The organism is Azospirillum griseum (assembly GCF_003966125.1).
GTDB lineage: Bacteria > Pseudomonadota > Alphaproteobacteria > Azospirillales > Azospirillaceae > Azospirillum > Azospirillum griseum.
The window spans coordinates 110,581-167,934 of sequence record NZ_RXMA01000006.1 but is presented as its reverse complement, the minus strand read 5'-3'; the positions used below and the strand labels follow the sequence as shown (position 1 = coordinate 167,934).

The following is a 57,354-nucleotide window of genomic DNA, read 5'->3' as shown; positions in this document are numbered from 1 at the left end:
ATCCGCCGCCCACTCGTCTCCACCGGCTGGGTGCGTGAGCGCCTGAACACCCCCCATCTGGTCCTGCTGGATCTGCGCACCCCGCCCAACGGCGGTTTCATTCCGGGATCGGTTCATTCCGATTACGCAACAGCTGGCTGGCGCACGACGGTTGGCGCAGCCCCCGGCCTGCTGCCGGAACCGGCGGCGCTGGAGCGCTTGATCGGCGGCCTGGGCATCGGCAACGCCGACCATGTCGTGCTGATCGCCGCCGGGGCCACCGCCGCCGACATGGGCAACGCGACGCGCGCCTATTGGACCTTCAAGATGATGGGGCACGACGCCGTGTCGGTGATCGATGGCGGTTTCGCCGCGTGGGTCGCCGATGGCCACCCGGTCGATGCGACCGCCGCCACCCGTCCGGCCGTTCCCTTCGCCGCCACCCCGCGCAGCGATCTGCGCGCCACCCTGCCGGAGGTCGAAACCGCCATCGCCGCCGGAACCACCCCGCTGCACGACGCCCGGTCGGCCGAGCAATTCGCCGGACGCGGCAAAAGCCCGCAAGCCCGCGCCGCCGGTACTCTGCCCGGTGCGCGTCACATCGACCAAGGGGCGTTCTACTCCGCCAGCGAACGCCGCTTCGTCAACGCCGACACGGTGGCCACGCTGGCCGCGCAAGCCGGGTTGCCGCTCAATCCCGCCCCGATCACCTTCTGCAACACCGGCCACCTCGCCAGCGTCTCTTGGTTCGCGTTGAGCGAAATCGCGGGCATCGCGGGCGTGCGGCTCTATGACGGGTCGATGTCCGAATGGACCGCCGACCCGGCCCGCCCGCTGATGAACGCGGGCTGATCGGCCCGCGTCCTACGAGCGGCGGCGGCGCAGGCGGGACAGGTCGGATCGCCGCACCAGCCCCAGCGCCACCGCCGCCAGCCCATAGGCCAGCGCACCGGCCAGACAGAGCAGGAGCAGCCCCGCCAAACGCTCGATCAGGCCAACGGCGGTCAGCCACGGCGACAGCCGGTCCTGCACCAGCCACAGCACCGCCCCCATCGCCCCGGCGGCGATGGCCACGCGCGGCAGGTTGCGGCGCAGCCGGTCGTCGGCGCGGAACAACCCGCGCCGGGTCAGCAGCCACGCCAGCAGCCCGGCGTTGACCCAGGCCGACACGGAGGTCGCCACCGCCAAGCCGACCTGCGCCAGCGGCCCCATGAGGGCGAGTTTCAGCAGCACATTCACCGCCACCGCCACCAGCGCCACGCGCACCGGCGTGCGGGTGTCCTGGCGGGCGTAGAAGCCGTTGACCAGACTGCGGATGACGACGAAGGCGGGCAACCCCACGGCATAGGCCTGCAAGGTCGCCGCCGACGCCGCCGCGTCGCTGACGCCAAAGGCCCCGCGCTGGAACAGCACGGCGACGATGGGCAGACCGGCGACCAGGAAGGCCACAGCGGCGGGCAGCGTCAGCAGCAGGGAAAACTCGATGGCGCGGTTTTGGCTGTCCACCGCCCCAACTTCATCCCCCGCCTTGATGCGCTTGGACATTTCCGGCAGCAGAACGGTGCCGACGGCGATGCCGATCACGCCCAGCGGCAGTTGATTGAGCCGGTCGGCGTAATAGAGATAGGACACCGCCCCGGTGGGCAGGGCCGAGGCGATCAGCGTGTCGGCGAACAGGCTGATTTGCGTCAGCCCGGCCCCCAGCGCCGCCGGTCCCAGCACGGTGAGGAAGCGTTTCACGTCGGCGCTCAAACGCGGGCGGACCAGACGCAGCGCCATGCCGACCCGGTTCGCGTCCCAGGCCAGATAGACAAACTGCGCGATCCCCGCCGCCAACACGCCCCAGGACAGCGCGTGTCCGGCCGACGGCATCAGCGGTGTCGCCAGAACCAGCGCAACGATCAGGCACAGATTCAGCAGGATCGGGGCCGCCGCCGCCGCGCCGAAACGGCTCAGGCTGTTCAGCACACCGCCATAGAGCGACACCAGGGCGATGAAGAGCAGATAGGGAAAGGTGATGCTGGTGAACAGCACGGCCAGCCGGAACTTCTCCGGCTCGTCGGAAAAGCCGGGGGCGAAGACGGTCATGAATTGCGGCATGATCGCCATGATGCCCAGCACGAACACCAGTTGCACCGCCAGCAGCAGGGCCATCACCTCTTCGGCGAAGCGCTTGGCGGCGTCGCGCCCCTCCTGCACCAGCTTGCCGGAAAACAGCGGCACGAAGGCGGAGTTGAAGGCTCCCTCGGCGAACAGCGCGCGGAAATGGTTGGGCAGGCGGAAGGCGACGAAAAAGGCGTCGGCAACCGGCCCCGCCCCCAGCAGCGCGGCGGTCAGCACGTCGCGGGCGAAGCCCAGAACCCGGCTGGCCAGCGTCAGACCACCGACCGAAAGAATGTGACGAAACACGATGCGGCCCTGCCCCCTGCGAATTCCAGCCCTGCCCGCCGCCCCTTGGTCTGGCGAGCCGCGCGCAATCGTCATAGGATCGCCGCCCTGTCCCGTCCAGCGTCACGGATGAATGCGATGCCGAATCCCCTGCCCTTGACCTATCTGGAAGCCGGTGAAGCCAACGGCGGCACCCCGCTTCTGGTGCTGCACGGCCTGTTCGGCTCGGCCCGCAACTGGCAGACCCTGGCCCGGCGCTTCGCCGAAACCCGCCGGGTCTACGCGCTCGATCTGCGCAACCATGGCGGTTCGCCCTGGGCCGACCGCATGAGCTACCCGGACATGGCCGACGACGTGCTGCGCTTCCTCGACGACCGTGGCTTTGCGCGGGCCAACGTGGTCGGCCATTCGATGGGCGGCAAAACGGCGATGACGCTGGCCCTGCGCCACCCCGACCGCGTCGCCCGTCTGGCGGTGGTGGACATCGCGCCGGTGCCCTACCGCCACACCCACGCCCCCTACGTCGCCGCCATGAAGGCCGCCAAGCTGACCGGCTGCACCCGACGGCAGGAGGTGGAGGCCCAGCTGGTGGACGCCGTGCCGGAAGCCCCGCTGCGCTCCTTCCTGATGCAGAATCTGGCGCTGGAAAACGGCGTGTTCTCCTGGCGGGTCAATCTGGAGGCCATCGGCGCGTCGATGGCCGACCTGATTGGCTATCCCGATCTGGGCGAGGCGCGTTACGACGGCCCGTCCCTGTTCATCGGCGGGACCGCGTCGGACTACATCCGGCCGGAGCATCACGCGGCGATCCGCCAGCGTTTCCCCACCGCCACCATCGCGATGATGGAGGGGGCCGGCCATTGGCTGCACGCCGAACGGCCCGACGCCTTCGCCACCCTGATCGAAGACTTCGTCTGACGCGGACGGTTGAGGCGGGATGGACCACCCGCGCCACACCATGGCGCATAGGGTGCAACTGTCTCCCAAACGTCACCGAACCAGACCTTGCATCGTCGCCGCACCGGGGCTATCAAGCCCCCGCGCCCCAAAAAACGCGGCCAGCGGGACCCCCGTGTGGCCGCCTTCTGGAAGGATCGATCGACCATGAGCGTCATCACCGAGATTCACGCCCGCGAGATTCTGGACAGCCGTGGCAACCCGACCGTCGAAGTCGACGTGTCCCTGGAAAGCGGCGCGTTTGGCCGCGCGGCGGTTCCCTCGGGTGCCTCCACCGGCGCGCATGAGGCGGTTGAGCTGCGCGACGGCGACAAGGGCCGTTACGGCGGCAAGGGCGTGCAGAAGGCCGTGGAGGCCGTGAACGGCGAGCTGTACGACGCGCTCGCCGGTCTGGACGCCGCCGACCAGCGCGCCATCGACCTCGCCATGATCGAGGTGGACGGGACCGCCAACAAGAGCCGCCTGGGTGCCAACGCCATCCTGGGCGTGTCGCTGGCCGTGGCCAAGGCGGCGGCGGAAGACGCCGGTCTGCCGCTGTACCGCTATGTCGGCGGGGCGTTCTCCACCCTGCTGCCGGTGCCGATGATGAACATCATCAACGGCGGCGCGCACGCCGACAACCCCATCGACATCCAGGAATTCATGATCATGCCGGTGGGCGCGGAAAGCTGCGCCGACGCCATCCGCATGGGCGCTGAAATCTTCCATTCGCTGAAGAAGAAGCTGAAGGACGCCGGTCATAACACCAACGTCGGCGACGAGGGCGGCTTCGCCCCCAACCTCGGCTCGACCGACGAGGCGCTGGGCTTCGTCATGAAGGCCATCGAGGCCGCCGGTTACAAGCCGGGCGACGACGTCATGCTGGCGCTCGACGCCGCCTCGACCGAGTTCTTCAAGAACGGCAAGTATGAGCTGGCCGGTGAAGGCAAGTCGCTGTCGCCCGATCAGATGGTGTCCTACTGGACCGATCTGGTCGGCCGCTACCCGATCATCTCGATCGAAGACGGCATGTCCGAAGACGATTGGGAGGGCTGGAAGGCCCTGACCGAGTCCATCGGCAAGAAGGTGCAGTTGGTCGGCGACGATCTGTTCGTCACCAACCCGGCCCGTCTGGCCCAGGGCATCAAGCAGGGCACGGCGAACTCGATCCTGGTCAAGGTCAACCAGATCGGCACCCTGTCGGAAACGCTGGAAGCCGTCGATATGGCGCACAAGGCCGGTTACACCGCCGTCCTGTCGCACCGTTCGGGCGAAACCGAAGACAGCACCATCGCCGATCTGGCGGTCGCCACCAACTGCGGCCAGATCAAGACCGGCTCGCTCAGCCGTTCGGATCGTCTGGCCAAGTACAACCAGCTCATCCGCATCGAAGAGCAGCTGGGCGTCGCCGCCCGCTTCGCCGGTCGCGGCATCCTGAAGGCGTGATCCACGCCCCAGCGCTGATGTGACAAAGCCCCGCTCCGGTTTGTCGGAGCGGGGCTTTTCTTTGATGGATGGCTTTGGGGGGGGGCCGCCTGCGGCTGGACAAGCCCAGCGGCAGGACAGGACGCGCGTCCGATCAGGCCGAGCGAATTCCCTGGAAGAACGACACGACCTCGTGACGCAGGCGTTCGGCGTGGTGGGACAATTCCCCGGCCGCGCCAAGAACCTGGGTTGCCGCCGCGCCGGTCTGCCCTGCGGCCTCGCTGACGCCGCCCACCGTCTGGCTGACGTCGCCCATGCCCACGGCCGCCGCCTGCACGTTGCGCGAGATTTCGGTCGTCGCCGCCATTTGCTGATTGACCGAGTCGGTCATGTCCTGGGCGATGCCGTGCAGTTCGCCGATGATGCCGGTGATCTCCTGGATCGCCCGCACCGCGTTTCCCGTCACCTTCTGCATCTCGCCGATCTGGGTCGAAATGTCATCGGTCGCACGGGCCGTCTGGGTGGCCAACCCCTTGACCTCGCTGGCGACCACGGCAAAACCCTTGCCAGCTTCGCCCGCACGGGCCGCCTCGATGGTGGCGTTGAGCGCCAGCAGATTGGTTTGGCTGGCGATCTCGCCAATCAACTGGACCACCTCGCCGATGCGGGTTGCGGCCTCCGACAGGCTGCGCACGGTTTCGTTGGTTCGACCGGCCTCGGCCACGGCGCGATCGGCGATGGCGCTGGACTGGACCGCCCGCCGCCCGATCTCCTGAATCGACGAAGACAGCTCTTCGGTCGCCGCCGCCACCGCCTGGACGTTGTTGGTGGCACCGGAAACAATGCCGGTGGCGTTGGCCGCCCGCCCCGATGTGCTTTCGGCGGTGGTCGTCATGTCGCGCGCCGTGGCGTCAAGCTCCGACGCCGCCGAGGCGACGGTGTGCAGCGTTTCGGTGGCGCTGCGGTCGAAACGGGAGATCAACTCCTCGATCCGTGCCGCCCGTTGAATCTGTTGCTGCTGCTCGGCGTCACGGCTGGCCTGCAAGCGCTGACGCTCCAACCCGTTGTCGCGGAACACCTGGAGCGCACGGGCCATCCCGCTGATCTCGTCGCTGCGGTCGGCGTAGGGAATGTCGGTGTGGAGATGGCCCTGCGCCAAATCCCCCATCACCGCCGTCATCCGGGTGATTGGCCGCGCGACGCCAAAGACCAGGCTGCGCGTGACCGCCCCCAGCACCAACAAGCCGATGATGATGGCCGCCAGTGACGCTTGGCTGATCAATTCGCCAAGCGCCAAATCCTCCGACACGCGCACGTTCACGCGCTGATCCAGCTGCTTGGACACCTCCAGCACCGCTTTTCGCAACGGCGGGGAGAGGTCCAACCACACATCGTAATGGCCGCCCAGCGGAGTGGACGCCTTCAAAGCCTGGGTGATCTTGCTGGTGAAGGCCGGAAACGCGTCCATGGCCTGCGCGGCCGCCTTGGTGGCAGTTCCACGCTCGGACTCGGGGATCAAAGCCAGCAAGTCAGTCCAGTTGCGTTGCACCCCATCCAGCGCCTGAGCAACGCGGTCCGCCGATCCGGGGGAGGAGTAGATGGAGGCCATCACCCCCAGAACACGCGAATTGACCGTGTCCATGTCATTGTACAGCGCGGTCATCGACGCGCGCACCCGCAGATCGCGGCCGCTCAGGTCGTTGAGAAACCCAACGCTGCGCTGATTCCAAAAGACAGACAGAACCGTGACGCCAAGGAAGAGAAGAGCGACCACCGCCATCAAGGCCGGGATCCGGAATCCAATGCGGACAACCTTGTCCCGCAGCCTTTTCGTCACCATCGCCATGTCACTCCTCTCTTCCACTCCGGCGTCAAAACGTGCAGGTCACTGTTCGGTCGGCAGGCCCGCCTTGCTCCACTCGCTCCAACCGCCACGCAGCCATTTCACGTTCTTGTAACCGGCTTCAGCGGCGGTCTTGGCAGCGTCCACCGCCGACCAACCGTCGGTCCCGTGGCCATAGATGATGATGACCGCGTCCTTGTTCGGCCCAAACGCCGTGGGGTCCACGGTTTTGGCCTGTTCGTTGAAGGCCGAACGGATGGATTTCGCACCCGGCACATGGCCCTCGACGTAAGCCGCCTTCTTGCGGACGTCCAACGCCACCCCGCCCTTGTCGATCAATTGTTTGGCGTCCGCCGCCGTCACCGTGGCCACCCCCGGCAAGGTCGGAGGCGTTTCTCCGGTTTGCGCGAACGCACTCGGAGCCACAAAGAGAAACGCAGAAAAGACAATGGAAATCAGCGATTTCATGAGCGCACCATTTTATTGAGAAACGATCGTTGGTTTACTGTTTCAGGAATATAATGCGCGTTTCAATCCATTTCAATAAATGAAAATTCCATGTTATCCGTGAAATTTTATAATCCAACTTGAGACGCAAAGATATTCATGTTCTTGCTGACAGCGAACCAAGGGCGTAACATGAGGTTTATGTAATGCATGGCCTTCGGAAATTTTGATGTTCGGTTTCAATGCCTTATTTTATATAAGGTCATGCAAACCAAAATGCGCTGACGCACGCATCGACGCACACGAACCGCGCTCTTTCTTCATTCGAACAAAGAACACGGTCCGTGATCCTTGGCGCCATCAGTTGCCGGTGATCGCCGCAACCATCTTCCGCACCGCCTGCATCTGGAAGCCGCTTTTGCGGGCGAAGTCGTAGCCGGTGTAGGCAAACCAATCCCAGCAGGCCTTGGGGTTGGCGGTCGGCTTGGCCTTTGCGTCGATCTGGGGGTAAAGCACGACGATGTTGTTCACGTCGGCCCAGCGGTTGTACCCGGCGTGAACGGCGTAATGATCGCCAATCAGGTTGGACGCCATGCGGCAACCGTGAAAGGCGATGTGCAGGCGGCAGGTCTGCCCGCCCCCCGCACAGGATTCGGGGATGTAGATGTAGCCGCTGGTCGCCATGCCGCTGCGGCTGGTGTCGCCGACAAAGGGGATTTGATCGAACAGAACCGGCTTGCGCGACGCCTCCGGGGCGTTGGGTTTGCGGGCGTCGGGATAAAGGTGGGACAGGATGTCGCCCGACTGGTCATATTGGCAGTTGTTGATGAACTCCGCCGGTTGCCCTTCCTTGGGGATGTGATCGCAGGCGGCACCATACCCGTCGGTGATGTGGGCGTGCGCCGCCTTGGGCAGCGTCACATATTTGAGATTGGCGGCGGGGACGCCTAAGGTCGCGTAAAACTGCGCGGCGGCGTCGGCGACCGGGCGTTTCACCGTCACGTCGTTGTCGCCGTTGAACAGGTAAATCCGGCTGCTGGCCAGATTGGCCAGCGGGTCGATGTCCTTGGCCTTTTCCCGCGCGCGGGCGTTGGCGACCAGCGCGCCGACGTCGGGCGGCCCGATCGACACATCCATGCAGCGCTTCAGCGCCACCATGGCCGCCGCCTGCCCGCTTGTCGCGTCGGTGCAGCCATAGGGACCACCGGCGACCAGACCCGCGCCCTTGACCATGTTGGAAAAGGCCATCTGGAACTGCCCGGCCATGTAGGCCCCGGAGGAAATGCCCGACACCGTGGTGTGCGCCGGATCGATGGTCAGGCCCAGCTTGGTCAGCGACAGTTCCGCCGCTTGCGCCGTCCCCGCCATCAACACGGCCCCGACCATTCCGGCTGCCACTCCGGCGGCCATCCCGGCAGCCACCGCGCGAACACGGGATGCTTTCACTTGGTTGCCCATCACGGCTTGCCCCTCTGTTGCGTCGCACCCTTGCTTGTCTAACGCGACCGCCATCGGCAACCAAGGAGGAAGTTGTTCCGGGGATTTTCCATTTCAAGGGCGATGGACATCCCAAACGCAAATGGCCCAAACGCAAATGGCCCAAACGCAAAAGGGGCCGCCCCGGACAACGCCCGGAACGGCCCCTGTGCGAAAAACCGCCGCCCGATCAGGCGCGCAGGTAGCTCAGCACGTTTTCCGGAGAGGATTCGCCATACGGATCGCCGTTTTCACCGGCGTCGTTGATGCCCGGCTCCTCGAACCATTTTTCGATGACGCCGTCCTTCACCACCATGGCGTAGCGCCAGGAGCGATAACCGAAACCGACATGATCCTTGTCGATCAGCATGCCCATGCGGCGGGTGAAATGGCCCGACCCGTCGGGGATCAGCTTCACCTTGCTCAGGTTCAGGCTCTTGCCCCACTGGAACATGACGAAGGCGTCGTTGACGCTCAGGCAATAAATGTCGTCGATGCCCAGGGCGGTAAACTCGTCGTGCATCCGCTCGAACGCCGGGCACTGCTCGTTCGAACAGGTCGGGGTGAAGGCCCCCGGCAGCGAGAACACGACCACGCGCTTGCCCGCGAACAGGTCGTCGCTCGTCACATCCTGCCAGCGGAACGGATTCGGCCCGCCGACGCTTTCGTCGCGCACGCGGGTTTTGAACACAACCGAGGGAACCTTGCGCCCTTCCATGGACCGTCTCCGACTGGGTGAGTGGCTCGGCGGGCGTCGGACTGGAGAGACACGAGCCGCGCGATGCCGCAGTGGGGAATCAAAATAGCGCGTGCGCCTCTCCTTTCAACCCCCACTCACAACGGTTGACGGTCCCGGCTGCCGATTGTCGGGCGCGAGGCGATCCGCCTCAGCTTCTGCCCGGCACGATCTTCGGCTTGGCGGGAACCTCCAGCGGAGTCGGCATCGGAATCGCCTCGGTGTCGGCCTTGCGCTTGCGCGACGCGGCGCGGTCGTTGGTCAGCGTGTCCATCGTGGTCTGGCGCTGGGCGTCCGTGGTCAACCCTGTGGGGCGTGGCGGGACGCTGCCCAGGGTCGGATAGTCCGTACGGTTTTCCTTCATCGCGCGGATGGGCGACGCTTTGTCGCTGGTGGACCCATCATCGCCCATCATCGCGCCCCACAGGCCGTTGTCGAGCCGGGGTTCGGCGCAGGCGGAAAGCCCGAGAATCATTGGCGTTGCAACGCACACCAGACCAATCCGCCGACCGATCGCACCCATCGTCTTTCGTCCCTTCCCCATCGCTGGCCCCTTGCCGATTTTCGCCCCGCCGCGTCCGTGCGGCAAAGTGCGAAATGAAATGTTCACGTCTGCGATGTATGAGAAACCCAGGATTGATACCGCATCGCATCACAAAAGGACTTGCCGACCGACGCCTTCCACGGCGACCATATCCCAACCCGCCTGTGTATAGCCGCCCGCAAGCCCCTCCTGAAGCGCAAAACTCGCTTAAGACAAGAAGGACCGTACTCATGGCCGAGAACCAGGCCCCCGACGTCAAGCTTCCCGATCCGGTCGAAATGTCCCGTGCGATGACCCGCATCGCCGAACAGAGCCAGCGTCTTGTCTCCGAGTTTCTGTCGCGTCAGGCCGCCGAGGGCGTTGGCGCGAAAAGCCCCGACCCGATGGGTGTGGGTCATGCCTTCCTGGAAATGACCACCCGCATGATGGCCGATCCGGCCAAGCTCATGCAGGCGCAGATGACGTTGTGGCAGGATTACCTGACGCTGTGGCAGCGCACCACCCAGCGGATGTTCGGGCAGGATGCCCAGCCGGTGATCGCCCCCAGCAAGGAAGACCGCCGTTTCAAGGATTCGGCCTGGGACGAAAACACCCTGTTCGATTTCATCAAGCAATCCTACCTGTTGAGCGCCCGGTGGATGCAATCCACGGTGAACCAGGTGGATGGGCTGGACGACCACACCGCCAAGAAGGTCGATTTCTACACCCGCCAGTTTGTCGACGCGATGGCCCCGTCGAACTTCGTCATGACCAACCCGGAGGTTCTGCGCAAGACCATCGAGACGGGTGGCGAAAACCTGGTCAAGGGTCTGGAGCATCTGTTGACCGATCTGGAGCGCGGCAAGGGTGAGCTGCGCATCTCCATGACCGATTACGACGCCTTCCAGCTTGGCAAGAACATCGCGGTCACGCCCGGCAAGGTCGTGTTCGAAACCCCGCTGATGCAGTTGCTGCAATACACCCCGACCACGCCGGACGTGAACAAGCGCCCGCTGATGATCGTGCCGCCCTGGATCAACAAATATTACATCCTGGATCTGCGCGAGAAGAACAGCTTCATCAAATGGGCGGTGGACCAGGGCCACACCGTGTTCGTTCTGTCCTGGGTCAACCCGGACGAGACGCTGGCGGCCAAGTCGTTTGAAGATTACATGCTGGAAGGCCCGCTCGCCGCGCTGGGTGCCATCGAAAAGGCGACCGGCGAACGCGATGTCAACGCCATCGGCTATTGCCTGGGCGGCACGCTGCTCGCCTCCACGCTCGCCTATATGGCGGTCAAGAAGGACGACCGGATCAAGTCGGCGACCTTCTTCACCACCATGCTGGATTTCACCGAAGCGGGCGAATTGTCGATCTTCATCGACGAGGAGCAGCTGACCTTCATCGAAGGGCAGATGGCCGAACAGGGCTATCTCGACGGCGCCAAGATGGCGACCACCTTCAACATGCTGCGCGCCAACGATCTGATCTGGTCGTTCGTGGTGAACAACTATCTGTTGGGCAAGGATCCCTTCCCCTTCGATCTGCTCTATTGGAACGGCGACAGCACCCGCATGCCCGCCGCCATGCACAGCTTCTATCTGCGCAACATGTACCAGAAGAATTTGCTGGTGCAGCCGGGCGCGGTGTCGCTGGCCGGGGTGCCGATCGACCTGACCAAGGTGAAGACCCCCACCCTGTTCCTGTCGGCGCGCGAAGACCACATCGCCCCGTGGAAGAGCACCTACATGGGCGCGCAGCAGTTCCGTGGCCCGGTCAAGTTCGTGCTGGGCGCGTCCGGCCACATCGCCGGTGTGGTCAACCCGCCCGCCGCCAACAAATACTGCTACTGGACCAGCGACAAGCTGCCGAAGTCGAGCGACGCGTGGCTGGAAGGGGCCAAGCAGACCGAAGGCTCGTGGTGGCCGGAGTGGAACAACTGGGTGTCGCAATACGCCGACGGCAAGGTTCCGGCCCGCCAGCCCGGCGATGGTGCCCTGAAGGTTCTGGACGACGCCCCCGGTTCCTACGCCAAGGTGAAGAACGACTGATCGGACTGCACGCCCCATCGGTGTGACGGTACGGCAGGCGCGCCCCGGTGGCGCGCCTGTTTCGTTTGGTGCCCCCCGCCCCTTGCCCGCGACGGTTTCACCCGTTGACAGTTCGTCCACCCCCGTTGTCGGATCCGGTGCAGCGACATCCGCCACCACGCAAGGACCCGGGCATGGCCACGACGACCGACAAGATTCCGAAAATCCGCCTGAGCAAGCTGGATCACCAGATCAACCGGGTCGATTCGGCGGAGGAGTACGACCGCCGCCTCGGCAAGCTGCAAAAGGAACTGCTGCGCATCCAGCAAACCTATTGGCACGAAAAGCGCCGGGCGATCATCGTGTTCGAAGGCTGGGACGCCAGCGGCAAGGGCGGGGCGATCCGGCGGATGACCGAACCGCTCGACCCGCGCGGCTTCCACGTCTGGCCGATCTCCGCCCCGACGGCGGAGGAGCAGAGCAAGCATTACCTCTACCGCTTCTGGACCAAGCTGCCCGCCGGGGGAACCTTCGCCATCTTTGACCGCTCCTGGTATGGCCGGGTGCTGGTGGAGCGGGTGGAGAAATTCACCAGCAAGGACAATTGGAAACGGGCCTATGACGAGATCGTCGAGTTCGAACGGCTGCTGACCGACGACGGCGTGCGGATCGTCAAACTTTTCATGCACATCACCCCGGAAGAGCAGCTTGAACGATTCCGCGAACGGCTGAACAACCCCTACAAGCGCTGGAAGCTGACCGAAGAGGATTTGCGCAACCGCGCGCGCTGGAACGATTACGTGAAGGCGACCGAAACCATGTTCGACCGCACCTCCACCGCGAGCGCGCCCTGGCACGCTATCGCCGCCAACTCCAAATGGTCGGCCCGTCTCAGCGTGCTGGAAACCATCACCAAGACGCTGAAGGCTGGGGTCAACATCACCCCGCCGCCAATCAACGGCAACGTCGCCAAAATGGCGGCGGAGGTTCTGGGCATCGTCCCGGACCCGACCCCGTAAGCGACGCTCCCCCCTCAACGAAACACCCCGCCGATGGCAACCGTCGGCGGGGTGTTTCGTTGGGTGTAAGAATTTCCTTACATCAGGGCTTGCGGCCCGGCAGCGGTGGAACCGACCCCGTGGGAGTCGGCGCCTGGGGCGCGGTCTGGCTGGGCGCGGAGGGGGCCGGTGTCGTCGCAGACGGAGCGGGTGCGACGGGAGCCGCAGGAGCGGGTGTTGCCGCCGGGGCCGGGGCGGGCGCGGGAGCGCCGACGGGGGGGCTGGGCGTCGTTGCGGGCGGCGCAGAGGGTGCCGTCGCGGCGGGGGCCGCCGCCGGAGCGGGCGCGGTTCCAGCCTTGCGCAGAACCTGGGTCAGGTTGTCGCGCACCTTGTCGGCCAGCGCGGCGTCACGGTCCGCCGATTCGTGGAACAGAACGGTGAACAGCCGCCCTTGCGACAGCATGAAGGTCAGGCTGACGTGCAGCGTCGCCTGCTTCAGCGCGCAATCGACGGCACCGGTGCGCAGGGTGATGCCACCCGCCTGCTCGCTGTTGTTCAGCGTGATCGTTCCGGTGCCTTCGCAACGGGCCTTCATCGATTCGGCAAAATTGCTGGACAGTTCATCCAGATTCACGCCTTCGCCAACCACGCGTTCGCGGATGCCGCCCACCAGCGGGCCGAAGCGCCACGCCACATCGGCCGGGCGCTGGTCGGGCGGAACCTTGTCCAACGGGACCGGCTCGGCGTCGCGCACACCGGCGGCGGCCAGCAGACTGGTCAATCCTTCGGGCAAACGACCGGCGGTCAGGGCGTTGGGGGTGGCAGGCTTGCCGGTCGACGTCTTGATGAGCGGCACGTCGCCACCCTTGTCCACGCAGTTTTTCAGGTCGGCCAACACCTTCTTGGTGCCCTTCAGCACAAAGGCGATGCGGTCGGAGGTGGAGAGCACCACCAGCTCCTTGCCGGTGCTGAGCGCGGTGACGAACTCCTCGTCCTTGCCGTTGGGAATCACCAGCATGTCGGATTGCGAGGCGACGGCGACGCGTTCGCGCTTGAACTTGCCGTCAACCTCGATCTTCACCGGCCAACGGTCGCCCTGCGGCAGTTCGGCCCCGGGGATGCCGATGCCCAGATTGGTTTCGCCCTTCGGGCTGCGCGCGATCACCAGCGTGTGGCCGGAGGTGAAATTCCCCTCCACCACGCAATAGGCGAATTTGCCGTCCTTGTCCTTGGCGGCTCCGCCCTCCCAGCCATCGATCAGCTCCGCCGGACCGGTCTTTTCTGGTGCGGCGTCCGCCCTCGCACCGCCGGGGGTGCCGGGCGGCGGCGTGTTGGGGACCACCACCTCGCTGCCTGCCGACGGCGCGCCGTAATACAAGGCCGGGGGAATCGCCGGTTCGACCGGGACCAGTTCCGCGACCTGCGCGCCGATCCCCGACCCATCCCCAATCGGCGCGGCCAACGCCACGGGCAAGGCCGTCCCCAACAGCAACAGAGTGGACAGCGAAGCGGCAAGGCGGGCGGTCATCGGGCGAAATCCATGGGCAGGTTGTGGCGGCGAAGCTAACGGCGCGCGACCGCATCCGCAAGGGCAACCACCGTGCCAAGGCCCGATCTCACAGCCCGAAGAACGCATCCTGCAACACCGTTGCCGAAAAATCACCCACCGGTCCGTCCCGCACCACCCGCCCCAGCCACAACAGCAGCGCGCGCGGGGCGATGGTCAGGGCGCGGCTGGCGCTCTGTTCGGCCACCAGCACCGCCGTGCCGCCCGCCGCCACCGCCGCGACGGCGGCAAACAGCTCCTGCGCCAGCTTGGGCGACAGGCCCAACGACGGTTCGTCGAGCAGCAACAGCCGGGGCCGCCCCATCAGGGCGCGCCCCAGGCTCAGCATCTGCTGTTGCCCGCCCGACAGCCGCCAGGCCGCCTCAGCGCTTTTGCGCGCCAGATCGGGGAACAGGGCGAAGACGCGCTCGACATCCTGCGCGCGGGCGCGGCGGTCGGGCAGACCGGCGACCTCCAGATTGTCGCGTACGCTCATCCCGGCGAACACCCGCCGTCCTTCGGGCACGTAGCCAAGGCCGCGCCCCACCCGCTGTTCGGTCGGCAGGCCGGTGATGTCCACCCCGTCCAGCCGCACCCCCCCACGCGCCGGAACCAGCCCGAGAATGGCCTTGAACAGCGTCGATTTGCCCGCGCCGTTGGCACCCAAGAGGGCGACCGTTTCCCCGGCCGCCACGGTCAGCGACACGCCATCGACCGCCACCGCCCCGCCATACCCGGCGGTCAGCCCCTCCACCGACAGCAGCCCGGTTGACAGCAGGGCGGTCATGCCCCCACCCCGCCGAGATAGGCGGCGATCACGCCCGCGTCGCGCCGCACGCCGTCCGGCGCGCCGTCGTACAGCCTGCGGCCCCGGTCCAGGCACAGCACCCGGTCGGCCAGCGGCAACAGGAACTCCATGTCATGCTCCACCACCAGCAGGGCCATGCCATCGGCCGCCAGCGCGCGCAGCAGCGCGGCCAACTCGGCCTTTTCCGCGTCGGTCAGGCCCGCCGCCGGTTCGTCGAGCAGCAGCACCGACGGGCGGCGGGCCAGCGCCCGCGCCAGCTCCACCCGCCGCCGCAACGCCGCCGGTAGCCCGTGGCAGAGCCGATCCGCCAACGCCCCCACCCCCAGCCGCTCCAACGCCCAACGGGCGTGTGCTTCCGCCCACTCCACCCGACGGTCCAACGGCAGGCGGGCGGCGGCCACCGCCTCCAGCGCCGTAGCGTCGTCGGGCAAAATCGCCGCCTGGAAGCTGCGGGCCAGACCGGCCCGCGCGATGCGGTCGGGCCGTGCGTTGGTCATTGTCCGGCCATCGATCCACAACCGCCCGGAATCCACCCGCTCCAGCCCCGACAGCGCGTTGATCAGCGTGGTCTTGCCCGAGCCGTTCGGCCCGATCAGCCCGACGATGACGCCCGCCTCCAACCGCAGCGACACCCCATCCAGCGCCCGCACCCCGCCGAAATCCTTCGTCACCCCCTCGGCCCGCAGACGTTCGCCGTTGCGGGCGGGCCGGGCGGGCGGTTCCACCGGGTCGGGCAGCGGGCGGCCGGGCGGGGGAAACAGCCGCGCCCACAGGCCGGTCAACCCCATCGGCGCGAGCAGGATCACCAGAAGCAGCGCCGCGCCATACACGATCAGATAGCTGCGCTCCAGCCCCCGGAACCATTCCGGCAGATGGATCAGCAGCAGCGCCCCCAGCAGCGCGCCGACCATCCGCCCGCGCCCACCGACCACGGCGATGGTCAGGATCGTCACCATCACCGGAAATTCCAGCACCTCCGGCGACACCACCCGCTGCGTGTGGACCGCCAGCGCCCCGGCTGCCCCGGCGTAGAGCGCCGACAGGACAAAGGCCGTCAGTCGCAGCCGCCCGACGTCCAACCCCAGGCAGGCCGCCGCCATCGGATCGTCCCGCACCAACGCCAAGGACCGGCCCAGCCGCCCGCGCGCCACCCGCCAGCCGATCAGCCCGCCGACCGCCACCATCCCCCAGACCAGCGCGGTGGTGGGCAGGCCGCGCGGCGCGCTCCAGCCGAACAGGGCAAAGGGCGGGACCCCCGGCACACCGTTCGCCCCGCCGGTCAGATCGGGCAGATTGACGACCAGCAGATGGAGCACCTGCGCCACCCCCAGCGTCGCCAGGGCAAAATAATGGGAGTCGAGCCGCAACACCGCCAACCCGACCGGCAGCGCCACCAGCAACGGGGCCAACAGCGACAGCGGAAAGGTGACGGACGCGTCAAAGCCGTAGCGGCTGCCCAGAATGCCGGTGACGTAGGCCCCCAGGCCAAAAAACGCCCCCTGCGCCAGCGACAGCGCCCCGCCCAACCCGAAGATGATCTGAAAGCCAAAGCTGGCCAGCGCGTAGACCCCGGCGACCGTCAGCACCCGCAACCCATAGGGCGAGGCCCAGAGGAGCGCGTAGGCCAGCAGCCCGCCCGCCGCCAACGCCAGCGCCACGGCTCCAACCCGCTCACGCCAAAGCCAATCACGCACGGCGGCGCACCGCTTCGCCAAACAGCCCTTGCGGCCGCAGCACCAGAATCACCAGCAACACGCCATAGAGCGCCCCTTGCGCCACCGGTTGCGACAGCAGCCAGGACACGCCGACCTCGAACAGCGCGATCAGCAGCGCGCCCAGCACCGCACCGGGAACCGACCCCCAGCCGCCGACCGTCACCGCGATGTAGGCCTTGAGGATCAGGTCGCCGCCCGCCGTCGGCGTCATGAAATAGCGGTTGGCGAGCAGCAGCCCCGCCGCCCCGGCGCAGGCCGCGCCAATCGCGAAGGTCAGCAGGATCATCCGCGTCACCGGCACGCCGCAGGCCCGCGCCATTTCGGGATCCTGGGCCGTGGCCCGCAGCCGTCGGCCAAGCTGGGTGCGGCTGAACACCAGATGCTGCGCCCCGATCAACAGCGCCGCCACCACCATGATCGCCAGCGACTGTTCCGGAACCGCCACCCCACCGACGCGCACCACGCCGTCGCCCAGCAGCGGCGGGCCGACGCGCGGTTCCGGCCCGAACAGCACGGCGGCCCCGTTTTGCAGAATGATGCCGATGGCAATCGTGCTGATGAACACCGACACCGGCGGACGCCGCCGCAGCGGCAGATAGGCCACCAGCGCCAGCAACAGCCCCAACCCGGCCATCAGCACCAGCACCAGCGGCAGCAGCAGCAACCCCGGGACCGGCACCGCCGACGGCAGCAGCGGGGCCAGCGCCACCGCCAGCAGCCCGCCCGCCATCACCAGATCGCCCTGGGCGAAATTGACCGCCGAGGTGGCGTTCAGCACCAGCACGAAGCCCAGCGCGACCAGGGCATAGGCCGCCCCCAGCGCCAGGCCGTTGACCAGAAGCTGAACCGCCGTCACCACCTCACTTCACCACGCCCGTCACGTTGTCGTACCGCTTGACCAGGGTGGGAACCCGGTTGCTCCCGTCGTAGCAGACGATCACGGCGGAATGGGCCATGTTGCCCTTGCCGTCGGAGGCGTAGCGCATCGCCAACCCGTCGTGACGGCCGACCGACAGCGCCTTGCGCACATCCTCGGCGGTTTTCGCCCCGGCCTTCACCGCCGCCAGCACCATCATCATGCCGTCATACTGGCCGAGCGCGAAGGCGTCCGGCTCCTTGCCGAAGGCCGCGCGGTAGGACGCGGTGAAGGTTTCCACCGCAGGGTTGCCGCCGGACACCGGCGACGCGGCGGTCTCCGCACAGACGCCCTTCAACTCGGCGGGTTCCAGCAGCGCCGCCGTGCTGGGCTGGTGCATCGCCGACCCGGCCACCACCGGGATCGACAGGCCGCTGGTCGCCGCCTGCTTCAGCAACAGCGCCGTCGGCCCGGCGTGCAGATGCAGCACCAGAACATCCGGGTTCGTCGCCAGCGCGCGGGTCAGCACCGGCAGCAGATCCTTGGCCGTCGGGTCCACCCCCTCCTGAAAGACCGGGGTGACGTTCAGGGCGCGGAAGGCGCTGTCCAGATGGGTCTTGCCGCTCTGACCATAGGCGGTGGTCTGATAAATCACCGCCGGGCGGCTCTTTTTCAGCTCCTCCACCACATAGCGGGCATGGGCGGTCTTGGTCACGGCGTCGCCGGGGAAGAAGCGGAACACCCACGGGTTGTTCTGTTCGGTGATGGCGGCGGTCCCCGACACGGTGACGAGCGGAACCTTCAGTTCGGCGGCCAAGGGCAGCATCGCCAGCATCTGGGTTCCCAGCATGCTCGCCGCCACGGCCCCGACCGGGCCACCGCCCGCCGCCCGCTCCAGCGCGGTCACGGCGGCCTCGGGCGAGGTGCCGGTGTCGATGGTCTCCGCTGCCCCGACCAGACCGGCGGGAGCCTCCTTCAGCGCCAGCAGCGCACCGTTGCGCTGGCTGGTCCCTTCCAGCGACAGGAAGCCGGTCAAGGGAACCAGAACCGGGAAGGACAGGCCATCGGCCCGTGCCGCACCCGCCACCGTCATCAGACCCACCACAAGGGAAACCACGCCGCGCCGCATCCGCCAAGCCTCCAAAAAACCAGCCGGACGCCCGGACCGCTCCCCCGGACCGCCATTGCGGCCACCGGATCGGCGCGGTCGGCTCCCTTCGCTGGCATGACCCAGATCAGGTTCGATGGGTGTGTCTCAGCCCGCGACCCCGCAGGCACCCCAGCCGAAAAAAGACGGGCGACAATGTCGCCGCCCGCCTTGCGCTGTCAAGCGTGGAACCGGATGCGCGCCCTCAACCGCCCGCGCTCATCCCTTCGCCGCCATGGTTTCGCGGTGGAGGATGTAGAGGCCGCTGCCGATGATGACCATCGCCCCGGCGATGACCGGGACCGTCGGCAGATCGCCGAACACCAGATAGCCGAACAGGCTGGCCCACACCATGCCGGTGTATTCGAAGGGGGCGACCACGGCGGGCGGGGCGCGGCGGAACGCCTGGGTGATGAGGACCTGGGCGACGGCCCCGAGCGCACCGACGGCCAGCAGCAGCAGCCCTTCCGTCACCGTCGGGGTTTCCCAGACCGGGATCGCCAACACGCCGCTGACCGTGCTGGTCGTCAGCAGCAGATAGACGACGATGGAGGTGGCGGTTTCCGTTTTCGACAGTCCGCGCACCGTCAGCAGCGACAGGGCGTAGAACAGGGCCGCGCACAGCCCGACCAGCACCGGGCCAATCGGCGCGCCGCTGCTCGGCTGCGCCATCACCAGCACGCCGCCGAACCCGACCAGCACGGCAACCCAACGCCGCCACCCCACCTTTTCACCCAACAGCGGCACCGACAGCGCGGTGATGAACAGCGGCCCGGCGAAGTTCAGCACATAAACATCGGCCAAGGGCAGATGCTTGAAGGCGTAGAAGAAGCACCCCATCGAGATCAGCCCGGCGAAGGCCCGCCAGACATGGGCCAAGGGCCGCTTGGTGCGCAGCGAGGCCAAGCCGCCGCCGCACACCATCGCGTAGCCGCCGATCAAGGCCAACGCCACCACCGAGCGGACGAACATCAGTTGCGGGACCGGGATGGTCGCGGTCAGAAGCTTGATGAGCGTGTCCATCACCGCGAACAGAACGATGGAGGCCAGAAAGCAGCCAACGGCGTAGGGCACCGAATCCGCCGGGGCGGACGGTTCGACAACGGTGCGGCAATCGGCGCTTTTCAGAACGTCGGACATGATGGGGATTCGCTTCAGACACGGCACGCCCGATCAGCCGAGCGATGAGTGCACAGATTATATGCACACCCACCGGTTTCCCAATGCCACCACCGCAGGTCTGCCCGGTGCCGCGCTCAGGCGCCCGTATCGCGCGCCTCCCGGCGCAGCAGATACAGGCCGCTGCCCACCACCAGCAGCAACCCGACCGCCAGCTTGGGTTCCGGCCAATCGCCGAACAGGACCACGCCGAACAGCACGCCCCACAGGATTTGCGAGTATTGGAACGGCGCGATCACCGGCGACGGCGCGTTGCGGAAGGCGGTCAACAGGCAGGTCAGCGCCACGCCCGACAGCACGCCGCCGAGCGCCATCACCGCCAGATCGCTGGCGGCCAAGGGCACATAGGCCCCCGGCAACAGCCCCCCCATCACCGGCAGCGTCAGAAGATTGACGTAGAACGGGAAGGTCAGCGGGTGTTCCGTCTGCCCCTTGTGCCGGATGATGAGAGCCGAGGCGGCGTAGCTCAACGCGCACAGCATCGCCCCCAACGCACCCACGTTCAGCAGCCCGTCGGCGCTGGGGCGGTTCATCACCAGCACCCCGGCAAAACCGATCAGCACCGCCGCCCACCGCCGCCCATCCACCCGCTCCCCGAACAGCAGGGCCGACAGCAGGGTGATGACCAACGGCGCGGTGAAGAGGATGGCGTAGACATCGGCCATCGGCATGCGGGCAAAGGCGAAATACCCCGCGTAACCGGTGGTAAGGCCCAGCGCGCTGCGCAGCAGATGCAAACCGGGCCGCCGGGTGCCCAGACGGTTCAAACCACCGCTCCACAGGGCAAAACCCACGATGGGAAGCAGCGCGAACAAGGAGTTGAAAAAGACCGTCTGCGGCAGGGGGTAGCCCCCCGCCATCACCTTCATCACCGCATCGCTTGCCGAAAACAGACCAAACCCGGCCAGCGCCAGCCCGATGGTCCGCAGATGGCCACGCGACCCTGCACCGATGGCCACATCCGTCATACCCGTCAGATCCGCTTGGCGATCAGCGGCCCGCGCGGCGGGGCGGTGTCGGCGATGGTGAAGGCGGCGCGCAGGCGGCGTTCGGCCTCGTCGGCCTGGGCCTCGCTGCGGGCGTGAACGATGGCGAGCGGCTGACGGCCCGGCCCGACCTCCGCCCCCAGCCCGGCGACGGCGTCGAACCCGACGGCGAAGTCGATGGGATCGCTCGTCTTGGTCCGTCCGCCGCCCAAGGCAACCACCGCCATGCCCACGGCGCGGGTGTCGATGGCGGCGACGTGCCCGGCGCGGTCGGCCAGCAACGGGCGCACCACCGGCGCGCTGTCGAGGTAGCGGTCGGGATTCTCCAGCAGGTCGGACGGTCCGCCCAGCGCGTGGACCATGCGGGCGAAGCGGTCCGCCGCCTGCCCGTTCTCCATCACCCGGTCGGCCATCGCCCGGCCCGTCGCGACATCAGGAGCCAGCTTGCACAGGGCCAGCAGTTCCGCCGCCAACTGCGCCGTCACCTCATACAGGCGGGGTTCCGAACCCTCCCCGCGCAGGATCGCCAGACACTCGCGCATCTCCAGCGCGTTGCCCGCGCTGTGACCCAGCACCTCGTTCATGTCGGTCAGCAGGGCGACGGCGGGCAGTTCCGCCCCGACGGACACGGTGACGATGCTCTCGGCCAGCGCCTCCGCCTGCGCCAGCGTCGGCATGAAGGCCCCGGAGCCGAACTTGACGTCCATGACCAGCGCGTCCAGCCCGGCGGCCAGCTTCTTGGACAGGATCGACGCGGTGATGAGGTCGAGCGATTCCACCGTCGCCGTCACGTCGCGGATGGCGTACAGCCGCTTGTCGGCGGGGGCGATGTCGTCGGTGGCCCCGATCACCGCGCAGCCAACCTCCTTCACCACCTTGCGCAGCAGATCGTTGTCAGGCTTGGCGCGGTAGCCGGGGATCGCCTCGAACTTGTCGAGCGTGCCGCCGGTGTGGCCCAGGCCGCGCCCGGACACCATCGGCACGAAGCCGCCGCAGGCCGCCAGCATCGGGGCAAGGATCAGGCTGACCTTGTCACCGACCCCGCCGGTTGAATGCTTGTCAATCACCGGGCCGGGCAGGTTCAGGCCGCGCCAATCCATCACCGTGCCGGAATCGCGCATGGCACGGGTCAGCGCCACCCGCTCGCCCAGATCCATGCCCCGGAAAAACACCGCCATGGCAAAGGCCGAAGCCTGGCTTTCCGTCACCGTGCCGTCGGTGATGCCGCGCACGAAGGCCTGAATCGTCGTCGCGTCCAGCGTCTGGCCATCGCGCTTGGCCCGAACGATCTCTTGGGGAAGCATCCGCCCTGCCCTTTTCGTCTCAGTAAACCGGTGTCAATAGCCCGAGGACGGGGCCGCCGGGGTCTCGCCCGCCCCCGCCCCAGCAGTCGCCGCCGCCAGCAGCGCGTCCAGCAGGCTCGACGCGCCAAAGCGGAAGCTCTGCGGCGTCGCCCACCCGTCGCCCAGCAGATGATCGGCCAGCGCCAGGAACACCGCCGCCCCGGCGGCGTCGCGGATGCCGCCCGCCGCCTTGAAGCCGACGGGTTTGCCCGATTCGTGGATCGCCCCCAGCATCACCGCCGCCGCGTCCAGCGTGGCCGCTGGTTGCGTCTTGCCGGTGGAGGTCTTCAGGAAATCGGCCCCCGCCGCGATGGCGTCGCGCGAGGCCCAACCCAGCAGGTCGGCGTCGGGGAACTGGCCCGATTCCAAAATGACCTTCATCAGCGCCGAATCGCCGCACGCCTCGCGGCAGGCTTTCAAAAGTGCAATCGGTTTGCTGCGCGCGCCGTCGATGTAGGCACGGTAGGGCAGGACCACATCGATCTCGTGCGCGCCGTCGGCGATGGCCGCCCGCGTTTCCGCCGCCACACCCGCCGCGTCGCCTTCCCCGGTCGGGAAATTCACCACGGTGGCGATGCGCACCGGGCTGTCACCCAGCGCCCGGCGCGCGGTGGCGACGAAGCGCGGCCAGACACAAACCGCCGCAACCGGACCGACCGGCGTGTGCGCCCGCGCGCACAGCGCCTCGACCACCACGTCGGTGTCGCCGTCGTTCAGGTTGGTCAAATCCAGCATCCCGACGGCGCGGCGCGCCGTGTCGGCGTCCGACGGCGTCGCGGCCACATGGTCGAGCGCCAGTTGCAGATCGGCGGGCAGTTTCATGACCGGGGGCCTTCCTGTTGGTAGAGACGCTCCAGAAAACCGATGAGCAGCCGTTCCAGATCCCCGGCGGCGGCGGTCGCCGCGCTCAGGGTCTGGTGATGATCGACCGGCCCGTCGCTGAGGCCGACCCCCAGATTGGTGACGACCGCGCAGCCCACCACCCGCAACCCGCAATGGCGGGCGATGATGCATTCGGGCACGGTGGACATGCCCACCGCGTCGGCCCCCAGCGTCTTCATCATCCGCACCTCGGCGGGGGTTTCAAAGGACGGACCGGCGTAGGCGGCGTAAACCCCCTCGGCCAGGTCCAGCCCCTGCCCGGCGGCAACGTCCTTCAGCAGGGCGCGCAACGCTGGGTCCCAGGCGTCGGTCATGCTGGGGAAACGGTCGCCAAAGGACTCATCGTTCGGGCCGGTCAGCGGGTTGGCCCCCAGCAGGTTCAGATGGTCGGAAATCGCCATCAGACGGCCCGGCCCCACCTCCAGCCGCAGGGAGCCGACGGCGGCGGTCAGGATCAGCGTGTCACAGCCCGCCCGCTTCAACGCGCGGATCGCCGTGCGCAGCGCGTCGAAGCCGTTGCCCTCATAGGCGTGAACCCGGCCCTGCATGCAGGCGACGTCCACCCCGCCCAGGCTGCCCACCACCAGCCGCCCGGCGTGGCCGGACACGCTGGGAACCGGGAAGCCCGGCAGCTCGCCATAGGGGATGGCCACGGAGTCGGCGATGCGGTCGGCGATGTCGCCCAGCCCGGACCCCAACACGATCCCCACCCGTGGCCGACGGCCCGGGGCGCGGGTCAACAGTTCCGCAGCGGCGCGGTCAGCGGTCATCTCTCAACTCTCCGGTCAGAACGCCACATTGTCGGGGCCGAACGAGTGCGGCAACAGATCGTTCAACACAAAGCTCTGCCGCAGCCCGGCCGGATCACAGACATGGATCGGCGTGTCGGCGGCGGCGAATTCACGGATGCGCTGGCGGCAACCGCCGCAGGGCGTGCACAGGGGATCGCCCGGTTCACCGCCCATCACCACGATCACGCGGATGCGGCGGTCGCCCGCCGCCACCATCGCGCCAATGGCGGAGCTTTCGGCGCATTGCCCCTGCGGGTAGGCGGCGTTTTCCACATTGGCCCCGACGAAGATCCGCCCGGACTCGCCCAGGATCGCCGCCCCGACCTTGAATTTGGAATAGGGGGCGTGGGCGTTCAGCCGCACCGCGCGGGCGGCGTCGATCAGGCGTTCCAATTGAGGGTCCAACGCGGCCATGCGGTCAGCGCTCCTTCACATAGGGGATGCCGCTCGCCTTCGGGGCGATGGCCTTGCCGACGAACCCGGCCAGCAGCAGCACGGTCAGCACATAGGGCAGCATCTGGATGAACTGCACCGGAATGACGCCGATGCCCGGCAGCGGCACGCCCTGCAACCGCACCTGCACCGCGTCGGTGAAGGCGAAGAGCAGGCAGGCGAACAGGGTCGGCACCGGCCGCCATTTGCCGAAGATCAGCGCGGCCAACGCCAGATACCCCTTGCCCGCCGTCATGTCCCGCACAAAGCCCGCGCCGTGGCCGGTCGACAGATAGGCCCCGGCCATGCCGGTCAGCGCCCCCGTCACCATCAAAGCCTGATAGCGCAGCCGTGTGACGGAAATGCCAGCGGTTTCCACCGCCGAGGGGTTTTCCCCCACGGCGCGCAGCCGCAGGCCGAAGCGCGAGCGGTAGAGCACCCATTGCGTCGCCACCACGATGACCAGCGTCACCCAGATCAGCAGGTTGGTGTCGTTCACCAGCTCGCGATAGACGGCCCCCAGCACCGGCACGCCGCCCAGCGCCTCCACCCCCGGCATCTCGACCGACGGCAGGCGGGCGGTGGAGGGCAACAGCGGCGTTTGGCCGCCCTGCTTGAACCAGGCATAGGCCAGCGTCGGGGCCAGACCGGCGACCAGAATGTTGATCGCCATGCCGGACACCACCTGATTGCCGTTGTGGGTGATGCAGGCAAAGCCATGGATCAGCGCCAGCGTCACCCCGGCGGCCATCGCCGCCAGCAGGCCCAGCCACGGGCTGCCGGTGGTCGCGGCGGCGGCGGCGGCGAAAAAGGCCCCGGCCAGCATCTTGCCTTCCAGCCCGATGTCCACCACGCCCGCGCGCTCGCAATACATCCCGGCGAAGGCCGCCAGCACCAGCGGCGTGGCCACCCGGATGGTGGCCCCCAGCAGTTGCAGCAGCAGGATGAACAGATCGTCCATGGCTCAGCCCCTCCCCGCCGTCACCGCCGTGTCGGCGCTGGCCGCGCGGCGGCGGAACAGCGCCTCCACCTGCGGCTTGAACAGATTCTCCATCGCCCCGGCGAACAGGATGACCAGCCCCTGGATGACCATCACCAATTCGCGGTTGATCGTGGGGTATTCGAACGAGACCTGCCCGCCGCCCTGGGCCAGCACGCCGAACAGCAGCGCCGCCAGCACGATGCCGACGGGGTGGTTGCGGCCCATCAGCGCCACCGCGATGCCGACGAAACCGACGCCGCCGGTGAAGTTCAGCAGGATGCGGTGCTGCACGCCCAAAATTTCGTTGATGCCGACAAAGCCGGCCAGCGCGCCCGAGATCAGCATGGCGATGATGATGTTGCGCGACGGCGAAATCCCGGCATAGACCGCCGCCCTCTCGTTCCGGCCCACCGTCCGCAGCTCATACCCCCAGCGGGTGTGGCGCAGGAAAATCTGGAACAGCACGCAGCAGGCGATAGCCCACAGGAAGGACAGGTTCAGCGGCGATTGCGGGACCGTCACCCCCACCCAGCCCAGCGCCCGTTCCATCGAGGGCAACCAGACGCCGGGGTCGAATTCGCGGGTTTCCGGCGATTGGCTGCCGGGGCGGATCAGCACATCGACCAGCAGATAGGTCATCACCGACGCGGCGATGAAATTGAACATGATCGTGGTGATGACGATGTGGCTGCCCCGCTTGGCCTGAAGCCAGGCGGGCAGAAAGGCCCAGGCCGCGCCGAACAGGGCCGACGCGGCGATCGCCAGCACCATCACCACCGGCCAGGGCCAACCGGTCAGCGCCAGCGCCACCAACCCCGCCCCCAAACCGCCGATGTAGGCCTGCCCCTCGCCGCCGATGTTGAACAGGCCGCAATGGAAGGCGATGGCGACCGCCAGGCCGGTGAAGATGTAATTCGTCGTGTAATACAGGGTGTAGCCGATGGCCTCGGGATAGCCGACGGCCTCCGTCAGCATCAGCGACAGCACCTTGACCGGATTTTCACCGATGATGAGGATCACCAGCCCCGACAGCGCGAAGGCGGCGATCAGATTCAACAGCGGCAACAGCGCGTAGCCAACCCAGCCCGGCACCGCGCCCGGCTGACCCTTCCCCGATCCGATCTGCACCATGTGCCCCCGACGATGAATGATCGCCGTCGATTCTTAACCGCCCGATCAACCGGACACCAAAGACTTTTACAAACCAATCGGGCCAAATCAGCCTGTTCCGTCGATTTGCGACAGCAGCCACGTCTTGAACAGGCGGATTCGCCGCGCCCGCTCCGCGCCGGGGGCGTGGGCGATGAAGTAACTGCCGCGCTGGCGCAGCGTTTCGGAGAAGGGCTGCACCAACCGCCCGGAGGCAAGATCGTCCTGCACCAGAAACACCGGCAACAGCGCCACGCCCATGCCCGCCGACGCCGCTTCGATGATCATGAAGAAATGCTCGAACCCCAGCGACAGCGCCGAATCCGGCAGGGTCAGGCCAAAGGCCCCGAGATAGCCGCGCCACGCGTCGGGCCGGGTGGTGTGCTGCAACAGCCGGTGCCGGGGCAGATCCGACGGATGGCGCAGCGGCGGCCCTTGCTCCAGCAACGCCGGGGCGCAGAACACCCCGATGGTTTCCGCCATCATCGGCGTCGTCACCGCCCCGGCCCAGCCATCAACGCCGAATCGGATGGCGACGTCCAGCGGTTCCTTGGCGAAATCGACGTTGTGTTCGCTGACGCTGACATCGACGAGAATGTCGGGATTCGCGGTCTGGAAGCTCTTCAGGCGCGGGACCAGCCAGCGTTGCGCCAGGGTGGGCAGCGCACTGACCCGCAACACCCCGCCATCCTGCTGGCGCACCGCCCGCGCCGCCGCCGCGATGCGGTCCAGCGCCTGGGAGGCTTCGGCGTAGAACGCCTCCCCCGACGGGGTCAGTTCGATCCCCCGCCCGACGCGGCGGAACAGCTCCACGCCAAGATCGGCGTGCAGGGTCTGCATCATCCGGCTGACCGCCCCTTGCGTCACCGACAAATCGGCGGCGGCCTTGGTGAAGCTGAGATGGCGGGCCACGGCGACGAAGCTGCGGACGGCGTTCAGGGACGGCAGGGAGCGGTCGGCCATGGCGAGGAGCGAGACCCATGAGTTGAACTCATAAAAAGCCGCCCAAGAACTCGTTTGTCAACCCCGAACGGATCGGTTTTCCTAAGCGTCATCAGCCACTCACCAGCCAGAGCGAGACCCCATCCATGAGCACCGTTATGCCCTTTCACATCGCCTTTCCGGTCGATGATCTGGCCGTCGCCCGTCATTTCTACGGCACGGTTCTGGGCTGCCCGGAGGGGCGCAGCAGCGATCAGTGGATCGATTTCAACCTGTACGGCCATCAGATCGTCGCCCATCTGAAGCCGCGCGACGACAACGCGCCGGGCGCGCACCACAACCCGGTCGATGGCCACGACGTGCCGGTTCCGCATTTCGGCGTCGTCCTGTCCCCGGCGGATTGGGAGGCGTTGGCCGAACGGCTGCGCACGGCGAGCGTCCAGTTCGTCATCGAACCCTACACCCGCTTCAAGGGGCAGGTCGGCGAACAATCGACCATGTTCTTCCTGGACCCGGCGGGCAACGCGCTGGAGTTCAAGGCGTTCGCCGATCTGGGCCAGTTGTTCGCAAAGTGATGGATTGACGGAGAGTCGGCGGGGGTGCCTTGCCCCCGCCGGTTCACACCCTCACGCACAGCCCGCCATCATCATGCCCAGGCGGGTTTCGTCGGCCTCGTCGGGGGCGACCTCGCCCACCAGATGGCCGTCGAACATGACGATGATGCGGTCGGACAGGGCGCGGATTTCGTCCAACTCCACCGACACCAGCAGGATCGCCTTGCCCTGGTCGCGCAGGGCGACGAGCCGCCGGTGAATGAACTCGATGGCCCCGATGTCCACGCCGCGCGTCGGTTGACCGACCAACAGCAGATCGGGGTTCCGTTCGATCTCGCGCGCCAGCACGATCTTTTGCTGGTTGCCGCCGGAGAAATTGGCGGCGTTCAGCCCGCCGTTGCGCGGACGGGTGTCGTACGCCTCCATCTGGGCGGCGCAATTGGCGGCGACGGCGGCGCGGTCCAGCAGAATCCGCCCGTTCCAGGCCGGATCGTCGTGAAAGCCGAGGATCGAGCATTCCTCCGCCGAAAAGCTGGTGACAAGCCCGACCTTCTGGCGGTCCTCCGGGATGTGCCCCACCCCCAGACGACGCAACGCGTGGGCGTTGAAGCGGTCGGGATGCCCCGCCAGTTCCTCCCCCCGCAGCCGCACGGAGCCGGATTGGATTGGCCGCATCCCGGCCAACGCCTCCAGCAACTCCGACTGGCCGTTGCCGGACACCCCGGCGATGCCGACGATTTCGCCCGCCCGCACCGACAGCCCGATGCCCTTCACCCGCTCCACCCCCGACGGGTCGAGGACGCGCAGCCCCTCGACCCGCAGGACTTCGCCGGTGGGCCGCGCCGGAGTCTTGTCCACCCGCAGCAGCACCTTGCGCCCGACCATCAGTTCGGCCAACTGCTCCCGGCTGGTGTCGGGGGTGGCGACGTTGGCCACCACCTGACCGCGCCGCATCACCGTCACATGGTCGGTCAGGGCCATGATCTCGCGCAGCTTGTGCGTGATGATGATGACCGTTTTGCCCTGCGCGCGCAGCGCCCGCAGAATGGTGAAGAGGTGGTCGGCCTCCTGCGGGGTCAGCACCCCGGTCGGCTCGTCCAGGATCAGGATCTCCGCCCCCCGGTAGAGGGCCTTGAGGATCTCCACGCGCTGCTGCGCCCCGACCGGCAGATCACCGACCGGGGACTCCAGATCAACCTCCAGGCCGTAATCCTTGGCCAGCCGGGTCAGCTCGGCGCGCGCCCGCTCCATCCCGGCGGACAGGGTGACGCCCCCCTCCGCCCCCAGCAGAACGTTTTCCAGCACGGTGAAGGGATCCACGAGCATGAAATGCTGGTGGACCATGCCGATGCCCACCCCCAGCGCGTCGCGCGGGCTGCGGATGGACACCGACCGGCCATGCACCCGGATGTCACCGGAATCGGCGCGGAGATAGCCGTAGACGATGCTCATGATCGTCGATTTGCCAGCCCCGTTTTCGCCGATCACGCCGTGGATCGTCCCCTTGGGAACGGTCAACGACACGTCACGGTTGGCGTGGTTGCTGCCAAACCATTTGTTGATCGAGACCGTTTCAAGCGCAGGGGGTTCCAGCGCGGGCGGGACCGGGTTGCGGGAGTCCGCCCGCTTCTGGGTGTCCGACATGGATCGCCGCGCCTCAGGGCTGGTAGGGCTTGACCGTCAGCGAGCCGCCGATGATCTGCGCCTTGGCGTCTTCCAGCTTCTTTTCGATCTCCGGCGTGATGAGCGGGCGGTTGTTGGCGTCGAGCGCGTAGCCGACCCCATCCTCCTTCAGACCGACCACGCGGTGGCCCGCCTTCCACGTCCCATCTTTGGCCGACTTCATGCAGTCATAGACCACGACATCGACGCGCTTGACCATGGAGGTCAGCACCTTGCCCGGATGGACGTGGTTCTGGTTGCTGTCCACGCCGATGCCGAGCTTGCCGGTGTCCGCAGCGGCCTGAAGCACGCCCATGCCGGTGGCCCCGGCGGCGGCGAACACCACGTCGGCCCCGCGCCCGAACTGGCTCTTGGCCAGTTCCGCCCCGCGAGTCGGGTCGTTCCAGGCGGCCGGGGTGGTCCCGGTCATGTTGGTGAAGACCTCGCCCGCCGGAACGACGTGCTTGACGCCCTGCTCGTAACCGACCTGGAAGTTGCGGATCAGCGGAATGTCCATGCCGCCGATGAAGCCGACCTTGCCCGACTTCGACACCAGACCGGCGGCCATGCCGACCAGGAAGGAACCTTCATGCTCCTTGAACGTCACCGATTGGATGTTCGGGGCGTCCAGCTTGTCGTCGATCAGGCAGAATTTGGTGTTGGGCGATTCCTTGGCCACCTTGTCCACGGCGGCGGCCTGGGAGAAGCCGACGGCGACGATCACCGACGCGCCACGGCGCACGAGCGTGCGCAGCGCCTGATCGCGCTGGCCTTCGTTGGTGATTTCGAACTCGCGATAGGCGACGCCGGTTTCCTTCTTGAAGCGCTCGGCCCCGGTGTAGGCGGCTTCGTTGAACGACTTGTCGAACTTGCCACCCTGGTCAAACACCACCGCAGGCGCGAATTCCTGGGCCTGGGCCGGAAGCGCCGCACAGGCCATCGACAGGCCAAGGGCCGAACCGGCCAGCAGCGTCGCAAGCACACGAGTCGTCATGGTTCTTTCTCTCCGGGTTGGCAAAACCTGACCCAAAGGATAACCTTCTGAACGTTTCGCACAACAAAGAAACGCACCGCCTGTTCTGTTGAATCGGGACCGGCCCCGGTTGACGGATGGCGCTGGTCCGTTTATCACCGCGCCGATGGTTGGTGCGTCCACATGTCGCCCGACCGCGCGATCTCTGGAACGGGGGCGGGACTCGGGTGCAAGGCTTGTGGGTGCTGTTGCAGGGGATCGTTCTGGGCTTTGCCATCGCCGCGCCCGTCGGTCCGATTGGCCTGCTGTGCATCCGCCGCACCCTTCAACACGGCCCGCTGATGGGGTTTTTCACCGGATTCGGGGCCGCCATCGCCGACACCATATACGGCGGTATCGCCGCCTTCGGCGTTTCGAACGCGTTGAGTTTCCTGCGCGGCCATGAAATCGCGTTCCAGTTGGTCGGTGGCGTCTTCCTGCTGGTGGTCGCCATCCGCACCTTTTCTCAGCGCCCCGACGCGGAGGAGCGCGAGGCCGCCTGCGCGCCCGACAGCAAGACCTGGATCGGCGGCTTCATGACCGGCCTGTCGCTGACCTTGACCAACCCGGCCACGATCATGGCCTTCATCGCCATCTTCGCCGGTTTCGGTTTGGGCGGAACGCTGGACCGGGTGGAGGCCTCCACCCTGGTTCTGGGTGTTTTCCTGGGTGCCTCGCTGTGGTGGTTCACGCTGTCGATGGGGGTGGCCGCCGTCCGCCATCGGATTTCCGACCGGGGGCTGGTGATGCTGAACCATTGCACCGGTGTCGCGCTGGCCGCCTTTGGTCTGTGGGCCTTGGGCATGGCCGCCACCGGCATCGCCGCCAGCGTCTGACCGTCGGTTCGGTCAGCGCGGTGAAATGGCCGCGTTCAGCGCGTCGATGACCTCCTGCCCCACCTGACGGCTGCACAGGATGTGGCGCAACTCGCCCGCCGGAACATCGGGGAAGGCGACGACACGCACCGATTTGCCAACCTCCCGATGCCGCTCCAACATCAGATCGGCCTCTTCCTGCGCGGCGAACATCAGATCGGCCCGGTCGCCCGCCACCATCATCAACATCTGCGTCGGCTCGACCGAGACGAGAGTCAGATGGTCGCCGTATTTGCCGACCAGCGTTTTGATGTACGCGCCGTAGGTCAACCCGACTTTGATCAGAACCCGAGGTTTTCCGTTCATCAACAATGAGCGCAGCGATCCATCCGGCGGCAGGGCAAGCGAGCGACGCAGAATCGCCACCGGGGGACGATCCTGATGGATCGGTTGGGTGAACAGGCCAAACGCCGCCCGTTCCGGGTTCTTGAACCAACCGACCCCGCAATCCCGTCCCTGGTTCCGACGAATCGTGTCAAGCTGACGCTGCGCCGGTGTCAACGCCCAGACAAACGGAACGCCAGCCTTCTCAAAAGCCGCTTCGGCGGCCTTTGCCGTCATGCCCCTCACCCCGCCATTCTCGGTTGACGTCATGTAGGGGGGGCGCTCGTAGTAATGAAGCGTCACCGCGTCCGCAGCGAACGCCGGGCTGGACGCGCCCAACGCAAAACCCACCGCCGCCAAACCCGCGCGCATCATGATGCCACCCACCATCCGTTGGCGTTGAACGGAGCTTTCTGCTCGTCTTGCCATCATCATGCTGACAAAATAGACAGACGCAGCGCACCCCACCAGTTGCCTTTACCCCTGATAGGGTCGCCACCGGAGGTCAGGCGGAAGCGCTGGAATCTCCGTCTGTGTCGGCAACCCCGCCTATCAGATCCCGCGCTTGCCGAAGCGTGATCACTCCCTGATCGGCCAAGCGCGGAAGGAGCGCGGCGGTCAACTCCGCTTGCAGCCGAACGGCGGCAAACGCACCGTCCCGCTCATCCCCGTCACTGTGGATGCCAAAAGCGGCGGCGATGTCCGGCAAGGACGCTCTTGCCATGGACGGATTCAGGACGCTGGCGATCCGTCCCACATCCAGGCTGGGCAGCGACAGCGGCGGCAGACCGGATTGCGCGCAGGCGCGAGTCAAGGCGGCCAACGCCGCGTCGACGCCGACACCGACAACCACGCAATGGTGAAGCGCCTCAACCAGCGTCGGCCAAGCGGCGGCAAACGGACGCTGCCCCGCCACCTGGATGATGTCGATGCCGTGGCGAGCGGTGGCCTCCGGACTGATGGTGTCCGCCGGATCGATCAGCACCGACAGCGACACCGTGCGGAACACGCGGGCACCGACGAGCCGCATGGTCCCGACCGCGATCACCGCCCCCTCGCCCGGGCATGATCCGGCGGTCGCCACCCAGAGCGAGACAAGGGGAGTGGCGGCAAGCGGCTCATCATTCCCCAGCGGCAACGGATGCCCCGCTGCGCGCAAGGGAACCGCCCGCCGCGCCGCCACCCCCAACGCACCCCCCTGTCCCCGTTGGGGAAAGGTGATGACCATGCCACCGTTCAGGCCCAAATCCGCGACCCGCGCGGACAACTCCACACCATCCGCGCGGCGCAGAACGGCGGTTACGGCCTCCCCAGCCCCCCGCGCGCGCTCAACGGCGCGGCTCAAGTCGGCAGCGGACAGGGCTTGTCCGGAATCGTCACCGACCGCGACCACCCCATCCAGCAGCCGGGCGGCGGCGGGGTTGAGTTGCTCAATCCGCCCAGTCTCCCCCAGAATCAGAAACGGCTCGTCGGTCATGGTCAGAACCGCTGACAGGCTTTTGTCCGACCGGGCGGGCGCTCCCCACTCCGGGCGCGGCCCGGCGGAACCGATCAAATGGGCGATCTGCCCGATCTCATCCCTCCGGTCGTTCAGCCACGCCGCATCGCTTCCCCGAATCCGCCCTCCGGCCAAGGCATCGCGCAACCGCCCCAGATCGCGGGCATGGCGGGTGATGCGGGAAAAGGCCACCCACAAGGCCAGCAGCCCCAGCCCGATCACCGTCATGTCCACCGCATAGGCGGTTGGGTTGTCGGCGTTCGCGGTGGCTCGCTCAACCGCCAGAAAGGTCAGCGCCGCTGTGGCGACCGCCAACCCCATCACCGCCCCCCGCCACGCACCGCCCTGCATCGGGCTGCTCCCTTGCCATGCTTAAGCCGTCGCACTGACCATAGGGCAGACTGTTGCACAACGCGACCGCAGCGGCGAAGATCCGGACGAGCGTCGGTGCTGTTGAACCCCATCACGGTCTGATAAGACAAAGGACATAGATCGATGCTCCGTGCCCAACCGCTGACCAGCACGGACCGTATTGTCGGAAATGGGCGACGCGAAGCCTAAAATGCGACACAATTCGTTGCGATTAAAGGCTGGAAATTTTCCCGAAAATCCATGTTCCCGTGTTCGGAAACCCATGTTAAGAACATGACACATCACACGATCACTCCCCACTTTCCCCCTGTTTCTTATCGGAGGCCGGCATGACCTTGGTCTATCGTCCCCTGCCCTATGGTGGGTATGAGGGTCGGCGGACAGGGCGGCGTGTCGCACTGGCGTTGATGCTGGTGCTGATGGTGCCGATGGTGATCGGGGTGGGTTGCACCATCGACACGCTGCGCGGCTATGCCGTGCGTGCGCGTTTGGCGCAGGCGGTCGATGCGGCGGCCCTGGCTGGTGGAAGGGTCATGTTCGACACCCAGCGCGATGGACACATCCGCAGCTTTTTCGACAAGGCGTTTCCGAACGGCTTCCTGGGCGCGCAGGCATCCCCCCTCACCATCGCGGACGATGTGGAAGCCGGAACCTTGACCGTCAGCGGCAGCGCGTCGCTGAACGTGGTGTTCCTGAAGCTGTTCGGTGAAGGCAATGTGAAGGTCGAAGCGCGCGCCATCGTGCGCCGCGCCACCTTGCACGCGCGCAAGGCGCTCTGACACCCAGATTCAGGTCGCCGACCATGGAGGTCGCCTGACCGATTCGGCACAGCCCATCCTATCCAAGCGCGAAGAGGCGAACGATGCTGTCGTCCGCCTCTTGTCATTCCGGTCCTTGCCGGTTCCCATATGGGATGATGATGAACCCCGATCTTATCGATCCCATCACCCCATGATGGTGGATCGCCCCGGTGGCGGCGGATCGGGCAGGCGCAAGGGCGACACCGGTGGCTCCGGTTGAGCCGGAGTTTGCCACCACCAACCGGACGTCAACCACAACCACGCCGCCCATGGCCCCGACATCAGCCACTCCATCCACCCCATCGGCGGACGCAGGTCGGTGGCGGTCTTTTCCGCCCACTCCTTCACTGGCTTCAGCCACGCTTCAGCCTCGTCCAGACGCTTGGACAGGCCCTTCAAGTCCGCCCGCTGTTCGGCGATCTGGGCGGAAATCTGCTCCTGCAGCCCCATCAGCCGGTCGAGAAAGCCACCGGGCCTGTCCCCGTCATTGGCCGCGCTGCGCAGGCCGGTCACGTCGTTCCGCAACGCCGCAATCGCGCTTTCCAACGCCTGCTGCCGCTCCTCAAGCCCCTTGACCGCCGTGCCGGAATCAAGCGACTTGCGGATGTCGGCCAGCGCGGCGTCCATGCTGTTCAACCGCTCCGTCAGGGCGGTCACGACCGGATCGGGTGCCGGAGCGGGCGCGACCACGGTCGGAGGCGGAGCAACGGGGGCCACCGGAGCCGGTTCCGGTGCGGCCACCACAGGGGGCGGCGTGATCGGAGCGGGATCAGCGGCTGGCGTGGCGGGTGTAGCGACCGCCGACGTGGCCGGAGGCTCCTCCGGGCGCAACAGATCGGCGAAGACATACCCGCGCCGCCCATCCTCCCGCGTCACCGCGTACCAGGGTGAATCCACCACCTTGCCCGTAACCGTCACCTTGGCCCCGGAATCGATCTGGCCGATCCGCGTCCCCTGCTGGCTGGGCAACTGGCGCAGATTGATCCGGGCGACCGCCACATAGGAGCCGCTCAACGGCTCCAAACGCACACCATCGCTGGCCGGTGTGGCAACGGTGGGGGCCGGACGGGCCGTCTGCGCCAGAGCGTCACCGGGAACACCCGCAACCGGCAGGCCAAGCAACAGGGCGACGACCGCGACTTGGCAAGCGCGGGAAAAGGGCGGCGGTCGGCTCATTGGGCGTCCGAATCCTCACTCACGAAATTTTCTTCACGCATCAGCGCGTCGATCTGCGCCTCTTCCCGTTTCAACTGACGATCCAATTCGCCGTTGATCGGGCGGCTGCTCCACAGGGCGTCGGCGTAAAAGGTGTCATACCAGTTCTGCAAGGTGTTCATGCCAACGTCAATCACCACTGTGCCCAGCAATGACGCGGCAACGACCGCCGTGGTGAGAGAGAATGGCTCCATGAAACGGTATCCTATCCGGGTCAATAGGTTTGAACGGCAAGATCGCCGGTCTGGCTGAGCAGCCGCTCCAGCGACGGATGGCCAAAGCGATGGAACAGCACCGGCGTCGTCAGCGTGTCCAGCATGGTGGAACTGATGAGGCCGCCGAAGATGACCAGCGCCACCGGGTGAAGGATCTCACCGCCCGGCGCGTCGGACACGATCAGCAACGGGATCAGCGCCAAACCGGCGGACAACGCGGTCATCATCACCGGCATCAGCCGTTCATCGCAACCCCGGATCACCAGTTCACGCCCGACCGGCACCTCGTCGTGCAAAGCGAGATTGATGAAGTGGCTGATTTTGAGCACACCGTTGCGCACGGCAATGCCCGCCACCGCGATGAAGCCGATCATCGCCGCCAAACTCAGATCCTCGCCGAACAGCCACAGCGCGCCGACGCTGCCGATCAAGGCCAACGGGATGTTGCCCATGATGATGATGGTCAGCACCGCCGAACGGTAGCGCTGGTACAGCACCAGGAAGACCAGCGCGGCGGACAGCGCGGCCAACGCGGCCATCACGCCCCGGCTGTCCTCCTCCTGGCGGAAATTGCCCTCCAGATTGGTGCTGTAGCCCTGCGGCAGTTGGGTGGAGGCGATCACCGCCCGCATCTTGGCGACAATGGCCGACAGGTCGGAACCATCGGTGTTCGCCGTCACCGCGATGCGTCGCAGGCCGTTTTCGCGCATGATCTGGTTGGGGCCGTCGGTGTTGACAACGGCGGCGATGGAGGACAGCGGCACATAGCCCGCCGGGGTTTCCATCCGCAACTGCGCCAGCGCCTCGGTCGAACGGTCGGCGTCCGACAGCTTCAGCAGCACGTCGAACCGCTTGCCGTCGTCGATCACCTGTGAGACCACGCGGCCGTTCGACAGGCTTTCCAACGCCTGCGTCATCGCCGCCGGGGTCACGCCGAACAGCTTGGCGCGGGCGTAATCCATGGTGATCCGGATCTGCGGAACCCGAACCTGCTGTTCGACCAGCAGGTCGAGCAGGCCGGGGATTTCGGAAAAGCGCTGTTGGAAGCTTTCCGCCAGCACGCGCAGGGTCCCCAGATCGTCGCCGTAGATCTTCAGCACGATGGCCCCACGGACGCCGTTCTGCGCCACCTGCATGCGCGAGGTGAGGAACTGCGTCACCGTCAGATCGACCGGCAGCACCGACAGGCGATGACGCAGATCCTCGATCACCTCCGCCCGGCTGCGCTTGTCGAGCGCGATGCGGATCGGAAATTCGCTGGAGCTGACCGGATCGGCGTCCTCGTCGTTCTCGTTGCGGCCGGTGCGGCGGGAGATGGTCAGCACCTCCGGCACTTGCAGGATCAACTGCTCCGCCATCTGGCCGATGCGCACGGAATCGGTCAGCGAAATGCCCGGCTTGTTCATCAACTGCACATACAGCGTGCCCTCGTTGAAGGGCGGCAGGAAGGAGCGCGGCAGGAACGGCATCGTCATCGCCGCCAACGTCACCAGACCGGCGGCGGCCAGCAACAGGCTTTTCTGATGATCCAGCGCCCAGTTCAACGCCTTCAGGTTGGCCGCCTTCAGCATCATCACCGGCTTGCTGTGATAGGACGCCCCCAGCTCCTTCATGTTGGGCAGGAAGTAGGAGCACAGCACCGGCGTCACCGTCATCGACACCACCAGACTGGCGAAGATCGACACGATGTAGGCCAGACCCAGCGGCCCGAACAGACGGCCCTGCTCACCCGGCATGAAGAACAGCGGCATGAACACCAGAAGGATGATCATGGTGGCGTAGACGATGCCGGAGCGCACCTCGCCCGACGCCTCCGCGATCACCGTCAGCACCGGGCGCGGCAAGCGGCGCTCACGGTTCTCGGTCAGACGGCGCAGGATGTTTTCGACGTTCACCACCGAGTCATCGACCAACTGGCCAATGCCGATGGCGATGCCGCCCAGCGTCATCGTGTTGATCGTCGATCCCATCAGATAGAAGGTGATGATCGTCACCAGCAGCGAAATCGGGATCGACAGCATCGCGATGACCGTGGTCTGCACGTTCATCAGGAAGGCCAGCAGCACGATCACAACAATGATGATGGCGTCGCGCAGCACATGCTTCACGGTGTCGATGGAGTCGTTGATGAGTTCGGCCTGGCTGTAGGAAATGTGATCGGCGTGGACGCCGCGCGGCAGGCTCGGCCCCAGCGTCTTCATCAGATCCTCAACCGCCGCCGCCGTGCGCACGGTGTTGGCGTTGGGATGCTTCAACACCGACAGCAGCACCGCCGGGCGCGCGTTGAACGCACCATCGCCGCGCTTCACCTTCGGGGCAAAACCGACCTCGCCCAACTGGCTCAACACCACCGGCTTGTCTTCGCGGTAGGTGACGACCAGATTGCGGATGTCGTCCAGGCTGCGGCTGCGGCTGACGTTGCGGATGATGAATTCGGAATTGTGCAGATCGTTGAAACCGCCGCTGCTGTTGGCCCCGAAGGCGGTCAGCGCCTGTTCGATCTTCGCCAAACTGATGTCCAGCGTGCGCATCTGCCCCAGATTGGGGGTGAAGCGGAATTGGCGCACGTCGCCGCCGACGGTGTAGACCTGCGACACCCCATCGACCGCCATCAGGCGCGGGCGGATGGTCCAGTCGGCCAGCTCACGCAGCGCCATCATGTCGCCGGTGTCGGTGGTCAACGCCACCTGCATGATGAGGCCACCCACCGACGACATCGGGGCCAATTGCGGCAGCACCGAATCCGGCAGACGGTCACGCACCATGCCGATGCGCTCGGTCACGATCTGGCGGTTGCGATAGGGGTCGGTTCCCCATTGGAATTCGGCGTAGATCAGCGAAAAGCCGGGGCTGGAGACGCTGCGCACCCGCGACACGCCGGGCATGCCGTTCAGCACGGTTTCCAGGGGGAAGGTGACGAGTTGCTCCACCTCCTCCGGGGCCAGACCGCCCGCCTCCGTCACCACGGTGACGACCGGCGGGTGCAGTTCCGGCAACAGGGAAATCGGCATGTCGCGACCGACCATCACCCCCCAGACGCTCAACAAAAGCGTCAGAATCATGACCGGAATGCGTTGGTGCAGACAGATCCCAACGAGCGCTTGAAACATTCTTCTGTTCCGTCAGGCGGTTCCGGGGGTGCCCGCCAACGGCGGCAAGGGACGGCGACGGCTGCGCCAGGCGAGGACGCCCAGACCGGCGACGGCAACCAGCCCCAACCCATACCACAGCGACCTCAGACGGCTTTCAACCGTCTGGGCTGGGGTGTTCGGAGCCACCACCAGATCAGCCACCATCTGGCCGCTGGCCAACGCGGTGTTGATCGACACCGTCAAGGGGATGCTCCCCACCGACGGCTCGAACGGGCCAGCGCGGTAAACGCCCGGAGCGCTCTCCTTCAGCGTCAGCTCATGCTTGCCCGCTTTGACCGTCACGGTCCCGCCCGCCACCGGCGCGTTGTCGCTCAAGCGATCCAGGAAAGCGTAGACCTTGCGGTTGGCGGCGACCACCACAACACCAACCGGCCCAACCGACGCCGCCACGCGTGGCGATTCCCGGTCCTCGTCGCTGGCGGCGGCCGCGTTCCCGGTCGCTGGGTTGGCCAACAGGGATGCCATCACAGCGACCAGCCCAAACGCGCGAAGCGCGGAGACGGTGCCGCCGGAAACGATGCGCGGATTGGCCATGGCGTTCGTCCTCCCTGTGTTGGTGGTCATTGCAATTGCACCAGCAGACGGGTGCCTTGCGTGACGATCTGCGCGCCGGGGTTCAACCCGGCAGTGATCAGCACGCTGCGCCCGTCAATCGGTTCCGTCTTCACCGTGCGCGGCACGAAGACCTCAGGCCCGATGTGCTCCCACACCTGATCGAGGCCGCTGGCCCCGGTGACGACCGCGTCACGCGGCACCGCGATGCCCGCGCGCGAGGTGTGCTGGCTGCGGATGGCGACCGTCACCGGGCGCCCGACGCGCAGGCCTGGAATCGGGTTGTCGATGCGGAACATCAGGGGAACCGCCTGCTGTTGCAGGGCCAACCCGCTGCCGACAAAGCCGACGTCGAGCGTCTGGCCTTCCGGCGTCATCGCCACGGCGGCGTCGACGGCGGCGGCGGTTTTCGCCACATCGGGATCGGCGGCGATGGCCTCCACCCACAAACGGTTCGGGTTGACGATCTCGAAGATTTTTTCGCCGGGGTGGACGATGCGCCCGTTGATCGCGTTCGACACCGAAATCACCCCATCGGTGGAGGCGCGCAACACCTCTTGCGTTTGCAGCATCGGCAACAGGGCCGACCGCTCGCGCCGCAACCCTTCCAGGCGCATTTCCGATTGGATGATCTTGCCGTCGCGGAACGGAACGAACCAGAACTGCTTCATCAGTTCCAGGCTTTCCGCCGTGATGCGGATTTCGTTGGTGATGCGGGCCACCTCGCGCCGCACCTGCGTGCGGTCCACCACACCGACCGATGGCGTGACATACCCCAACACCTGCCCCTGCTTGACGGTGTCGCCCAGCACAGGCAACCCGGTCTTGGGAGCCTCGATCCGCCCGGTCAGGCTGGTTTCGACATCGCCATGCGCGTTGGGATCGGGAATGATCCGTCCCGGCAACTGGACCGACAGCGCCGTCTTGGTCATCTCCACCTTCTGCGTGCGCATGTCGAACAGGCGCTGCAATGGCTTCGGCACGAAGAAGGAGCCGTCCGGGCGGCGGCGCGCCTTGTCGAACACGAAATCGGTGAACAGCTTCGGATCAAGCGGCTCTGGGGTCGTTTCCACCCCGGCAACGGTCGGGGTCGGTTTGGCCACCGGGGCGGCGGCGGCGGGCGGAACCGTGGGGGGCGGAACAATGGTCGGCGGAACGACCGGCACCGGGAGCGCAGCCGTCACAGGCGCGGATCCCGCCACGACCTCCGCCGGTTTGGCCGCCTCCTTCGTCGCGTCCTTGTTCTGGTTCTTGGGCGGATCCTGCGAACGTCGGGCGTCCTGAACCGGATCGCTCAAGCCGACCAACTCCGGTTCGCTGGTGCGGAAGCTGTTGACCGGGGTGCCATTGGCACCAAAGACGTAGGCGACCTCCCACGCGAATTGGCTGACCATCTGGCCCGCCGCCTGGGCCGAGGCCCCCACCGCCTTGAACGGAGTCGCCAGCATTCCGGTCACGCTCATCACCGCAGACGCCCCGGCCGAAGCCAGGCCGACGCCGCCATCGACCACGCTGACCGCCGCCTTGTGCGCGCTGTCGATCACACCCGGTTCCGGCGGCGGCGGCACGGAACGGCCACCGGACATCACGGTCATATCCGCATCGTCCGTGGTTGAACGCGACAACCAGGATGCATCCGCCGAATGGCCAAAGGCCAAAGCCGTCACCGCAACAGTGCTGAACAAGACCGCAAGATTACGCCGCATCGCGCGGAAGCCTCCCCTGACGCACGCCACACGACTGCGGCAATCTTGAATTGTTTTTTGAACGCAGAGGACCATACAAGTCCATAAGGACAGGATGCCTTAATTTTGCAGCGCAAGGAAGGCCGTTGTCGGTACGTGAAAACCCTGAAACCAAGTTTTGGCAATTGGTTACAAGACAGAGACACCAAACGGCCAGAACGCGATCACCTCATTGCTGATCGCCACCATAAGGCGCACCGACGGTTGATGCTCCGGCGCATTGGGCGTCGCGAATCCGGCTGTAGACACCGCGTTCCACCGCATAGGCGTCCACCTGCGGATCGCGGACAAACGGCTCGATGAACCCATCCTCCAGATAACGCACCAGACCGTCGCTGCTGCGGTAGGTCATATACCCCTGCAACCCCAACGCCGAATAGGTGCCCATCGTCGTCACCGTGCGCCCGACAAAATCGCGTCCGTTGGTTGGCCCCAGAAAGGGCAACACCAGATAGGGACCGGCCCCGACACCCCAATGACACAGGACCAGACCCAGATCATCCTGTTGGCTGGTCAGGCCGTAGCGGTTCGCCGCCACGTCGTACCAGCCGCCAATCCCCGCCGTGCTGTTGATGAGGAAACGTCCCACCGATGCGCCCGCGTTGGAGAAGTCGGCGCGCAAACCGCTGCTGATCGCGGTCCAGGGTTCGCGCAGGTTGGCGAAGACGTTGGCGATTCCCGCCCGCGTGCTGTTGGACAAACGGCTGGCATAGGCCTGGCGCAGCGGTTCCAGGGCGTTGGAACTGACGCTGTTGTTGAAGGCAAACATGGCCCGGTTGTAGGTTTCCCATGGATCGTAGGCGCTCAGATCCAGCGCCTGCGCCGACCGACCGGTCAGCGCGACGCACAACAACGGAAGCGACAGCGCCAACACACGAACCATCGTCATCGTCCCGCGCCCCTTTCTCCCGCCCCCTGTCGCAGGAGCGCACGCCCACGGATCCCGTCAGCCGACAACCTGTTGCGCTGACATCACCACCTCACTGTAACCGCAAGCTCGACCCGACGAAAGCGGGGTGCGGCCCCGACACAAGCGCCCAAAGCGTGCCATCCCCAAGCATGCCATCATGGACGGGCGCACCGGCCCGGGCGTAGAATGAATTCACACACACAACCGCATCCGATTCCAGGCCATGCTGTCGATCCTTGGTTACACCGCTCGCCTGTTGATCGCGATGTTCGTCATTTTTGGCGGTTTCAACCCGTCGGGCTATTCCTATTACCATTGGATTCAGCAGGATGGAGGCAATTGGGCGGTGAAACTGTTCGTTGGACTGATCCTGACCGTCATTCTCTATCTCCAGGTGAACGCAATGTGGCGCTCGATGCGCCTGGTCGGCACGTCGATGCTGACCATCATTGTGCTGTCCGGCGTGTGGCTGGCGTCCGATCTTGGCATCGTCGATCTGCATGACCGCACGCAATTCATCCTGACCATACAGGTTGCCTTGACGATGCTGCTGGGAACCGGATTTTGCTGGTCGCACATCCGTTACCGCCTGAGCGGGCAGATGGATTCGGAAAACATAGCCGCTCCATGAGCACCCCGCTCGCCATCCACCCTTCTTGGGGAGCCGGTTCGGCATGAAGTTTCCCGGTCTATTCTCCCGGATCCTCTGTTGTTTCCTGCTGGTCTTTGCGACCTGGAATCCGCTTGGCTATTCCTACCTCGACTGGCTGTTCACCAACGATGGTTCCCTCACGTCGGCCAAGGTCCTGGCCGGTGCCTTTCTTCTCGGGTGCTACATCCTGTTTTTGCGGGTGATGTGGTTGGCCTTGCGGGTGTTTCGTCTCGTCATCATGTCGGCGCTGACGCTGTCGGGCTACCTCGCCCTGCGTCAGGTCGGGTTGCTGGACCCAAGCGCGCCCTTCTGGTCCAGCTATTTTCTGTTGGTGTGGTTCGCCACGCTTCTCAGCGTCGGGGTGTGCTGGGCACACGTCAAACGACGGATCACCGGCCAGTCGCAGGTGCTCAGCCCGCCGCCGTAACGTCCCGCGCACATTGACGGCCCCAACACAAGCACGCCGCCAACCGGACACCGGTGGCGTGTTTGTGTTGTCGCCCACCACCCAATCGAACCGCCTCAACGGGCCGGTGCGGTCATCGCGGCTTTCAGGTTGTCACGGAACTCAACGCGTTCCGGCGCACGGTCGACGGCCTTCTGGAACATCTCGCGCGCTTCAACGATCTTGTTCTGGTCGCGCAGGAAACGCCCCCAGGCGTTGTAGAGATCGGGATAGCTGGGATCGGCCTGCTCAGCCCGCTGGAACATGGTCAACGCCTCTTCCGGGCGACCGGTGGCGGCCAGCGATACCCCCCACTGCGTGTAGGTGTGGGGGAAGCGCGACCGCCGATCCGCGTCCAAGGTCAGAACCTCCTTGTAGCGGGCCATCGCCTCCTCATGCTTGCCCTTGGCGGCGAACACAAGCCCCTGGTTGTAGATTGGCAGGACGAAGTCCGGCTTCAGCGCGCGCGCCTCGTTGAACCTCATCATCGCATCATCGAAACGCCCCTGCTGCAACAGCACCTGCCCTTGCAGATTGACAGCCCAATGGCGCTCCTCCCTGGGCATGGTGATCAGGCAATTGCGCAGCTCACGCAGGGCAACGCTGTAATCCTTCCCCCCCGAATCCCGAGTCGTTTCGAAGTAATACGACGCGACGACATATGGGTCGATGGCGCGCACCAGATCGATCGCCACAGGGCGGATCAACTCCTCCGGTCGCGGGCCGCGCGCCGAGGCGGTGATGCTGCGGCCCTGCTTGCGGTCGTCGCCACGAACGATGAATTCGTAATCCCGCTCCAGCTTCACCATCTCGCCGCTGAAATCATAGGCGGCGAAGCCCAAAGCCTCCTGCGTCGCCTTCAGCGGATGCAGGAACTCGAACCGTTCGGACACAACCTTCACCGCCGCGTCATCGTCGATCAGGCCGAAACGCTGCTGCTCTTTGGCCGTGCGGGCAGCCCGGTTGATCGCCCGCACCTCGTTCGCCAACCGCGAGGCGACGACACGGGGCGTGAACCCGTCATCCGCCACCGCGTTGGGCACATGCACGTCGCGAAACAGCACAACGCTGGAATCGAAGAACACCGAATAGCCCAAAACGGCCGACAGGGCCAACGCAGGCATGGTCAAAAATCCGAAATCCATCGTTGTCCCCCCGGATGTCCATTCTATGCGGGCCGCAAGCCCGACACACCAGCCCACCACATCATCCCCGTGATTGGGCAGCGCAGCCCCGTCGTTATGTTCCCTGATTCCCGCCGGTGTTGATGCCATGCTGGATGTTGCCAGCCACACGCACCGGCTTGGGACGGCGGCGGAACAGGCCGAAGACATGGTAACGGTATTCCTGCAACAGCAGCAGCGCCACCCCAATCGCCCAAAAATTCAATCGGTTCAGCAACCACAGGGCCGAATAAAACACATGAAGCAGCAGCCCCGCTGCCAACAACGCCATCAGCACGTCCAGCAGGAAGGACAGCAGCATCGGCCCGCGCACGCCCGACGCCAGCGTGACACCGATGTCCACCGCGAACAGGGTGGCGATCACCATCACGACCAAACCGAAATTCAGGTGGGGATCGCTGTTGAGCAGCACATCGACCAGATTGTGCGGTGCATCCCCCAGCCGCTGCATCAGCGTTTGCAAAAACTCCACAAACGACAGATCCCACGGTCCCCCGGGGCTGAAGATGGCATCAAAGGTGTATTGTTCCGGAACCCAGCCAGCCGCCAGCATGCAGACCCCCAACGCCAGACCGCAATGCGTGGACAAGGCCGGACGCCATGATCCATAGGGGTGATGCAGGTGGGCGGCGTCGCTGACGCGGTACCACAGCAAAAACGGCATGGCGAGGAGGAGCGGAACCTCCAGCGCCAGCAGAAAACCGGAATGCAGAAAAATCAGGATGTCCATGCGTCCCGGCCCTTGTGCCCATTCCTGGCCGTCGCGGCATCACCGCCGGAACACCGCCCCCGCCGAGGCGGCGGCGCCCTCACACCTCGACGCGGTTGTACCAGCGCTTGGACCGCAGCAGACCGGCGCGGCGTGGTTCCCACCCTTCATCGATCATCATCGCCTTGATCTGGCGCTTGGCCTCCTTCTCACTGATGGCGTCGTTGGAGAAGTCGCGCAGAATGGCCGCTGATTGCAGGAACTGCTCCTTGCTGATCTTGCCCTTCTTGCCGGCGTAGCGTTCCAGAATCTGGTTGATGCGGTGGCAGGCTTCGCTTTCGAACACAAACTCCTCGTCCGCCGCCACCGTGCGCAGCACACCGCGCGCGTCATCCAACGACAGCTCAAAACGAGTCACGCCCTCTTCCAGAATGCGGCGCTCCGTCTCACGGCTGATGAAGGTGCAGGTCAGGCCGTTGAGCCTCACAAGATCGGCAAAACGCTTGCGTGCGTCTTCGTTGACGGACATGGAGCTTCCTTATCGAAACGGTATCACGGCGTATCGGCCCGCATCTGGCAAATCACGCCGTCGCATCAAGCGTCTTGCGTCCCTGCCAATCCTCGGTGCGGCTCATTTAGGGTTGGCACAGGACACCCTGTCAAGGTGGGAGAATCCCCTTACTTGTTAAATTCCTTGTCACAATTTTCAGCAACCCAACCCGCCCCCTGAAGCCGCCACAACTCCACAACCATGGCGACACCCCGTCCATCGCACAGCGTTCGCTTATGCAAAATTAGGTCGCGATCCAGCCGGGGCACGCCCCCAGGAGAGCCGACCTGTCGCTCGATCGGTCATGCGGATCGCCCATGGTTGGAACCATCAGCCGCACGCCGCTGTCGTTGCGCTCAGCCAAACCCAAGCCTCTTCCCCTCATGACACAGGCCTGTTTGGTGTCTTGTGGCACCGGCGAGCACGACTCGGTCAACAACCGGAACAGACTCTCCCCAGTCCCTTGCCACCGTGAACCCGCCCTGCGCACAGCCACCGCAATCATCAACAGGCGGATGGTCTTTGATCCAGACTGAACAAACAGGCCATGGCCCGACTGAGGCAGCGGGGCGCGACGGGATTTCTGGTTTACGCCTGTTCGGCGGCCAGACGGCGGGCGTTGGCGCGGGCCTTGCGATGCAGGGGCTTCAGGCTGGCGGCAGAAATCGCGGCGGCGGCCTCCGCCGTGCGCAGCGCGGCGTGGACACCGCTGTCCATCATGTGGGCGATGGTGCGGCGTTGCACCTCGGCCCAATCCGCCGGGGTGCGGCACTGGGCCAGATCGGACAGGGCCTGCACAGCGGCCTGGGTCTGCCCGGTCAGCAGCGCCACCCACGTTGACCCCAGTTCAGTCAGGCCATGGGTAACGCCCTGCATCGCCTCGACCGTGGCTTCGACCTTTTCCGCCCCCATGCGGATGAATTCGGGGTTGGCGAAACCGGTGGGTGAGGCCAGCGCCGCCGCCATCATCGCGCTGCGATAGCCGATGGTCTGCGCGGCGGCCACGCCCATTTCGCCGCTGCGGCGGGTGGTGTCCACCAGCGTGTCGGCGACCGCGCTCAAGCGCTGGACCGGATGGGCCGCGCCCTGTCTGTTGTTCGCCATGCCGCTCGCCTCGCTTCTGTCAGGACCACAGCGGTTCATGCTGCACTGCAACATGAACCGCTGAAGCAACCTTTACGCCTGTGACAGCGCGCGGTCCAGATCCTCGATGATGTCCTGGGCGTCTTCCAGACCGACCGACAGGCGCAGCAGGCCCGGCTTGATCTGCGCCGCCACCTTTTCCTCGTCCGTCAGCTTGGAATGGGTGGTGGTGGCCGGGTGGGTGATCAGGCTCTTGGAATCGCCCAGATTGTTGGAGATCATCACCATGCCCAGACCGTTGAGCGTGTTGAACGCCTCGGCCTTGCCGCCCTTCAGGAAGATCGACAGCATGTTGCCGCCGCCGCTCATCTGCTGACGGACCAGATCATGCTGCGGGTGGCTGGGCAGCATCGGGTAGAGCACGCGCTCCACCTTCGCATGGCCTTCCAGGAAGCGCGCCACCTCCAGCGCGGAGGCGGTTTGCGCGTTGACGCGCAGCTCCAGCGTCTCCATGCCCTTCAGCAGCAGCCAGGAATTGAACGGGGCGAGCGTCGGACCCAGGTTGCGCAGGAAGGGGTGGATGACCTCGGTGGCGTATTTGATGTCCTTGGCCAGGATCACGCCGCCCAGGCAGCGGCCCTGCCCGTCGATGTGCTTGGTCGCCGAATAGATGATGACGTCGGCCCCGAAGTCGAACGGGCGTTGCAACACCGGTGTGGCAAAGGCGTTGTCCACCACCACATAGGCCCCGGCCTTGTGGGCCAGATCGCAAACGGCGCGCAGATCGACGACCTCCAACCCCGGATTGGACGGGGTTTCCAGGAACACCGCCTTGGCCGGTTTGGACAGCGCCGCTTCCCAGGCGCTCAGGTCGGTGCCATCGATGAACTCGACCTCGATGCCGTAGCGCGGACACAGCTCCTTGAGGATCCAGTAGCAGGAGATGAACAGGGCGCGCGGGGCGACCACGCGGTCGCCGCTGCGGAGGCCGCTCAACAACGCGCCGTGCACCGCCGCCATGCCGCTGGCGGTCGCGTAGGCCCAGGCCGCCCCCTCATACTCGGCCAGACGGTCTTCGAACATCGCGTTGGTCGGGTTGCGGAAGCGCGAATAGACGTGGCGCGTGCCGTCGTTGGCAAAGGCGTTTTCCGCCTCCTCCGCCGAGCCATAGACGAAGCCGGAGGTTTGGTAGAGCGCCTCGCAGGTCTCGTCGAAGGACGAGCGGCGGATGCCGCCATGGACCAGCTTGGACCGGGGCCGCAGGCCCGTGACGTTCGGCGTGCGATGATCGGTGCGGGACATGAACCGCGTCTCCCCTCGATGCTGCCGGTGGGGCGAGGCCGGCCACAAACAGAAAACGCCCCGACCGATCGGGTCGAGGCGCGGACGCGGCTCGGACCTTTTTAGCGGATTGTTTTACGTGGCCCGCAAGCCGGTCGCCCAAATCACCACGTGGGAACGTTTCTACGACCGGAGTCGAAAGCCGTCAAGCGCGCCGACGGCATGACACCCGCGCGTCATCCGCGCGTCGGTGTCTCCACTGCGCTCTCCTCCGGCGCTGTTCGTTTGAGAGTGGTCCGCAGATCGCTGATGCGTCCCCCGCCCAGCGCCTGCGCCAGCGCGCCGAACACCAGAACGCCCATCACCACCAACGCCCCCAAGGCGGCGAAGCGCACCGCCGTCGCCGGGTGGGTCAACCAGGGCGTCAAAACCGTCTCGCCAACGGCCAGAGCGATTCCCATCCCAACCGCCGCCGCCGCGATGCGTGGACCGCGTCGCCGCAGCCGGGCGTCGAGCGCCAGAATTCCGCGCCTGCGCATCGCCGCCACCAACAGCCCCACATCCAGCCACGCCGCCAACCCGGTGGCCAGCGCGATGCCGACATGGCCCAGCACCGGCAACAGCGCCAGCGCCAGCCCGACGGTGGACGCCGTGACCACCACGGCGACGCGCACCGGAGTCGTCGTGTCCTGGCGGGCGAAAAAGGCGGCGTTCAGCGATTTGGCAATCACATAGGCCGGAATGCCCAGCGCGTAGGCGGCCAAAGCCATCGCGGTCGCCTGGGTTTCCGCCGGACCGAACGCGCCACGCTCGAACAGCACCGCCACCATTGGCCCGCCCGACACGCCCAACGCCACGGCGGCGGGCAACCCCAGCAGCAGGCTGAACTCCAGCGCGCGGCTCAAGTAATGGCGCACCATCGCATCGTCCCCCGCCGCCGCGTGTCGGGCCAGCACCGGCAGCAGCGCGGTGCCGATGGCGATGCCGATCACGCCCAACGGCATTTGATTGAGGCGGTCGGCGTAATAGAGAAAAGACACCGCCCCCGACGGCAGCAGCGACGCCAGCACGATGTTCAGGAACAGGTTGATCTGCATGACCCCGGCCCCCAACGCCCCCGGCCCGACCAGCCGGAACAGCCGCCGCACCCCGTCGGTCAGGCGCGGTCGTCGCAACCGCAGGCGCACCCCCGCCACCCGGCAGGCCCACGTCATCCACACCACCTGAATCACCCCCGACAGCGTGACCGCCGCCGCCATCGCCCGCCCCGGCTGCCATCCCAACGGCGGGGCCAGCAGCAACGCTCCGACCAGGGTGAGGTTGAACGCGATGGGAGCCGCTGCGAAGGGACCAAAACGGTCCAGCGCGTTCAGGATGCCGCCCAGCAACGCCACCAGAGAGATCAACGTCAGATAGGGAAAGGTCAGGCGCGCCAGTTCCACCGCCAGCGCGAATTTCTCCGGCTCATCGACAAAGCCGGGGGCCAGCCCGTGCATCAGCCATGGCATCACCGCCAGCGCCACCAAGGTGAAGGGCAGCAACGCCGCCAGCAGCACCGCCAGAGCTTCTTCGGCAAAGCGCACCGCCGCCGAACGCCCCTGAATCTGAAGTTCGGCCGCGAACAGCGGCACGAAGGCAACACCGAACGCCCCCTCGGCGAACAGCCGCCGGAAGAAATTCGGCAACTTCAGCGCGATGAAGAAGGCGTCGGCCACTGGCCCGGCCCCCAGCACCGAGGCGGTCAGTATGTCGCGGGCAAAGCCAGCCAGACGACTCAGCAGGGTCAGGCCACCCACCGTGGCAATGGCGCGAGAAAAATTCATGCCCGGCGGTATAGCCGGTGCAAACACGCCGTCCAAGCCCCGCCGGAAAAAAGAGCGGTCTGCGGATCGCCATTGCTCCACAGAGTGGAAGACGTCCAGGTTGTTGCCACCTCTCACGGTAACGTTGTTGCTTCCGTATGCCCATTACGGCATGGTGAACAGATTGTTGCCAGACGCGGCACCGCGCATCCGTCCGCCCCAACCCCGAGCGAGACCGTGAAACGATCTCCCAGGCACTCCATGGGCATCGAAGGACGCCTTCTCCTTCCGGGGTTGGCGGTGACGTTGGCCATTGTGGCGTTGTGGTGGGTGCTGATCGACCGCTTGGACCGCGAAGAGCACCTCATCGACCAATCCGCCTATGAACAGACCGCCATTTTTGCGCGTTTGGTTGAGGAGCACGCGGCGGCCACGCTCCGCCGCGTCGATGACCTGCTGCTGGATTTGGCTGCCCATGTGGATGAAGGCCGCGCGATGGAGCTGTCAAACCGCAGGGCGTTCGACGAAGGGCTTGTGGTCGGCGTGCGCGTGTATGATCGCGACGGGCTGTTGACCATGGAGGCCGGGCGCGCGGCCTTTCGTGGCGCAATCCTGGAGCGGGGTGAGTTTGCCGAACACCGTCAGAACCCCCGCCGCCGTCTGATCATCGGCCGCCCCTACGTCTCGCCCGACTCCCACGACACGCTGATCCCGGTGTCGCGCCGGATGGAGAACCTCAGCGGGGCGTTCACCGGCATTGCCGTGGCGGATGTCCCGGTTGCCTCTTTTGTCCGCGTCTACCGTGTGTTGGGTCTGCCAACCGGCGCGTCGGTCACGCTGCTGCGCGGGGATGGCGTGCCGCTGGTTCGGCACACCGCCACCCCTGAATCCGACGATCCCGATCCGCCGCAAGAGCTGGGTGAAATCGTCGGCGAATTCCAACAGGCCACACCCAAACCATTCGGGCACACCCGTTCCGTCAGCCCCGTGGATGGGGTGGAGCGGATCGTCGCCTACCGGCTGGCCAAAGACTATCCGCTGATTGCGCTGGTCGGCGTGTCGGTGGACGCGGTGTTTGGACACTGGCGATCCAGCGCCCGGCTGTATCTGGGCGGGGCCGCCGTGGCCACCATGGTCATCGTGCTGCTGATCCTTGGCTTTGCCATCGAATGGCGGTGGCGGCACCAGATCGAACAGGCCTTGCGCATCCGCAACCGCGCCATGGCCTGGAGCGGCGACGGCATTCTGATCGCGGACGCCACCCTGCCCGGCATGCCGATCGTCTATGGCAACCCGGCGTTGGAACGGTTGATCGGGCTTCGCTTTCCCGAACAGTTGGGCGAAGGGGCATTGTGGGTGCTGGATCGCAGCATCGCCGATCCGGTGGGGATGGAACCGCTGCGCCAGGCGGTGGCCATGGGCCGCGACGTCCGGGTTGAACTGTCCCACCCTGACCCATCGAATGGCCAGATCCTTCATCTGGAACTGCGCGCGTCACCGGTGCGGGACGAGGCCGGGCAGCTTGTCAGCCTGATCGCCATCGTCCGGGACATCACCGCCCACAAACAGACGCAAGCCGCGTTGGCCGAGGCTCAGCGCGAGGCCGAACGGGCCAACGTCGCCAAATCCAAGTTCCTTGCCGCCGCCAGCCATGATTTGCGCCAGCCCGTGCAGGCGCTGATGTTGCTGATGGACACACTGGCCGAACGCACCGGCGACCCGGAAACCCGCTGTCTGCTGGGCACAATGGACCGGGCGTTGGGCGCGTTGAAAATGCTGCTGGACGGGTTGCTGGACGTGTCGCGGTTGGAGGCTGGGGCGATCACCCCGGCACCGTGCGTGTTCCCGGTGACCGAACTTCTGGCGCGCTGCGCGGCCAACAGCCAGCCGGTCGCGGATCAAAAGGGCTTGACCTTCCACATCCGCCCATGCGGTGCCCGCATCGTCAGCGACCCGATGCTGTTGGGCCGCGTGTTGCAGAATCTGGTCGAAAACGCCCTGCGCTACACCGACCAGGGTGGCGTGCTGGTCGGTTGCCGTCGGCGCGGAACGGCGTTGCGAATCGAGGTGTGGGACAGCGGCATCGGCATCCCGACCGACCAGCAGGACGATATTTTCGAGGAGTTCGTGCAGGTCGGCAACCTCGGCCGCAACCGCGACCAAGGCCTGGGGTTGGGGCTTGCCGTGGTGCGGCGGCTGTCGGCCATGCTGGATCATCGGGTGACGCTGCGGTCGGTGCCGGGGCGTGGGTCAATGTTCGCGGTGGAGGTGCCTTTGGCCGATCCCCCGGACACGGATACCCCGCCGATCGACAGCGCTGCCAATTCGCCCCGCCCGGTCTTGAGCGCCACCGTGCTGGTGATCGAGGACGATGCCATCGTCCGTGAAGGGTTGAGCGCCATGTTGACCGGCTGCGGCTGCACCGTGCTGACCGCCGCAACCTGCGCCCAGGCGTTGGACCACGCCAATCGCAGGCCACAACCCGATGTGATCGTCGCTGATTACGGCTTGGGCGACGGACGGACGGGGGTGGAGGTGATTCGCGACGTCCGCCACGCGCTGGGTCTGGCGATTCCGGCCGTTCTTGTCACCGGCGACACCACTCTGTCGGATGCGCCGGGTGCCGATGTGGAGGATTTCAAGGTGATGCACAAGCCGGTTCGCTCCGAAGAACTGCAACGCGCCATCACCTCCGCGCTGACAGCCAAACGCAACGGCACGGTTCAGACGATGGCGGAAGTGGCGCTTTGATCTCTGGGTCAACGAATGGCTTGATGAGTCCACTCGACTGCGACTTGCCCCAACCTGTTAAAGGGGCGGCATTGCGGTGGTGCCAGCCGGATGTCGGGGCAGCCGCAAGGTGAACACAGCCCCGGCTCCTGGCGCGCTGCGCACGGTCAACTCTCCGTTCAGCGTCTGCCTCACCAGATTGTAAGCGATGTGCAGCCCCAACCCGACGCAGTTCTCATGCCGGGCGGTGGTGAAGAAGGGGTCGAAAATCTTGGGCAGCACGCTGTCGAGGATGCCTTGGCCGTCGTCGCTGTGCACCACGTCGATCCACTCGTCATCCACTGGGTGGATGTCGATGGTCACGCAGCCGCTCTGCTCAGGGCGAAAGGCGTGGGTCAGGGCGTTGCGCAGCAGATGGGTCAGCACGCGGGCAAAGGCCCCGGGGTAGCTTTCGATCTGCAGCGCCTCCGGGCAATTCAGGATCACCCGGTGGCCGGAGGAACCGATCTGGGTGTGCAGGCTCAACAGCACGTCCTCGGTGTATTCGCGCAAGTAGAAGACCCGGCATTCGTCGCCGGTCTGGTCGGCGGCCACCTGCTTGAACATGTGGACCAGGGCGGCGATGCGTTCGGTGTTGCTGACCAGCAGTTGGCCCGCCTCCTGCGCCACCTCCAGAAAGCCCGACAGGGCGGAGCGGGTCAGGGCGCTGGCCCCGAACTGGCGCTTCACATCCTCCGTCCGGCTCAACAGGTGGGACGCGGTGGTCAAGGCCACCCCGACCGGACCATTGACCTCGTGCGCCACCCCGGCGACCAGTTGGCCGAGCGACGCCATCTTTTCCGTCTGCACCAGGCTGTCCTGCGCCGCCTGAAGGTCGGTGTAGGCCTGCTCGACCCGCTCCTTGGCGGCGCGCAGCGCCTCGGCGGCCTTGGCCCGTTCGGTGGTGTCGAGCATGACGCCGAACACATGGGTCAAGCGCCCATCCAGATCGAAGCGCGGCGCGCAGGAGGAGGAGACGAACCGCACATCCCCCGCCCGGTCGATGGCGCGGTATTCGACATAGACCCGCTTGGAGTTGCCGATCACGCTTTCCAGCATGCTGCCGAAGGACAAGCGGTCGTCCGGGTGCAAAATCGACAGCAGATTGTCGAAACTCAGGGTGAAATCGCGCGGATCCTGGCCGTAAATGTCATAGGCCTCGTCGTTCCACACCAACTCCCCGCTGTGGATGCCGTATTCCCAATAGCCGAGATGGCCGGTGCGGTACGCCTCCTCCAGCCGCTCCTTGGCCGATTCAAGCTGGGCTGCCGCCTGCGCCCGGTCGGTCACGTCCATCGTAACACCGAACACATGGGTCAGGCGCCCATCCCCGTCCAGGCGCGGCGCGCAGGAGGAGGAGATGTGACGAATCCGGCCATCCTCGCCCCGCACCCGGTATTCGGCGTAACGGCGGGTCGGGTTGTCGATCACGCTTTCCAGCATGTTGCCCAGGGACAGGCGGTCGTCCGGGTGCAAGATCGCCAGCAGCCGGTCAAAGGTCGGCTCGAACCGCTCCCGGCTCTGCCCGAACACGGCGAAGGCGGCGTCGTTCAGGGTCAGCACACCGTCGGTGATGCCATACTCCCAATAGCCAAGCTTGGCGGTGCGGCAGGCCTCCTCCAGCTTGGCGGTGGCCAGTTCCAGACCGTCTTCGGCGCGGCGGTGGTCGGTCCGGTCCTGGATCACCGCGATCCAGGGCGGCCCGCCGACCCGCACCGACAGGTCACGGGCCACGCCGTCGCGGTCGGGCGCGCGCAGAGTCACCGCGTCCCCGGCCTCCGCCTGCGCCAACGCGCCGGTCAGGGTCGTGGGGATCGTTGGACCAAACTGGTCGAGAAAGGCACGGTTGCCGACCAGCCGACCGGCCCCGTCCCGCATCAGGGCGGGCACCGGCAGGGCGTCGAACAGCGGCATGGCCGCCGCCGCTTCCCTCTCGACCGCTTCGCTCGTCACCGCCATCCGCGTCTCCGCACGCGCGCCGGGCTGGCCCGACACCCGCACCATGATACCTCAAACCAGACCTTAAACACAGGCCGGACGCCCAACGATCCGCACACCCACCAGCACCCCGATCACGGGATGAGGGTGTTGAGGTCGAACTCCTGGGCAAAGGCCAGCATCGCGCCGCCCGCGCTGGCCGATCCGACCCGCAGCACGCCGTTGGCGACCACGGTCGGGAACTTGCTCTTTTGCAGAGCCTGCTGCGTCCGCTCCAGATCGGCGACGCGAATCACGGCCCCGGCGAAGAAGGGGCGCGGGGTGGCAAAGGCCGGGTCGCTGGTCCAGGCCCAATGCAGGTGGTCGGGCGTGGCGATGACCAATGGCGTGTCGCCGGTTTCCACCCACAGGGCCGAGCCGCGATCCGTCACCGCCCCGCCGAACAGCCGGGCGTACACGGCGGCGGTCGCGGCGGGATCGTCCGACGCGATGACGAAGGCGGCCAAGCCGGTGGCGCTGTTGGCGTGCTCCAGGCAATCGGGACGCCACACCACATCGCGGGTGTGGTGCTGGCACAGGAACACCCGGCCACCCGGCGTGCTGGCCGGATCGATCTGGGTGATGGAAAAACGCGCCTCGCGCGCGCCGCCGGGCAGGTCGACCGGGCGGCCGAAATCCAGGGCCTCCGCCGCCGGGAACCCGGCCTCGGCCAGGGGCGCGCGGGCGGCGCGGGCGTCGGCAGTCTTCAGCGCAATGGCGGCCACCCCCTCGCGCTGGCGCAGGAAGGCGGCGTAATGGGCGTTGATCGGGCGCTGCTCCTCGATCCCCAGCAACTCGATGTAGTCACCACCCGCGAACATGACCGTGTGGTTGGCCGATTTCAGTTCGGTGTGGCGACCGCGCGGCGTGACCGTGAAGCCCAATCGGCTGTAGGTGTCCTGGGCGACGTCCAGGTCGCGAACGGCGACGACCAGATGATCCAGTCCGAGGCGGTCCCCGGTGATGTTCTGCGTGCTCATGACGGCCCTGCCGGTTGAATGGTCCGGTGCAGCGATAGAACAGCCAAGGGCGGCGGGCAAGAGGGGCGAGCGGTGTTCCCACCACCATCCCCAAAAAGAAACGGGCCGGACGCCCCGGACAGGCGGCTTCCGGCCCGCAAAGGTTACACCACCACCTGCGAACGGTGGCTCACGCCGCTGCGGATGGGCAGCGGCGTCTCGGCACCACCCCGCTTACAGCGCGGCGGTCAGCTCCGGGACGGCCTTGAAGAGGTCGGCGACCAGGCCGTAATCGGCGACCTGGAAGATCGGGGCCTCTTCGTCCTTGTTGATGGCGACGATGACCTTGCTGTCCTTCATGCCCGCCAGATGCTGGATGGCGCCGGAGATGCCGACGGCGATGTAGAGGTCGGGCGCGACGATCTTGCCGGTCTGGCCGACCTGATAGTCGTTGGGCACGAACCCGGCGTCGACCGCCGCGCGCGAGGCCCCGACGGCGGCCCCCAGCTTGTCGGCCAGCGCCTCCAGCAGCGGGAAATTCTCGCCCGACTGCATGCCGCGACCGCCCGACACCACGACGCGGGCCGAGGTCAGTTCGGGCCGTTCCGACTTTGACAGTTCCGCCGAGACGAAACGCGACAGGCCGGGGTTGGCCGCCGCCGCGACGTTTTCGACCGCCGCCGCTCCGCCGCTGGCCGCCGCCGCTTCGAAGGCGGTCCCGCGCACGGTGATGATCTTCACCGCATCCTTGGACTGGACGGTGGCGATGGCGTTGCCCGCGTAGATCGGCCGTTCGAAGGTGTCGGCCGACACCACGCCGGTGATGTCGGAGATGGCGGCGACGTCCAGCAAGGCGGCGACGCGCGGCAGCAGATTCTTGCCCACCGAGGTCGCCGGGGCCAGGATGTGGCCATAGCCACCGGCCAGCGACACCACCAGCGCCGCCAGCGGCTCGGCCAGCGCGTGTTCATAGGCCGCATCGTCGGCCAGCAGCACCTTGGACACGCCGGACACCGCAGCGGCGGCGGTCGCCACCGCCTGCGCGCCCGACCCGGCGACCAGCAGATGCACGTCCCCGCCGATCTTGGCGGCGGCGGTCACGGCGTTCAGGGTGGCCGCCTTCAGCGCGGCGTTGTCGTGTTCGGCAATGACGAGAATGGCCATGGTCAGATCACCCGCGCTTCGGTCTTCAGCTTGTCCACCAGGGCGGCCACATCGGCCACCTTCACGCCCGCGCTGCGCTTGGCCGGTTCGGCCACCGTCAGCGTGGTCAGGCGCGGCGTCACATCGACGCCCAGCGCGTCCGGCGTGACGGTTTCCAGCGGCTTCTTCTTCGCCTTCATGATGTTGGGAAGGCTGGCGTAGCGCGGCTCGTTCAGGCGCAAATCGGCGGTGACGATGGCGGGCAAGGCCAGCTCCACCGTTTCCAGACCGCCGTCGATCTCGCGCGTCACCGCGACGCTCCCCGCACCCGGAACCACCTTCGACGCGAAGGTCCCCTGGCCCCAGCCCAGCAGT

Annotated in this window: 51 protein-coding genes and 2 riboswitches (1 of these 53 only partly in view); of the genes, 11 read left to right on the top strand and 40 right to left on the bottom strand. The window is 66.4% G+C overall.

Features of this window, described 5'->3' with window-relative positions; genetic code table 11:
* Window positions 1-831 carry the 3' portion of a sulfurtransferase gene (locus EJ903_RS08995; RefSeq protein WP_126614288.1) on the top strand. 12 nt of this gene lie to the left of the window's left edge, so only the last 831 of its 843 coding nucleotides appear in the window; its start codon lies off the left edge, out of view; it ends in the stop codon at window positions 829-831.
* Window positions 832-843: 12 nt separating this feature from the next.
* Here EJ903_RS08995 and murJ (EJ903_RS08990) read toward each other — a convergent pair whose 3' ends face one another.
* Window positions 844-2,388, bottom strand: coding sequence for a murein biosynthesis integral membrane protein MurJ (gene murJ / locus EJ903_RS08990; protein WP_174237271.1), 1,545 nt, complete (start codon window positions 2,386-2,388; stop codon window positions 844-846).
* 117 nt (window positions 2,389-2,505) lie between these two features.
* On the opposite strand from murJ (EJ903_RS08990), the gene EJ903_RS08985 reads away from it, so the two are divergent.
* Entirely contained in the window at window positions 2,506-3,285 is a 780-nt protein-coding gene (locus EJ903_RS08985) for an alpha/beta fold hydrolase (protein ID WP_126614284.1), read from the top strand.
* Between the two features lie 186 nt (window positions 3,286-3,471).
* Complete coding sequence (gene eno, locus EJ903_RS08980) at window positions 3,472-4,749, top strand: phosphopyruvate hydratase (RefSeq protein ID WP_126614282.1); 1,278 nt, start codon at window positions 3,472-3,474, stop codon at window positions 4,747-4,749.
* Window positions 4,750-4,882: 133 nt separating this feature from the next.
* Here eno and EJ903_RS08975 read toward each other — a convergent pair whose 3' ends face one another.
* From EJ903_RS08975 to EJ903_RS08955, 5 genes are all read right to left on the bottom strand, one after another.
* Window positions 4,883-6,508 (bottom strand): methyl-accepting chemotaxis protein, encoded by a 1,626-nt coding sequence (locus EJ903_RS08975; RefSeq protein WP_158627907.1) that lies wholly within the window; start codon window positions 6,506-6,508, stop codon window positions 4,883-4,885.
* A gap of 105 nt (window positions 6,509-6,613) precedes the next feature.
* Window positions 6,614-6,943 carry a rhodanese-like domain-containing protein gene (locus EJ903_RS08970; RefSeq protein WP_246015381.1) on the bottom strand — a complete coding sequence of 110 codons (330 nt, stop codon included), beginning with the start codon at window positions 6,941-6,943 and terminating at the stop codon, window positions 6,614-6,616.
* A 435-nt stretch (window positions 6,944-7,378) separates the two neighbouring features.
* Window positions 7,379-8,416 (bottom strand): extracellular catalytic domain type 2 short-chain-length polyhydroxyalkanoate depolymerase, encoded by a 1,038-nt coding sequence (locus EJ903_RS08965; RefSeq protein ID WP_246015367.1) that lies wholly within the window; start codon window positions 8,414-8,416, stop codon window positions 7,379-7,381.
* Window positions 8,417-8,684: 268 nt separating this feature from the next.
* On the bottom strand, window positions 8,685-9,212 hold the full coding sequence (locus EJ903_RS08960) for a peroxiredoxin (RefSeq protein WP_126614275.1): 528 nt from the start codon (window positions 9,210-9,212) through the stop codon (window positions 8,685-8,687).
* A 169-nt stretch (window positions 9,213-9,381) separates the two neighbouring features.
* On the bottom strand, window positions 9,382-9,753 hold the full coding sequence (locus EJ903_RS08955; protein WP_246015365.1) for a hypothetical protein: 372 nt from the start codon (window positions 9,751-9,753) through the stop codon (window positions 9,382-9,384).
* A 251-nt stretch (window positions 9,754-10,004) separates the two neighbouring features.
* Here EJ903_RS08955 and EJ903_RS08950 point away from each other — a divergent pair, with 251 nt between their 5' ends.
* A complete protein-coding gene (locus tag EJ903_RS08950) occupies window positions 10,005-11,804 on the top strand; it encodes a PHA/PHB synthase family protein (protein ID WP_126614271.1) in 1,800 nt (599 codons plus the stop codon).
* A 173-nt stretch (window positions 11,805-11,977) separates the two neighbouring features.
* On the top strand, window positions 11,978-12,802 hold the full coding sequence (locus tag EJ903_RS08945; RefSeq protein ID WP_126614269.1) for a polyphosphate kinase 2 family protein: 825 nt from the start codon (window positions 11,978-11,980) through the stop codon (window positions 12,800-12,802).
* Between the two features lie 82 nt (window positions 12,803-12,884).
* Here EJ903_RS08945 and EJ903_RS08940 read toward each other — a convergent pair whose 3' ends face one another.
* The 14 genes from EJ903_RS08940 to gcvA all read right to left on the bottom strand — a co-directional run bounded on the left by EJ903_RS08940 (window position 12,885) and on the right by gcvA (window position 27,560).
* A complete protein-coding gene (locus tag EJ903_RS08940; RefSeq protein ID WP_210211407.1) occupies window positions 12,885-14,309 on the bottom strand; it encodes a hypothetical protein in 1,425 nt (474 codons plus the stop codon).
* Window positions 14,310-14,397: 88 nt separating this feature from the next.
* The gene (locus EJ903_RS08935; RefSeq protein ID WP_126614267.1) at window positions 14,398-15,114 is read right to left on the bottom strand and encodes an ABC transporter ATP-binding protein; all 717 of its coding nucleotides are present in this window, start codon (window positions 15,112-15,114) and stop codon (window positions 14,398-14,400) included.
* Window positions 15,111-16,829: a branched-chain amino acid ABC transporter ATP-binding protein/permease gene (locus EJ903_RS08930; RefSeq protein ID WP_126614265.1), complete on the bottom strand. Its 1,719-nt coding sequence runs from the start codon at window positions 16,827-16,829 to the stop codon at window positions 15,111-15,113. The genes EJ903_RS08935 and EJ903_RS08930 overlap by 4 nt, the downstream gene beginning before the upstream one ends.
* Complete coding sequence (locus EJ903_RS08925) at window positions 16,822-17,709, bottom strand: branched-chain amino acid ABC transporter permease (protein ID WP_246015363.1); 888 nt, start codon at window positions 17,707-17,709, stop codon at window positions 16,822-16,824. The genes EJ903_RS08930 and EJ903_RS08925 overlap by 8 nt, the downstream gene beginning before the upstream one ends.
* Window position 17,710: 1 nt before the next feature.
* A complete protein-coding gene (locus EJ903_RS08920; RefSeq protein ID WP_246015361.1) occupies window positions 17,711-18,823 on the bottom strand; it encodes an ABC transporter substrate-binding protein in 1,113 nt (370 codons plus the stop codon).
* A gap of 78 nt (window positions 18,824-18,901) precedes the next feature.
* Window positions 18,902-18,998: riboswitch (TPP riboswitch) on the bottom strand.
* A gap of 74 nt (window positions 18,999-19,072) precedes the next feature.
* Window positions 19,073-19,993 (bottom strand): DMT family transporter, encoded by a 921-nt coding sequence (locus EJ903_RS08915; RefSeq protein WP_126614261.1) that lies wholly within the window; start codon window positions 19,991-19,993, stop codon window positions 19,073-19,075.
* A 116-nt stretch (window positions 19,994-20,109) separates the two neighbouring features.
* Window positions 20,110-21,000: a DMT family transporter gene (locus EJ903_RS08910; protein ID WP_126614259.1), complete on the bottom strand. Its 891-nt coding sequence runs from the start codon at window positions 20,998-21,000 to the stop codon at window positions 20,110-20,112.
* Window positions 21,001-21,005: 5 nt separating this feature from the next.
* On the bottom strand, window positions 21,006-22,322 hold the full coding sequence (gene deoA, locus EJ903_RS08905) for a thymidine phosphorylase (protein WP_126614257.1): 1,317 nt from the start codon (window positions 22,320-22,322) through the stop codon (window positions 21,006-21,008).
* 33 nt (window positions 22,323-22,355) lie between these two features.
* The gene (gene deoC, locus EJ903_RS08900; RefSeq protein WP_126614255.1) at window positions 22,356-23,183 is read right to left on the bottom strand and encodes a deoxyribose-phosphate aldolase; all 828 of its coding nucleotides are present in this window, start codon (window positions 23,181-23,183) and stop codon (window positions 22,356-22,358) included.
* Window positions 23,180-24,013 (bottom strand): purine-nucleoside phosphorylase, encoded by an 834-nt coding sequence (locus tag EJ903_RS08895; RefSeq protein WP_126614253.1) that lies wholly within the window; start codon window positions 24,011-24,013, stop codon window positions 23,180-23,182. Before EJ903_RS08895 ends, deoC begins: the two co-directional genes overlap by 4 nt.
* Before the next feature lie 15 nt (window positions 24,014-24,028).
* A complete protein-coding gene (cdd, locus tag EJ903_RS08890; protein WP_126614251.1) occupies window positions 24,029-24,448 on the bottom strand; it encodes a cytidine deaminase in 420 nt (139 codons plus the stop codon).
* A gap of 4 nt (window positions 24,449-24,452) precedes the next feature.
* On the bottom strand, window positions 24,453-25,427 hold the full coding sequence (locus tag EJ903_RS08885; RefSeq protein ID WP_174237270.1) for an ABC transporter permease: 975 nt from the start codon (window positions 25,425-25,427) through the stop codon (window positions 24,453-24,455).
* A 3-nt stretch (window positions 25,428-25,430) separates the two neighbouring features.
* Window positions 25,431-26,579: an ABC transporter permease gene (locus tag EJ903_RS08880; protein WP_126614249.1), complete on the bottom strand. Its 1,149-nt coding sequence runs from the start codon at window positions 26,577-26,579 to the stop codon at window positions 25,431-25,433.
* An 87-nt stretch (window positions 26,580-26,666) separates the two neighbouring features.
* Complete coding sequence (gene gcvA, locus EJ903_RS08875) at window positions 26,667-27,560, bottom strand: transcriptional regulator GcvA (protein ID WP_126614247.1); 894 nt, start codon at window positions 27,558-27,560, stop codon at window positions 26,667-26,669.
* Between the two features lie 125 nt (window positions 27,561-27,685).
* On the opposite strand from gcvA, the gene EJ903_RS08870 reads away from it, so the two are divergent.
* The gene (locus EJ903_RS08870; RefSeq protein ID WP_126614244.1) at window positions 27,686-28,114 is read left to right on the top strand and encodes a VOC family protein; all 429 of its coding nucleotides are present in this window, start codon (window positions 27,686-27,688) and stop codon (window positions 28,112-28,114) included.
* Window positions 28,115-28,165: 51 nt separating this feature from the next.
* Here EJ903_RS08870 and EJ903_RS08865 read toward each other — a convergent pair whose 3' ends face one another.
* Both EJ903_RS08865 and EJ903_RS08860 read right to left on the bottom strand, forming a co-directional pair.
* Entirely contained in the window at window positions 28,166-29,737 is a 1,572-nt protein-coding gene (locus EJ903_RS08865) for an ABC transporter ATP-binding protein (RefSeq protein ID WP_126614242.1), read from the bottom strand.
* A 13-nt stretch (window positions 29,738-29,750) separates the two neighbouring features.
* A complete protein-coding gene (locus EJ903_RS08860) occupies window positions 29,751-30,749 on the bottom strand; it encodes a BMP family lipoprotein (RefSeq protein WP_126614240.1) in 999 nt (332 codons plus the stop codon).
* 206 nt (window positions 30,750-30,955) lie between these two features.
* On the opposite strand from EJ903_RS08860, the gene EJ903_RS08855 reads away from it, so the two are divergent.
* Window positions 30,956-31,603 carry a LysE family translocator gene (locus EJ903_RS08855; RefSeq protein ID WP_126614239.1) on the top strand — a complete coding sequence of 216 codons (648 nt, stop codon included), beginning with the start codon at window positions 30,956-30,958 and terminating at the stop codon, window positions 31,601-31,603.
* A gap of 12 nt (window positions 31,604-31,615) precedes the next feature.
* Here the strand turns inward: EJ903_RS08855 and EJ903_RS08850 are convergent, their stop codons facing one another.
* Both EJ903_RS08850 and EJ903_RS08845 read right to left on the bottom strand, forming a co-directional pair.
* Window positions 31,616-32,341 carry a transporter substrate-binding domain-containing protein gene (locus tag EJ903_RS08850; RefSeq protein WP_158627905.1) on the bottom strand — a complete coding sequence of 242 codons (726 nt, stop codon included), beginning with the start codon at window positions 32,339-32,341 and terminating at the stop codon, window positions 31,616-31,618.
* 130 nt (window positions 32,342-32,471) lie between these two features.
* The gene (locus EJ903_RS08845; RefSeq protein ID WP_126614235.1) at window positions 32,472-33,815 is read right to left on the bottom strand and encodes a 3'-5' exonuclease family protein; all 1,344 of its coding nucleotides are present in this window, start codon (window positions 33,813-33,815) and stop codon (window positions 32,472-32,474) included.
* A gap of 350 nt (window positions 33,816-34,165) precedes the next feature.
* On the opposite strand from EJ903_RS08845, the gene EJ903_RS08840 reads away from it, so the two are divergent.
* Window positions 34,166-34,615: a pilus assembly protein TadG-related protein gene (locus EJ903_RS08840; protein ID WP_126614233.1), complete on the top strand. Its 450-nt coding sequence runs from the start codon at window positions 34,166-34,168 to the stop codon at window positions 34,613-34,615.
* Between the two features lie 165 nt (window positions 34,616-34,780).
* On the opposite strand, the gene EJ903_RS08835 is transcribed toward EJ903_RS08840, so the two are convergent.
* The 6 genes from EJ903_RS08835 to EJ903_RS08810 form a co-directional block, all read right to left on the bottom strand.
* The gene (locus EJ903_RS08835) at window positions 34,781-35,812 is read right to left on the bottom strand and encodes an SH3 domain-containing protein (protein WP_126614231.1); all 1,032 of its coding nucleotides are present in this window, start codon (window positions 35,810-35,812) and stop codon (window positions 34,781-34,783) included.
* Window positions 35,809-36,045 carry a hypothetical protein gene (locus EJ903_RS08830; protein ID WP_126614229.1) on the bottom strand — a complete coding sequence of 79 codons (237 nt, stop codon included), beginning with the start codon at window positions 36,043-36,045 and terminating at the stop codon, window positions 35,809-35,811. The genes EJ903_RS08835 and EJ903_RS08830 overlap by 4 nt, the downstream gene beginning before the upstream one ends.
* A gap of 20 nt (window positions 36,046-36,065) precedes the next feature.
* Entirely contained in the window at window positions 36,066-39,176 is a 3,111-nt protein-coding gene (locus EJ903_RS08825) for an efflux RND transporter permease subunit (protein WP_126614227.1), read from the bottom strand.
* Between the two features lie 12 nt (window positions 39,177-39,188).
* Complete coding sequence (locus EJ903_RS08820) at window positions 39,189-39,752, bottom strand: hypothetical protein (RefSeq protein ID WP_126614225.1); 564 nt, start codon at window positions 39,750-39,752, stop codon at window positions 39,189-39,191.
* 26 nt (window positions 39,753-39,778) lie between these two features.
* On the bottom strand, window positions 39,779-41,365 hold the full coding sequence (locus EJ903_RS08815; RefSeq protein WP_158627904.1) for an efflux RND transporter periplasmic adaptor subunit: 1,587 nt from the start codon (window positions 41,363-41,365) through the stop codon (window positions 39,779-39,781).
* A 319-nt stretch (window positions 41,366-41,684) separates the two neighbouring features.
* Window positions 41,685-42,404 carry an MlaA family lipoprotein gene (locus EJ903_RS08810; protein WP_126614221.1) on the bottom strand — a complete coding sequence of 240 codons (720 nt, stop codon included), beginning with the start codon at window positions 42,402-42,404 and terminating at the stop codon, window positions 41,685-41,687.
* 244 nt (window positions 42,405-42,648) lie between these two features.
* Between EJ903_RS08810 and EJ903_RS08805 the strand changes: the two genes are divergently transcribed.
* Window positions 42,649-43,056: a DUF6524 family protein gene (locus EJ903_RS08805; RefSeq protein WP_126614219.1), complete on the top strand. Its 408-nt coding sequence runs from the start codon at window positions 42,649-42,651 to the stop codon at window positions 43,054-43,056.
* A gap of 43 nt (window positions 43,057-43,099) precedes the next feature.
* Window positions 43,100-43,504, top strand: coding sequence for a DUF6524 family protein (locus EJ903_RS08800; RefSeq protein ID WP_126614217.1), 405 nt, complete (start codon window positions 43,100-43,102; stop codon window positions 43,502-43,504).
* A 95-nt stretch (window positions 43,505-43,599) separates the two neighbouring features.
* Here the strand turns inward: EJ903_RS08800 and EJ903_RS08795 are convergent, their stop codons facing one another.
* The 6 genes from EJ903_RS08795 to murJ (EJ903_RS08770) all read right to left on the bottom strand — a co-directional run bounded on the left by EJ903_RS08795 (window position 43,600) and on the right by murJ (EJ903_RS08770) (window position 50,152).
* A complete protein-coding gene (locus EJ903_RS08795; RefSeq protein ID WP_158627903.1) occupies window positions 43,600-44,646 on the bottom strand; it encodes a tetratricopeptide repeat protein in 1,047 nt (348 codons plus the stop codon).
* Window positions 44,647-44,761: 115 nt separating this feature from the next.
* Window positions 44,762-45,436 carry a hypothetical protein gene (locus tag EJ903_RS08790; RefSeq protein WP_126614212.1) on the bottom strand — a complete coding sequence of 225 codons (675 nt, stop codon included), beginning with the start codon at window positions 45,434-45,436 and terminating at the stop codon, window positions 44,762-44,764.
* A gap of 79 nt (window positions 45,437-45,515) precedes the next feature.
* Complete coding sequence (locus tag EJ903_RS08785; protein WP_126614210.1) at window positions 45,516-45,944, bottom strand: hypothetical protein; 429 nt, start codon at window positions 45,942-45,944, stop codon at window positions 45,516-45,518.
* A 609-nt stretch (window positions 45,945-46,553) separates the two neighbouring features.
* A complete protein-coding gene (locus tag EJ903_RS08780) occupies window positions 46,554-47,069 on the bottom strand; it encodes a phasin family protein (protein WP_126614208.1) in 516 nt (171 codons plus the stop codon).
* 72 nt (window positions 47,070-47,141) lie between these two features.
* Window positions 47,142-48,350: an O-succinylhomoserine sulfhydrylase gene (gene metZ, locus EJ903_RS08775; protein WP_126614206.1), complete on the bottom strand. Its 1,209-nt coding sequence runs from the start codon at window positions 48,348-48,350 to the stop codon at window positions 47,142-47,144.
* 80 nt (window positions 48,351-48,430) lie between these two features.
* Window positions 48,431-48,510, bottom strand: a riboswitch (SAM riboswitch).
* 55 nt (window positions 48,511-48,565) lie between these two features.
* Window positions 48,566-50,152 (bottom strand): murein biosynthesis integral membrane protein MurJ, encoded by a 1,587-nt coding sequence (gene murJ / locus EJ903_RS08770; RefSeq protein WP_126614204.1) that lies wholly within the window; start codon window positions 50,150-50,152, stop codon window positions 48,566-48,568.
* Window positions 50,153-50,392: 240 nt separating this feature from the next.
* Here murJ (EJ903_RS08770) and EJ903_RS08765 point away from each other — a divergent pair, with 240 nt between their 5' ends.
* Complete coding sequence (locus tag EJ903_RS08765; RefSeq protein ID WP_126614202.1) at window positions 50,393-52,882, top strand: ATP-binding protein; 2,490 nt, start codon at window positions 50,393-50,395, stop codon at window positions 52,880-52,882.
* A 57-nt stretch (window positions 52,883-52,939) separates the two neighbouring features.
* Here the strand turns inward: EJ903_RS08765 and EJ903_RS08760 are convergent, their stop codons facing one another.
* The 4 genes from EJ903_RS08760 to EJ903_RS08745 all read right to left on the bottom strand — a co-directional run.
* Complete coding sequence (locus tag EJ903_RS08760; RefSeq protein ID WP_246015358.1) at window positions 52,940-54,904, bottom strand: PAS domain-containing sensor histidine kinase; 1,965 nt, start codon at window positions 54,902-54,904, stop codon at window positions 52,940-52,942.
* 68 nt (window positions 54,905-54,972) lie between these two features.
* A complete protein-coding gene (locus EJ903_RS08755) occupies window positions 54,973-55,857 on the bottom strand; it encodes a VOC family protein (protein ID WP_126614200.1) in 885 nt (294 codons plus the stop codon).
* A 213-nt stretch (window positions 55,858-56,070) separates the two neighbouring features.
* Window positions 56,071-57,000, bottom strand: coding sequence for an electron transfer flavoprotein subunit alpha/FixB family protein (locus EJ903_RS08750; RefSeq protein ID WP_126614198.1), 930 nt, complete (start codon window positions 56,998-57,000; stop codon window positions 56,071-56,073).
* 2 nt (window positions 57,001-57,002) lie between these two features.
* The coding region (locus EJ903_RS08745) for an electron transfer flavoprotein subunit beta/FixA family protein (protein ID WP_425455497.1) at window positions 57,003-57,354 on the bottom strand (352 nt) is incomplete at its 5' end.

Excerpts from the sequence above, each read along its gene's own strand:
- EJ903_RS08985 (WP_126614284.1), top strand. The coding sequence starts at position 2,506 with ATGCCGAATCCCCTGCCCTTGACCTATCTGGAAGCCGGTGAAGCCAAC.
- eno (WP_126614282.1), top strand. The coding sequence starts at position 3,472 with ATGAGCGTCATCACCGAGATTCACGCCCGCGAGATTCTGGACAGCCGT.
- EJ903_RS08975 (WP_158627907.1), bottom strand. The coding sequence starts at position 6,508 with ATGGCGGTGGTCGCTCTTCTCTTCCTTGGCGTCACGGTTCTGTCTGTC.
- EJ903_RS08960 (WP_126614275.1), bottom strand. The coding sequence starts at position 9,212 with ATGGAAGGGCGCAAGGTTCCCTCGGTTGTGTTCAAAACCCGCGTGCGC.
- EJ903_RS08955 (WP_246015365.1), bottom strand. The coding sequence starts at position 9,753 with ATGGGTGCGATCGGTCGGCGGATTGGTCTGGTGTGCGTTGCAACGCCA.
- EJ903_RS08950 (WP_126614271.1), top strand. The coding sequence starts at position 10,005 with ATGGCCGAGAACCAGGCCCCCGACGTCAAGCTTCCCGATCCGGTCGAA.
- EJ903_RS08945 (WP_126614269.1), top strand. The coding sequence starts at position 11,978 with ATGGCCACGACGACCGACAAGATTCCGAAAATCCGCCTGAGCAAGCTG.
- EJ903_RS08940 (WP_210211407.1), bottom strand. The coding sequence starts at position 14,309 with ATGACCGCCCGCCTTGCCGCTTCGCTGTCCACTCTGTTGCTGTTGGGG.
- EJ903_RS08935 (WP_126614267.1), bottom strand. The coding sequence starts at position 15,114 with ATGACCGCCCTGCTGTCAACCGGGCTGCTGTCGGTGGAGGGGCTGACC.
- EJ903_RS08915 (WP_126614261.1), bottom strand. The coding sequence starts at position 19,993 with ATGTCCGACGTTCTGAAAAGCGCCGATTGCCGCACCGTTGTCGAACCG.
- EJ903_RS08910 (WP_126614259.1), bottom strand. The coding sequence starts at position 21,000 with ATGACGGATGTGGCCATCGGTGCAGGGTCGCGTGGCCATCTGCGGACC.
- deoA (WP_126614257.1), bottom strand. The coding sequence starts at position 22,322 with ATGCTTCCCCAAGAGATCGTTCGGGCCAAGCGCGATGGCCAGACGCTG.
- deoC (WP_126614255.1), bottom strand. The coding sequence starts at position 23,183 with ATGAAACTGCCCGCCGATCTGCAACTGGCGCTCGACCATGTGGCCGCG.
- EJ903_RS08895 (WP_126614253.1), bottom strand. The coding sequence starts at position 24,013 with ATGACCGCTGACCGCGCCGCTGCGGAACTGTTGACCCGCGCCCCGGGC.
- cdd (WP_126614251.1), bottom strand. The coding sequence starts at position 24,448 with ATGGCCGCGTTGGACCCTCAATTGGAACGCCTGATCGACGCCGCCCGC.
- EJ903_RS08885 (WP_174237270.1), bottom strand. The coding sequence starts at position 25,427 with ATGGACGATCTGTTCATCCTGCTGCTGCAACTGCTGGGGGCCACCATC.
- EJ903_RS08880 (WP_126614249.1), bottom strand. The coding sequence starts at position 26,579 with ATGGTGCAGATCGGATCGGGGAAGGGTCAGCCGGGCGCGGTGCCGGGC.
- gcvA (WP_126614247.1), bottom strand. The coding sequence starts at position 27,560 with ATGGCCGACCGCTCCCTGCCGTCCCTGAACGCCGTCCGCAGCTTCGTC.
- EJ903_RS08870 (WP_126614244.1), top strand. The coding sequence starts at position 27,686 with ATGAGCACCGTTATGCCCTTTCACATCGCCTTTCCGGTCGATGATCTG.
- EJ903_RS08865 (WP_126614242.1), bottom strand. The coding sequence starts at position 29,737 with ATGTCGGACACCCAGAAGCGGGCGGACTCCCGCAACCCGGTCCCGCCC.
- EJ903_RS08860 (WP_126614240.1), bottom strand. The coding sequence starts at position 30,749 with ATGACGACTCGTGTGCTTGCGACGCTGCTGGCCGGTTCGGCCCTTGGC.
- EJ903_RS08850 (WP_158627905.1), bottom strand. The coding sequence starts at position 32,341 with ATGATGCGCGCGGGTTTGGCGGCGGTGGGTTTTGCGTTGGGCGCGTCC.
- EJ903_RS08845 (WP_126614235.1), bottom strand. The coding sequence starts at position 33,815 with ATGCAGGGCGGTGCGTGGCGGGGGGCGGTGATGGGGTTGGCGGTCGCC.
- EJ903_RS08840 (WP_126614233.1), top strand. The coding sequence starts at position 34,166 with ATGACCTTGGTCTATCGTCCCCTGCCCTATGGTGGGTATGAGGGTCGG.
- EJ903_RS08835 (WP_126614231.1), bottom strand. The coding sequence starts at position 35,812 with ATGAGCCGACCGCCGCCCTTTTCCCGCGCTTGCCAAGTCGCGGTCGTC.
- EJ903_RS08830 (WP_126614229.1), bottom strand. The coding sequence starts at position 36,045 with ATGGAGCCATTCTCTCTCACCACGGCGGTCGTTGCCGCGTCATTGCTG.
- EJ903_RS08825 (WP_126614227.1), bottom strand. The coding sequence starts at position 39,176 with ATGTTTCAAGCGCTCGTTGGGATCTGTCTGCACCAACGCATTCCGGTC.
- EJ903_RS08820 (WP_126614225.1), bottom strand. The coding sequence starts at position 39,752 with ATGGCCAATCCGCGCATCGTTTCCGGCGGCACCGTCTCCGCGCTTCGC.
- EJ903_RS08815 (WP_158627904.1), bottom strand. The coding sequence starts at position 41,365 with ATGACCGTGATGTCCGGTGGCCGTTCCGTGCCGCCGCCGCCGGAACCG.
- EJ903_RS08810 (WP_126614221.1), bottom strand. The coding sequence starts at position 42,404 with ATGACGATGGTTCGTGTGTTGGCGCTGTCGCTTCCGTTGTTGTGCGTC.
- EJ903_RS08805 (WP_126614219.1), top strand. The coding sequence starts at position 42,649 with ATGCTGTCGATCCTTGGTTACACCGCTCGCCTGTTGATCGCGATGTTC.
- EJ903_RS08800 (WP_126614217.1), top strand. The coding sequence starts at position 43,100 with ATGAAGTTTCCCGGTCTATTCTCCCGGATCCTCTGTTGTTTCCTGCTG.
- EJ903_RS08795 (WP_158627903.1), bottom strand. The coding sequence starts at position 44,646 with ATGCCTGCGTTGGCCCTGTCGGCCGTTTTGGGCTATTCGGTGTTCTTC.
- EJ903_RS08790 (WP_126614212.1), bottom strand. The coding sequence starts at position 45,436 with ATGGACATCCTGATTTTTCTGCATTCCGGTTTTCTGCTGGCGCTGGAG.
- EJ903_RS08785 (WP_126614210.1), bottom strand. The coding sequence starts at position 45,944 with ATGTCCGTCAACGAAGACGCACGCAAGCGTTTTGCCGATCTTGTGAGG.
- EJ903_RS08780 (WP_126614208.1), bottom strand. The coding sequence starts at position 47,069 with ATGGCGAACAACAGACAGGGCGCGGCCCATCCGGTCCAGCGCTTGAGC.
- metZ (WP_126614206.1), bottom strand. The coding sequence starts at position 48,350 with ATGTCCCGCACCGATCATCGCACGCCGAACGTCACGGGCCTGCGGCCC.
- murJ (WP_126614204.1), bottom strand. The coding sequence starts at position 50,152 with ATGAATTTTTCTCGCGCCATTGCCACGGTGGGTGGCCTGACCCTGCTG.
- EJ903_RS08765 (WP_126614202.1), top strand. The coding sequence starts at position 50,393 with ATGGGCATCGAAGGACGCCTTCTCCTTCCGGGGTTGGCGGTGACGTTG.
- EJ903_RS08760 (WP_246015358.1), bottom strand. The coding sequence starts at position 54,904 with ATGGTGCGGGTGTCGGGCCAGCCCGGCGCGCGTGCGGAGACGCGGATG.
- EJ903_RS08755 (WP_126614200.1), bottom strand. The coding sequence starts at position 55,857 with ATGAGCACGCAGAACATCACCGGGGACCGCCTCGGACTGGATCATCTG.
- EJ903_RS08750 (WP_126614198.1), bottom strand. The coding sequence starts at position 57,000 with ATGGCCATTCTCGTCATTGCCGAACACGACAACGCCGCGCTGAAGGCG.